Genomic DNA, 52,004 nt, shown 5'->3' with positions numbered 1-52,004 from the left:
CGTACCGGAATTTCTGCGCGCGAGGCGCGACGGCGGGGCCCGGCGTACGGCAGGATGCCTCTCCATGAGCACCGAGTCGACGGCAGGCATCGACGAGAACGGGTCCGACCGGCAACTCCAGCTCGGGGCGCCCGCGGCCGCGCGACGACCGGGAGCCGTCGTGGACCACCCGTCCCGCTCGGACGGCTTCGTCCGCGGCGCCGCCGAGCTGGTCGGCGGCCCGCTGGGTGACCACGCCGTCGCCCTGGACCGGCCCGCCGGCCGGGAGGGCCGGTTCTGGACCGCGGCGCGGATCGTGCTGGCCCTGGTCTGCCTGACGCTGGCCCTGCACTGGGTGCAGAAGTCGCCCTGCCAGGACGGCGCCTGGCAGAACAACGTCCAGTACACCCGGATGTGCTACACCGACGTGCTGGCCCTCTACTACGCCGAGGGGCTCAACGAGGGCAAGGTCCCCTACGCCGACCACCCGGTGGAGTACCCGGTGCTGACCGGCTACTTCATGGGCGCGCTCGGCCTGCCGGTGCACGCCCTCGGCGTGGACAACCCCGGCATCAACCAGGGGCAGTGGTTCTACAACCTCAACGCGCTGGTGCTCAGCGCGCTCGCCGTCGCCACCGTCGCGGTGATCCTCAGCCTGCGGCGCCGGCGACCGTGGGACGCGGCCCTCTTCGCGCTCTCACCGGCCCTGGTGCTCACCGCCACCGTCAACTGGGACCTGCTCGCCGTCGGGCTGGCCGCGTTCGGGCTGCTGGCCTGGGCGCGTACCCGACTGGACCTGGCCGGTGTCCTGCTGGCCGGTCTGGCCGGGGTGCTGCTCGGGCTCGGCGGCGCGGCGAAGATGTGGCCACTGTTCATACTCGGGCCGATCCTGGTGCTCGCGATCCGCGCCGGCCGCATCCTGCACGCCGGCGTGTCCGTCGGCGCGGCCGCGCTGACGGTGGTGCTGGTGAACCTGCCGGTGGCGATCCCCTACCCCGAGAGCTGGGGCAGGTTCTTCGACCTGAACACCACCCGGCCGATCGACTGGGGCACGCTCTGGTACATCGGGCGCTACCTCGACGGCCGGGTCAGCCCCTCCGCGCCCGGGGACCTCGGGCCCTTCGAGTGGCTGAACGCGCACATCTCCGCCCTCAACTGGCTGTCGTACCTGCTCTTCGGCCTGGCCTGCCTCGGCGTGGCCGCGCTGGCGCTGCTCGCCCCGCGCCGGCCCCGGCTCGCCCAACTGGCCTTCCTGGTGGTCGCCGCCTTCCTGATCTTCAGCAAGGTCTGGTCCCAGCAGTTCGTGCTCTGGCTGCTCCCGCTCGCGGTGCTCGCCCGGCCGCGCTGGGGCGCGTTCCTGGCCTGGCAGGTCGCCGAGGTCTGCTACTTCGCCGCCTTCTACGGCGAGCTGCTCGGGGCGGCCACCACCCGGCCGGTCTTCCCCGAGGGCGTTTTCGTGCTGGCCGCCAGCCTGCGCCTGATCACCGTGGCGGTGCTCTGCGGCTTCGTGATCCGGGACATCCTGCGCCCCGAGCGGGACGCGGTGCGGGACACCTACGCCGACGACCCGGACGGCGGGGTGCTCGACGGCGCCGAGGACGCGCCCTGGTATCAGCGCTGGCGGCACCGATCCGCCGCCGTCGACCGTCCCGCCGAGCCCGTCACCGCCTGACCGGAACCCCGGTCAGAGGCGGTAGACCACCGCGTCGCCGACCTCTTCCCGGGTCACGCCCAGCCCGTCGACCGGCCGGTCGAGCATCCCCTCCCACGGGGTGCCGCCCAGCCGGTCGCGGAGCACCACCACGTTCTTCACGCCCATCCGGCGCAGGTAGTCGACGCTGCCGAAGTCGGGGAAGCCGACCGTGGCCTCGCGTACCTGGGCCTGGGAGTTCGGGGTGAAGCCGCTGCCGCCGTTGACCATCCGCTGGAACCGGTCGGTCGACCAGAGCATCACCGGCTGGTCCAGGTTCTGGCTGCTCGGCAGCACCAGCATCGGGCCGTCCACGGTGCGCATCACCGCCGGCTGTCGCGGCGCCACCGGGTGTGGGGTGACGTTCAACCCCTCCACCACGACCAGCAGCAGCGGCACCAGGGTGGCCAGCCGCAGCCACGGGCCCGGCCACGGCGGGACCCGCTCGGCGGCGAGCTCGCGTACCCGGGCGCAGAACGCCGTCACCGCGCCGGCCGCGAGCAGGCCGAGCAGGAGGGTGGTCCAGAGCATCATCCGGCCCGGCGTCCGCAGCCCGTTCCAGCCCGGCAGGTGCTCGAAGAGCGGCACGTAGGTGAACCGGCCGTCGAGGAACCGGGTGCCCATGGCCAGCGCCATGGTGACCAGCACCCCGGCCAGCAGGAAGAGCCGGTGGCGGACCCGCCAGACCGAGAAGAACAGCCCGCCGGCGGCCAGCGCGTAGAGCACGAAGCCCGGCAGCAGGGTCATCTCCGGGTGCCAGGGCAGCACGGCCCGGGCCCCCTCGTGCAGCTCACCCCAGATCCGCGACTCGGCGGGGGCGGTGAAGAACCCGCTGGCCGGCGGCGAGTAGAGCTGGATCTCGCCCAGCGTCCTTGCCGCGTTCGGGTGCAGCTCCGCCACCTTGAAGTACGGCACGGCCAGCGCGGCGCCCACCATGGCGAAGACCAGCCCGCCGAGCAGGTCGGCCAGGAACAGCCGCCGGCCGAACGGGCGCTTCACCCGACGCCGCCGCACGAACCAGACGACCGCCGAGACCAGCACGACACCGGCCAGCAGGTACGCGAACGGCAGCCCGATGCCGAAGCCGAGGCTGAGCTGCCAGGCCGCCACCAGCCAGCCGGCGAACGCCCAGCCGGCGTGCCGGCGCCGCGGCCGGTAGCCGTGCCGCAGCGACCAGCCGTGACCCCGGGCCAGCATGGCCAGCGCCAGCGGGATGCCGCCGTTGGAGATGATGTGCAGGTGCCCGGCCTGGGCCAGCAGCCACGGTGCGTACGCGTAGCTGGCCCCGGCCACCGCGCCGCCGATCCGGCCCGCGCCGAGCTGCCGCGCCAGCGCGTACGCCCCGAACGTGGCGAGCGCGTGGGCCAGCACGAACATGATGTTGTAGCGCAGCAGGGCGTCCTCGGGGCCGGCCCCGATCATGCCGGCCGGGGCGTACCCGAGCAGGGTGTCGGAGAAGGCGAAGCTCCACGGCTCCGGGAAGAACGTGTTCGAACTCCACAGCTGCCCCGGGTCGGTCAGCAGGATGTGCCCGGACCAGGCAATCTGCCAGGACTGGAGGCTCGGGTCCCAGTAGTCCTGCGGCAGGGTGTAGCGCGGGTAGCGCAGCGTGGGCCAGGTCATCAGCACGGCCAGCGCCAGCGAGGCGACGGCGGCCAGGGTCCACTCGTGCACCAGGAACCGGCCCACCGCGCGGACCGCCCGGCGGGGCCGGGTGAGCACCGGGTCGGGGGCGGGACCGAACGCGGTCCAGGGGTCGCCCGGCTGCTCCCCGTCCTTGTCGCCGGTCTTCGCCTCGCCGTCGGCCTTCGCCCCGCCGTCTGTCCCGGCCTTGTCGTCGGTCCCGGCCTCGGCGATCTCGGCCTTGCCGGGCTCGGCGCTGCTGTCGGCCGCGCCGCTGTCGGTTCCGCTCTTGCCGGTCCCGCTCTTGCCGGTCCCGGCGTTGTCGTCGCTCCTGGCCTTGTCGCCGGTGTCGGCCCGGCCGTTGGTTCCGGCCTTGTCCGCCCCCGCGCCGTCCCCGCCGGACCGGGCGGCCGTGTCGCTGCCGCCCGCCGCGTCAGGCGCCGCGTCGGGCGGGGTGTCGCCGGTGGCCGGCCGCGCGGCGCTGCCGGCCCGGCCGCCGGCCGCGTCGGACTGCTCGGTGGTCATGCCGCGGCACCCAGCTGCCCGCGGAGGAAGGCGATGTCGGCGGCCTGGCCCTCGACGCCGCCCGGGGTTTCCACGATCACCGGCGCGCCCGCCGCCCGGATCACCGCGACCACCAGCTCCGGGTCGATCGTCCCGCCGGTCAGGTTGTCGTGGCGGTCCTGCCCGGAGTTGAACGTGCCCTTGGAGTTGTTCGCGTGGATCAGGTCGATCCGGCCGGTGATCGCCTTCACCCGGTCGACCAGCCCCAGCAGCTCCTCGCCCCCGGCGTGGGCGTGGCAGGTGTCGAGGCAGAAACCCACCTCGTAGTCGCCGAGCGCGTCCCAGAGCCGGGCCAGCGCGTCCAGGTGCCGGGCGCACGCGTTGTCGCCGCCGGCGGTGTTCTCGATCAGGATCGGGAGCGGGAACCCGCCGGAGTCCGCCGCGTACGCGAAGGTCTTCCGCCAGTTGTCGAAGCCGACGGCGAGGTCGTCACCGGCGTTGACGTGGCCACCGTGCACGATCAGCCCCCGGGCGCCGACCGCCGCCGCCGCGGCGGCGTGGCCGAGCAGCAGCTTGCGGCTCGGGATGCGGATCCGGTTGTTCAGGGTGGCCACGTTGATCACGTACGGCGCGTGCACGTAGAGGTCGACGTCGGCGGCGCGCAGGCGCTCGGCGTCCTCGCGCGGCTTCGGGGCCTTCCAGCCCTGGGGGTCGGCGAGGAAGAACTGCACCGCCTCGGCGTCCCGGGCGGCCGCCTCGGCCAGCGGGTCGGTCGGATCGACGTGGGCTCCGATTCGCATGCAGGGCAGCCTACGTCGCGCCTCCGACGCACGGGGTTCCCGCGCGCGGGGGTTGCGTGGTACGGATCGCGTCACCACCCGGCCCGGCGGTCGTTGTCCGAGGTGGGATCGATGGTCGACGCTCCGCCCGGACGCGGGTCCACAGCGCGTACGGGTGGAGGGGAGACCCCCGGCAACGGGACGCCCCGCCGTGCGGCCCGGCACGACGGGGCGGGATCCGCTCGTCAGACCCGACGGCTCGTCGCCCGAGCAGCTGGGGCGAATTCCTCCATTTCCCCCAAGAGGTGACGAGAGCCGTTGTATGGTCAGACCAGGTGACAACACGATAAAGCTCCGCGGGGCGTCCTCGATCCAACCTCATCGGTGTGGTCGTTCCTCCCCAGGTCCCACCCAAGGAATGCGGACGGGACGCCCCGCGGCCCTGTGGACAGGGGTCCACCTTCCGGTACGCGAGCCGGAGGTGGGCCCCTGTCGCCGCGCCCGGACGCCGTGGACGACCGGCCCGGGCATGATCGTCCGGACCGGGTATCCTGGTCCGGTTGTCCGCGTCCGGCCGGGTTCCCCCGGCACCGGTCACGGGCAGCGACGCACGACCTCCTGCCACGGAAGGACCGTGGCCGCTTAGCCCACAGGAGGTGAGCACGTCTTGCGTCATTACGAAGTCATGGTGATCCTCGACCCCAGCCTCGAGGAGCGCACCGTCGCCCCGTCGCTCGACACGTACCTGAACGTGATCCGGACCGCGGGTGGCTCGGTGGAGAAGACCGACGTGTGGGGCCGCCGGCGCCTCGCGTACGAGATCAACAAGAAGGCCGAGGGCATCTACGCCGTCATCGACCTCCAGGCATCGCCGGAGGCCGTGGCTGAGCTGGACCGTCAGCTCCGACTCAACGAGTCGGTGCTGCGCACCAAGGTCATCCGCCCGGAGATGCGCTGAGCATCTAGACCCGGCACGTCCGGATCAAGCCTCATCGACGCTGTCGGAGGGCTCTGAGAGCCTGTACGGCACAGAGATGAGTGCGCGAGGAGATGGTCATGGCAGGAGACACCACCATCACGGTCATCGGCAACCTGACCGATGACCCCGAGTTGCGGTTCACCCCCTCCGGGGCGGCGGTCGCCAAGTTCCGGGTCGCCTCGACGCCCCGCTTCATGGACAAGGCGTCCGGCGAGTGGAAGGACGGCGAGCCGCTGTTCCTCTCGTGCACGGTCTGGCGGCAGGCCGCCGAGAACGTCGCCGAGTCGCTGCAGCGCGGCGCCCGGGTGATCGTGTCCGGCCGGCTGCGTCAGCGGTCGTACGAGACGCGCGAGGGTGAGAAGCGCACCGTCATCGAGCTGGAGGTCGACGAGATCGGCCCGTCTCTGCGCTACGCCACGGCGAAGGTGCAGAAGATGTCCCGCTCGGGCGGCGGTGGCGGCGGCTTCGGTGGTGGTGGTGGCCAGGGTGGCGGCGGAGGCAACTTCGACGACCCCTGGGCCTCGGCTGCCCCGGCTCCCTCGCGCGGTGGTTCGGGCGGAAACTTCGACGAGGAGCCCCCGTTCTAATGGCGCCGAGCGCCCGCGATCGCAAACCAGGAGCAAGAGCAATGGCCAAGGCTGCGGCACTTCGCAAGCCGAAGAAGAAGGTGAACCCGCTCGACAAGGACGGGATCACCTACATCGACTACAAGGACACCGCGCTGCTGCGCAAGTTCATCTCCGACCGCGGCAAGATCCGCGCTCGGCGGGTGACCGGCGTGACCTCGCAGCAGCAGCGGCAGATCGCCCGTGCGGTCAAGAACGCCCGCGAGATGGCGCTCCTGCCGTACACGGCCACGACCCGCTGAGAGGAGGCACCGACATGAAGATCATCCTGACTCAGGAGGTGTCCGGCCTCGGTGCCCCGGGCGACATCGTCGAGGTGAAGGACGGCTACGGCCGTAACTACCTGCTTCCGCAGGGCTTCGCGATCGCCTGGACCAAGGGCGCGGAGAAGCAGGTCACGGTCATCAAGCGGGCCCGCGCGGCCCGGGAGATCCGCGACCTCGACCACGCCAACGAGGTCAAGGCCCAGATCGAGGGTCTGAAGGTCAACCTGAAGGCCCGCGCCGGCGACGGCGGCCGGCTCTTCGGCTCGGTCACCTCGGCCGAGATCGTCGACGCCGTCAAGGCGGCCGGCGGTCCGACCCTGGACCGTCGTCGGCTGGAGCTGCCCAGCCACATCAAGTCGCTCGGCGCCTACCCGGTCAGCATCCGGCTGCACCCCGAAGTGACCGCCAAGTTCGACCTGAACGTGGTCAAGGGCTGACACCCGACAGCACGACGGAAGGGCCCGCACCGACATTCGGTGCGGGCCCTTCCGCATGTCCGGAGGCGGACGCCGGTCGCCGCGTCACCCGATCGGCTGGCCCGTCACCGCGCTGATGATCACGGTGGACAGACCGCCACCCACCACGGCCGCCGCCAGCGCCACCGTCGCCGACCGCCAGGTCGTGCCGACCCGGCGCAGCACCACCGCCACCACGAGACTGCTCAGCAGCGCCAGCCCGAACCGCGGCGCGCCCGCCACCAGCGAGGCGACGGCGTGCGCCCGCGGCGAGTCACAGCCGCCCCCGGTGATGTCGGTGACGCACCCCGCCGGCGGCTGACCGTCGAGGAACAGCAGCCCGACGAAGAGCAGCAAGGCCGGCACCAGGTAGCACGCGGCCGTGTAGACCAGCGGCCGCAGCGGCCCACCCGGATCCGCGTCGAGCAGGTCGTCCTCCAGCCGGCGGCTCCACGACCCGCCGCCGATGGACTCCACCCGCTGCCGCAGCGTCGACCCGCCGGCCCGGCCCGCCCCCACCGGCTCCACCGGCTGGCGGCGCGGCGCCGGCCGCGGCGCGCTGTAGGCGACCATCGGCGACCGTGGGGCCGACGGCGGCGTCTCCGTCCAGCGCGGATCGTCACCGGCCAGCCGCGTCCCCGACCAGAACCCCTCGGCCCGCTCCGGCGACGCCCAGCCCTCCCGAGCCGGCGCAGGCGGCGCCGTCCGGTCCCACGCGTCGGCCTCCGCGTACCGGTCCCAGGCCCCGGTCTCCCGGACCCGGTCCCACTGGCCCGTGTCGGCGTACCGGTCCCACTGGCCGGTGTCCGTGAACCGGTCCCACTCGCCGGTCTGCTCCGTCCGGTCCCAACGGCTCTCCGCCTGCTCCCACCGGCCGCCGGCGGCGGGACGGCCCCACGCGTGCACGCCCGACGCGTCCCACGGGTCGACCGCCGGCTGCTCCGCCGGATCCGGCTCCGCCGCCCGGCCCCGCTCCCACGGGTCCACCGCCGGCCGCGACCACGAATCCGCCGCCGCGCTCCGGCTCCGCCGGGTCGGCCGCTCGGCGGCCCACCGGTCACCGTCGTCACCCGACGCCGGCGTTTCCTCCAGGCCCGACCAGGTCACCTGGGGTCGCCGGGTCGCCGCGCGTCGCGGCCGGCTCCGCGGGGCCACCCCGGAGACCGGCTCGCCCTCGATCCCGTCGGCGCGCCGGCTCCCGACGTACCCGTGGTCCTGCGGGGTTTCCAGGGTCCACTCGGCGGTGTGCTCTGACACCGGGCCGGAGCCGATGGCCCGCAGGTCGCGGCGGTCGTCCTCGCGGCGCCAGCCCGCGTCGGCCCGCCAGCCCCCATCCGGGCGCGGCGGCTCGACGTCCGCATCGTCGTCGGGAGCGGCGTGCCGGCCCCCGCCGTCGGCCCGGCGGATCCCGGACTCCAGCGCCCACCGGGGAAGATAGCTGTCGACCGGCTCGTCCTGGCCGCGCCCGACGGCACGCCGGCGGCTCGGTGTGCGGTAGCTGTCGGGGGCGGGCGACTCGACCGGGAGCGGATCGGCGGGAGCGTGCCAGGAGGCGCTCGGCCGGCGCTCGCGCGGGCTGTCCTCCCCGCTTCCCCAGTCCCGGTGTCTCACGGCCGGAGCGTGACCCTTCTCAACCGAAAGTGCAATCCGCTGTCCAGGTGTAGCCGTTCGCAGAGATAGTACGGGACGAACGTCGCCAAAGCTCGACCCGAAATCTTCCGTCCACAGGGTGGGGATCGCAAAACCGCAGGTCAGCGCCGAGTGGCCCGGAATTCCCCATCACTTATCCACACCCTGTGCACACCCTGCGCACATGCCTGTCCACCGGTGTCCACAGGTTGTCCCGAGGCTCGTCCACCGGTGCTGTTGAGGGGCTGAGCTCGGGTTCCGTATCGTGGCCCCCGACCGTCCGGGCGATGGCCCCCGACCGACCGGAGGGTCGTCGGAAGTTGTCACACCCCGGCGGTAGAGCTGGATCCGATCCGACGCAGCAAGGGGGGACCCGTGTCGGTCACCGACGAGACGCGCTCGGAGCGGGCCGGGGGGCAACCGCCCGCGCCCGCGCAGCGGGACGGCCAGTTCGAGAAGACCCCGCCCCAGGACGTGGCCGCCGAGCAGTGCGTCCTCGGGGGCATGCTGCTCTCCAAGGACGCCATCGCGGACGTCGTCGAGATCCTCAAGTCCAACGACTTCTACCGCCCGGTGCACGCCACCATCTTCGACGCGATCCTCGACATCTACGGCCGGGGTGAGCCCGCCGACCCGATCACCGTGGCCGCCGCGCTCGCCGACTCCGGCGACCTGGCCCGGATCGGTGGCGCGCCCTACCTGCACACGCTGATCGCCAGCGTCCCCACCGCGGCCAACGCGGCGTACTACGCCCGCATCGTCGGTGAGCGGGCGGTGCTGCGCCGGCTGGTCGAGGCCGGCACCCGGATCGTCCAGCTGGGCTACGGCACCGCCCAGGGCGGCAGCCGGGACGTCGACGACATCGTCGACCTCGCCCAGCAGGCCGTCTACGAGGTGACCGAGAAGCGGGTCAGCGAGGATTTCGCCGTCCTGGCCGACATGCTCCAGCCGACGCTCGACGAGATCGAGGCGGTGGGCGCCCAGGGCGGGGTGATGACCGGTGTGCCCACCGGGTTCAGCGACCTCGACCGCCTGCTCAACGGCCTGCACGCGGGTCAGCTCATCATCGTGGCCGGCCGGCCTGGTTTGGGCAAGTCGACCGCATCTATGGACTTTGCCCGAAACGCTGCTATCCGGGCCAACCAGGCGTCGGCGATCTTCTCGCTGGAAATGAGCAAGGTCGAGATCGTCATGCGACTCCTCTCGGCCGAGGCGCGCGTACCGCTGCACGTGCTGCGCAGCGGCCAGCTCTCCGACGACGACTGGACCAAGCTGGCCCGCTGCATGGGCGAGATCAGCGAGGCGCCACTCTTCGTCGACGACACGCCGAGCATGAACCTCATGGAGATCCGGGCCAAGGCGCGGCGGCTCAAGCAGAAGCACGACCTCAAGCTGATCGTGGTCGACTACCTCCAGCTGATGACCTCGCCGAAGCGCACCGAGAGCCGGCAGCAGGAGGTCGCCGACCTGTCCCGTGGCCTCAAGCTGCTGGCCAAGGAGGTCGAGTGCCCGGTGATCGCGGTGAGCCAGCTGAACCGTGGCCCGGAGCAGCGCACCGACAAGCGCCCGCAGCTGTCCGACCTGCGGGAGTCGGGCTCGATCGAGCAGGACGCCGACGTCGTCATCCTGTTGCACCGCGACGACTACTACGACAAGGAGTCGCCGCGGGCTGGCGAGGCGGACTTCATAATCGCCAAGCACAGAAATGGCCCGACCGACACGGTCACCGTGGCCGCGCAGCTGCACCTGTCCCGCTTCGTCGACATGGCGATCGTCTGACCCACAGCGGACGAGCGAGCCGTCAGCCGAGTAGCGGGAACCAGCCGGCTGCCTCGCCCAGTTCCCGCCGGTCGCGGTCGGTGAGCGGCACCCGGCCGGTGGCCTTGAGCAGGTAGTCCCGGTCGTCCCAGCCGGTCGGCCGGACCGCGTCGTCGCTGAGCAGCCCGTCCACGGTGGCCACCGCCACGCTGGTGGGGGCCGCGGCGGGGAGCGGGGCGTCGGGCAGGTCCACCACCAGGTCCAGGTGGTGGACGACCGCCTCGGTGGTCAGGGTGGCGAGGAAATCGGGTACGCGCAGGACGTGCCCCTGCGTGGTGACGTACCCGTCGGGGTCCGCGGCGGCGGCGGCCCGGACGGCGGCGGACGCGGTGTCGGACCAGATCCGCACCACGCCGCTGGGCCGGTCGAAGGCGGCGGCCGAGCGGCGCGCCCACCACGCGTGCTTCACGCTCGCCTCGTCGTCGCCGCCCGGGGTGAACGCGCGCCAGTAGCTGACGTCGTCCACGTCGGCCGGGCCGGGTGCCGGGCTGGCGAGGGCGACCAGCGCCCGTTGCGCGTCGCAGAGCACGTGGAAGAGCAGGTCGGCGACGAGCCAGCCCCGGCAGCGGGTGGGTCGTTGCAGGCCGGCGTCGTCGAGTCGGGTCACGACGGCGGTGATGCCGTCGTACGCCTGCGCCAGCGCCTCGTGCTGCCGGATCGCGGTCATGTCGAGCAGCCTGCCACGACGGGGCGGAGTCGGCACGACGGCGACGCCGGGCCGGTGGATCGCCGGCCCGGCGTGGCGACGGTCAGTCGAACAGTTCGCCGAGGAAGCCGCCGTGCTTCTTCTTGCGGCGGTAGTGACCGTGGTAGCCGTAGTGCTGCTGGCCGTGGCCGTACGCGGGCTGCGGGTAGCCGTGGCCGGGCGGCGGCGGAGGGGGCGGGGGGACGGCGCCGTAGCCGGGCTGGTGCGGAGCCGCGGCGGGCGGGGGTGGCGGGGGCGGGGTGTAGCCGCCGCCGGCCGGCGCGGCCTGCCGCGCGCCGTGCTGCTGGTTCCAGTTCGCCTCGGCCTCGAACAGCTTCTCGAGCTCGCCGCGGTCGAGGAAGATGCCGCGGCATTCGCCGCACTGGTCGATGACTACTCCGCTGCGCTCGTACTGGCGCATCTCTCCGTGGCATTTGGGACAGGTGAGCTGCATGACACCGAAGGTACCCGGTGGACTCACGCGGTGGCGGTGAGCGCCTGCGTCACCTCGTCGTCGGACACCTCGTGGAAGTCGTCGTAGTACGCCCCGACCGCGGCGAAGTCGGGTGGGATCTGGGCGCAGATCACCTGGTCGGCCTCGGCGGCGAGCATCTCGTACGCCTGGTCGGAGCCGACCGGGACGGCCACCACCACGCGGGCGGCGCCCAGGTGCCGGGCGACCTGCACGGCGGCGCGGGCGGTGGCGCCGGTGGCCAGCCCGTCGTCGACGATGACGGCGGTGCGCCCGGTCAGGTCGAGCTGCGGACGGCCGCCCCGGTAGAGCCGCTCGCGGCGGTCCAGTTCGGTCTGCTCGTTCCGGCGTACTTCGGCCCGCTCGTCCTCGCCGAGCCGGCCGGCGACCATCTCGTTGAGCACCTGCACCCCGCCGGGGCCGAGCGCGCCGTACGCCACCTCGGGCGCCCAGGGCACGCCGAGCTTGCGGACCACCAGCACGTCCAGCGGCGCGCCGAGCCGTTCGGCGATCACGCGAGCGACGGGTACGCCGCCGCGGACCAGCCCGAGGACGATGACGTCGGGTCGGCCGGCGAGGTCACTGAGCCGGTCGGCGAGCATCCGTCCCGCCTCGGCCCGGTCTCGGTAGGTGGTCATGCCTCAGGTCTACGCCCTCCGGCCGGGCCGTGCCGGCCAGTTGCCCGGAAAGCCGGTCAGGGGGCGACCTCGGGGCGGCGGTCGGCGAGCGCCAGGGCGGGGGCGGTGACCAGCAGGGCGAGGGGGTAGAGCAGGTAGCCGAAGCGGGTCGAGGGCATCAGCAGGATCGCGGCGAGCAGCCCGTACCCGCAGATCAGCGCGGTGGCGGCGGCGGTGCGCGGCGGGCGGCGCAGCAGCCGGACGGCGATCGCCACCCCGACGGCGACCAGCAGCGCGGCGGCGACCACCCGGCCGGCGGGCAGCGCGCTCGCGATCAGGTGGCCGGGGAACGGGGACTGCGCGGGGCTGGTCACCAGCCCGTGCCCGAGCGGGAAGCGCAGCACGTTCTCCACCAGGGCGTCGCGGTCGACCAGCAGCACGGGGAGCAGCGCGAGGACCGGCAGGCCGAGGGCGCCCAGGGCGGTGCGCAGGCCGGCCCGGCGGGTGACGGCCCAGCAGACCAGCACGACCGCCACCGGCCAGGCGAAGAGCTTCAACGCGCCGGCCACCCCGACCGCGAGGCCCGCGCGGCCGGGCCGGCCGGCGGCGGCGAGGGCCAGGGCGAGCAGGCAGAGCGCGAGTACGGGCAGGTCGTCGCCGCCGGTGGCCAGAGTGAGCGCGCAGACCGGTAGGACGGTGGCCGCCTGCACGGCGCGCAGCACGGCGGCGTCCCGCCGGGGTGCGGCGGGGCCTGCGGTGGCCCGCAGGGTGAGCACGGCGGCGGCCAGCGCCAGCGCCGTGACCAGGGCGAACCAGACCCGCGCGTCGGTCCACCAGGCGTCGGCGGCGGCCCGGGGCAGCCCGAACAGCGCCATCCCGGGCTGGTAGGGGGTGTAGCCGAGCAGTTGCTCGCCGGGGGGCAGGGCGGCGATCGCGTCGTGCCCGAGATAGGGGGTGCCGTGCTCGGCGAGCCGCTCGCCGGCGTGTTCGACCACGATCACCTCCTCCTGGGCCCGGTCGGTCCGCCCACCGGCCCGCTGGATGCTCTGCGCGATGACCGGCAGCACGGCGGTGGTGGCCCAGGCGAAGCCCGTCACCGCCCAGCGGGCGGGCAGGCCGGCGAGGGGGGTGCCGGGGCGCCGGCGCCGGGCCAGGAGTTGGCCGGCGGCGGCGAGCGCCGCCAGCCCGTACCCGATGGTGGCGAGCGTGCCCCACGCGCGGTGCGGCAGCAGCGTGGAGGTGGCGGCGGTGACCGCGGCGAACACCGCGGAGACGGCGTAGAGGCCGAGGTCGAGGGGGAGGCCGCCGCCGGCGGTGTCGACCGCCTGCCAGCGGCGGATGGCGGGGGCGGTCCGGTCGGCGTCGGCGGTCACGCCGGCCAGTCTGGCAGACCGGCGCCGCCGGTCGACTCACCGATCTTGGCGGGTCGCCCGTGGTCAGGGAGCCGGCGTGGCGGTGCGGTTGCGACCGCCGCCGGTGCGGCGGCCGGGCAGGCGGATCACCGCGCCCGCGTCGTGCAGCGCCGGCGCGAGGGCACCCGGGCGGCCGCCGGCCCCCCGCTGGAGGGCGGCGAGCAGCGTGCCGGACGGCAGCGGCCGGGCGAACAGGTGGCCCTGCCCGGCGGCGCAGCCCAGCTCCCAGAGCGCCCGCCGTTGCGGCTCGCTCTCCACGCCCTCGGCCACCACGGTCAGGTCGAGGCTGCGGCCCAGGTCCAGCGTGGAGCGGATCACCGCGGCGGCCTCGGCCGTGCTCTCCATCGCGGTGACGAAGCTCCGGTCGATCTTCAGCTCGTGCACGGGGATCCGGGAGAGCAGCGACAGGGAGGAGTAGCCGGTGCCGAAGTCGTCCAGGGCCAGCCGTACGCCGGAGTCGCGCAGCCGGCTGAGCACCCGGTCCACCACGTCGAGCTGGCTGAGTGTCAGGGTCTCGGTCAGCTCCAGCACGAGCCGGTCCGGCGGCAGGTCGTGCGCCCTCAGCCGGGCCAGCACCGCCCCGGGGAAGCGAGCGTCGAGGAGGCTGCGCGGCGACACGTTCACCGAGACCGGCAGGTCGAAGCCGGCGTCCCGCCAGGAACCGGCGGCGATCAGCGCCTGGTCGAGGATCGCCTCCGCGAAGGCGGGCAGCAGCCCGGAGCGCTCGACCGCCTCCAGGAACCGCAGCGGGTCGATCATGCCGTGCGTCGGGTGGTGCCAGCGGGCCAGCGCCTCCGCGCCGATCACCTCGCCGCTGCCCAGGTCGACGATCGGCTGGAAGTTGACGGTGAACTCGTGGTCGGCGACGGCCCGGGGCAGTTCGCCGCCCAGGGTGAGCCGGCCCAGGTCGGCGGTGTCGCGGGTCGGGGCGTACGTGGCGATCCGCTGGCCAGCCCGCTTGGCCTGGTACATCGCCACGTCGGCGCGGCGCAGCAGCTCGGGCATCCCGCCGCTGGCCGGGGCGACCGCGATGCCGCCGCTGGCCTCCACGCTGATCCGCATGCCGTCCAGGTCGAGCGGCTCGTGCAGCGCGGCCAGCAGCGCCTCGGCACGGTGCGCGGCGACCGCCGGGGCGGGCAGGCCGCGCAGCAGGACGGCGAACTCGTCGCCGCCGAGCCGGGCCACCAGGTCGTCGGGGCGGGTCGCGCCGCGCAGCCGGTCGGCGACCTGCGTCAGCACCCGGTCGCCGGCGCCGTGCCCGAGGGTGTCGTTGACCTCCTTGAAATGGTTGAGGTCGATCAGCACCAGGGCGGTGATGCCGTCGGCGTGCCGGTTGGTGAGCTGCTCGGTGCCCTCGTCGAGCAGGTGCCGCCGGTTGGAGAGCCCGGTGAGCGCGTCGTGGGTGGCGGCGTACGCGTGCTCGTCGGCGATCCGGGCCAGCTCGGCGTACGCCTGGGCGTTGCGGACCGCCGTGCAGAGCGCCGACGCGAAGGTACGCAGCGTGTACTGCTCCCGCTCGGACAACTCGACCGGCCCGGCGAACCGCAGCCGCAGCACCCCGATGTCGGCGGTCTGGTCGTGCCCTTCGAGGCGGGTGGTGAGCACTGAGCCCTCGATCGCGCTGGGTGTGCCGGCCGGCCCGCGGAGGGTGATGACGCCACCGGCCCCCCGGACCAACCGCCCCTCCTCGCGAAGCTCGATGTCGACCTCGTCGGCGGAGAAGAGTTCGGTGGCCTGGGTGACCGCCGTGGTGAGCACCTGGTCGAGGTCGACCACGTTGAGCGCGTCGGTGGTGCGCGCCAGGCGTTGCCACGCCTCCCGCTCGGCCCGGCTGCGCACCCGGCTGGAGTTGGCCAGGTGCAGGCTCAGGACGAGGGGCGGGACGACCACCAGAAAGGTCGGGTTGAGCCGGAGGATGAGCAGGGTGGACAGGACCACCGAGAAGCGGGCGAGCACACTCGCCAGCCGGAGGTCGAGCTGCTGCCGGAAGCGGTTGAGGATCGGCGTCCCGGTGGCGAACGCAAGGACCGGGAACATGAGCAGCTCGTCCAGCACCACGACGGTCAGGTAGGCCAGCACCAGGGCGGGCAGGGAGCGGCCGATCGATCCGGACCACGGCCAGGTCCAGCCGGCGGCGAGCAGGACCAGCCCGCCCGCGGCGGCGAGCGTCATCTCCTTGGCGATGCCGAAGGCCAGCTTGATGGGGGGCAGCCGGTTGATCGTGCGCGCGATTGCGACGCCCAGCCCGGTTGCGATGATCACCCACGGCACCGGCGCGACGGCCAGCCCGATGACCGACGCGGCGTCCGTCCAGGAAATGCCGTGGGTCGTGGCCCGGATACGGATGCGGACATTGACGGTGGCGGCGACGGCAATGAGGAACGTGAGTGTGGCGGCCCGCGTGACGTGTGTCTGGGTCATCAGGCCGCGGCTGTCAATCATCCGGAGGCTGACCAGCGCCGAGACCCCGGCGGTAAACACGACGAGACCGACTAGCAGCAGCAGCCGCCGATCGGTCCCAGTGTCGCGTGCAAGGGTGCGAGTCACGTCATGGCCTCCACCGCGCGTTCCGTAGCGGTGCGTGTACCCGTACTGTACGGCCCGCTCAGGCGGCCGGAAAGGTCGCTCACATCCAGTCGTTGCCGCGCATCTGCCTAGCCCTTCGCTCGATCCTGCGGAGCCGTTGTCGTCGACCCCCACCGACGCAGCACAGCTTATGGCGTTTAGGCCGAGTTGGTAACATTAGATGTCCATATGCGCATAATGCGCTAATGCCGCCGCCTCTTGTCACTCGCTGTCTTTGCCTGAAGACTGAACGCATATTCGGGGCGGGGTTCCAATGCGATTATCGAGTGCCCTCGTCCACGATGTCTCTAGTCGTTTGGGCACTGGCTTACATCACACCCGGCAGGTCCACGGACCGGAAAAATGTCGTCGCTCTCTGATATCTTTTGAAGTCGTGCGGCAGATCGCGCACTATCTTCCTTTGGGACGCCTTACGCATATATTGGCGGGGAATGCAGTTATTTGATTTGGCTGCGGAGGAAGGATTTGGCGGACGTCCGGCTCCTGGGGGAACCCGAGGCGTGGTGGGGGTCGACCCGGCTGCCGCTGGGCACACCGAAACAGCAGCTCGTGCTGGCGATGCTCGCCCTGCGCGCCGGCCGGGTCGTCACCATCGACGCCCTCGTCGACGAGCTGTGGCCGGAACTGCCGCCGCGGTCCGCGGTGCCCAATGTGCGGAGCTACGCGGGCAATCTTCGCCGACAGTTCGACCGGCACGGCGGCCCGACCATCGTCCGGCTTTCCGGCGGTTACCGGTTGGACCTGACTGACGAGCAGGTGGACGTACGCCGGTTCGAGCAGCAGGTTGGCGCCGCAGCCCGACCGCCTGGTCGCGCGGTGCCGTCCACATCGCGGACGCGCTGCTCAGCCAGGCCGAGCGGCTGTGGCGGGGGCCGCTCGCGGCCGGGCTGCCGGTGGGTCCGGTACTCGCCGCACGCCGCGCGGCCCTGGACGAGCAGCGACTGTCCGCCGTCGAACTCCGGGCCAGGCTGGAGCTCGAGCTCGGCCGGACCAGATCCGCGATCGCCTGCCTCACCGACCACGTGGTGACCCACCCTTACCGGGAGCAGGCGCATGCCCTGCTCGCTCGCGCCCGTTACGCGGACGGCGATCCCGCCGGGGCGCTCGCCGCGATCCGTCGGGCGGAGGCCGTGCTCGCCGACCAGCTAGGCATCAAGCCGGGCAGCGAGTTGCGCCGACGGCCCGGAACGCGCGCCCGGTCGTACCCGGCGGATAGGCTCGCGGCCGTGACCGAACCCGCGCAGCTCACCCACGTCGACCCGGCCGGCGCGGCCCGGATGGTCGACGTCTCCGCCAAGCCGGTGTCCGGCCGGCTCGCGGTCGCCGCCGGCCGGCTCCGCACCACCGCCGAGGTGGTCGAGCTGCTGCGCCGCGACGGCCTGCCCAAGGGAGACGCTCTGGCGGTCGGCCGGCTCGCCGGGATCATGGGGGCCAAGCGCACTCCCGACCTGATCCCGCTCTGCCACCCGATCGCCCTGCACGGCGTCACCGTCGACCTGCGTCTCACCGACGACACGGTCGAGATCACCGCCACGGCGAGGACCGCCGACCGGACGGGGGTCGAGATGGAGGCGCTCACCGCGGTGGCCGTCGCCGGGCTCGCCCTGGTCGACATGGTCAAGGCGGTCGACCCGGCGGCCTCGGTGGACGCCGTCCGGGTGCTGCGCAAGGAGGGCGGCAAGACCGGCGAGTGGGTCCGGCCGGAGGACCGGCCGTGATCCGGGCCCGGGTGGTCGTGGCCTCGAACCGGGCCGCCGCCGGGGTCTACGCGGACACCAGTGGCCCGCTGCTCGTCGCCGGCCTGCGGGAGTTGGGCTGCGAGGTCGACGAGCCGGTGGTGGTGCCCGACGGCGAGCCGGTCGGCGAGGCGCTGCGGGCGGCCCGCGACGAGGGCGTCGACGTGGTGCTGACCAGCGGCGGCACGGGGGTCACCCCGACCGACCGCACCCCCGAGGTGACCCGCCCCCTGCTCGACTATGAGATCCCCGGCATCGCCGAGGCGATCCGGGCGCACAGCCGCGACGCGGTGCCGACGGCCGCGCTGTCCCGTGGGCTGGCCGGGGTGGCCGGCCGGATGCTGGTGGTGAACCTGCCGGGCTCGCGCGGCGGGGCGAAGGACGGGCTGGCGGTGCTCGGGCCGATCCTGCGGCACACGGTCGACCAGCTCCGCGGCGGCGACCACTGACCACGCGCCCTGGAGCCCTCGGCCGACCGGCCGGGGATAGGCTCGGTCGATGAGCACGGAAACCGCAGCCGCCGCGGCCGAGGTCGCCGCGCCGCCGCCGGCCGGGTGGGAGGAGGCCCGCTCCCGGGTGTACGCGGTGGGTCTCGCCGCCGCGCTCCCCGCGGTCAGCCGGCCGCTCGCCGACGCCGACGGGCACACCCTGGCCGAGCCGCTGACCCCGCAGACCGATCTTCCCGCCTTCCCGACCTCCAGCGTGGACGGCTGGGCGGTGCGCGGGGACGGCCCGTGGCAGGTGGTCGGCCGGGTGCTCGCCGGGCACACCCCGCCCCCGCTGGAGGCCGACGGCAGCACGGTGGAGATCGCCACCGGCGCGATGGTCCCCGAGGGCGCGACGGCGATCCTGCGGATCGAGGAATCGACCCGGACCGCCGACGGCCGGGTGGCCGGCACGCCCCGCCCGGCGCCGGAGTGGCGTGAGCCGGGCGAGGAGGCGTACGCCGGGGAGGAGCTGTTGCCCGCCGGCACGCCGGTCGACCCGGCGGTGCTCGGCCTGGCCGCCTCCTGCGGGCACGACACCCTGCGGGTCCGCCGCCGGCCCCGGGCCGCGCTTCTGGTCTTCGGTGACGAGCTGCTGACCTCGGGCCCGCCGGGGGCCGGCCGGGTCCGTGACGCGCTCGGCCCGTCGGTTCCCGCCTGGCTGCGCCGGTACGGCTGCCAGGTGCGCCCCGCCGACGTGGTCGGTCCGGTGGCCGACACGCTGCCCGCCCACGTGGCCGCGTTGCGCGCCGCGCTGGCCGACGCCGACCTGGTCTGCACCACCGGCGGCACCATGCACGGCCCGGTCGACCACCTGCACCCGACGCTGGAGGCGCTTGGCGCCGACTACGTGGTGAACACCGTGGCGGTCCGGCCGGGCTTCCCCATGCTGCTGGCCCGGCTGGTCGACAACGACGGCCGGGTGCGCTTCGTGGCCGGCCTGCCGGGCAACCCCCAGTCCGCCGTCGTCGCGCTGGTCTCGCTGGTCGCACCGCTGCTCGCCGGCCTGCAGGGTCGGCCGATGCCGGTGCTGCCGCAGGTCACCCTGGCCGAGCCGGTCCCGGGGCGGGGCGACCACACCCACCTCGCCCTGGTGCGTTGGGACCGGGTCGCGGGCACCGCGCATCCGGTCAGGCACGTCGGCTCGGCGATGCTGCGCGGCCTGGCCGGCGCGGACGGCTTCGCGGTGATCCGGCCGGGCACGAGCGGCGCGGCCGGCGACCGGGTGCCGGTGGTGCCGCTGCAGCTGACCCCCGGGGAGCGGGCATGGTGAGCGCGAGCCCGGAGGCGGCGAACCAGGGTGGAACGGCCGGTGTGGTCCTCGGCGCGGTGACCGACCGGCCGCTGGACCTGGCCGCGCACGAGGCGGCGGTCGCCGACCGCCGGGCCGGCGCGGTGGTCTCGTTCCAGGGCGTGGTCCGCGACCACGATCACGGGCGCACGGTCGACCTGCTGGAGTACGAGGGCCACCCGACCGCCGAGGCCGTGCTGCGCGAGGTGGCGGCCGAGATCGCCGCCGACCCCGAGGTGTACGCGGTGGCCGTGTCGCACCGGATCGGTCCGCTGGAGATCGGCGACGTGGCACTGGTGGCGGCGGTCAGCACCGCGCACCGGGCGGCGGCCTTCGCGGCCTGCGCGCGGCTGGTCGACGAGGTGAAGGCGCGGCTGCCGATCTGGAAGCGGCAGGTGTTCGCCGACGGCACCGAGGAGTGGGTGAACTGCCCCTGACGGTCAGCGCCGGGCGGCGAGCTGGGCCGTCCGGGCCAGCCGGTCGTGGTAGAACGCCGGCTCGGCGCCGGGACGCCAGGGCAGCGCCGCGACCAGCACGATCAGGGCGATCGCCAGGGAGTTCTCCATCAGCGCGCCGAACAGGCCGTCCTGGTAGTGGGACACCTCGGGGAGCTGGTGCTCGTACGGCCAGATCGGCGAGATGAGGAAGAGCAGGTAGAGCCCGAGCGCGCCCACCCCGTGCCGGAGCCCGGTCAGGGTCGGGTACCAGATCGGCGGGCGCAGCGCCGGGACGCCCGTGGCCGGCGGCGTGCCGGTGACCCGGGGCAGCAGGCCGCGGATCGCCTCGCGGCGGCGTACCGCGGCGTCGGCCAGCACGATGATCGCCGGGATGACCCAGACCAGGTGGTGCGACCAGGAGATCGGGCTGATCACGTTGGCGGTGAGCCCGACCAGGGTGAACGCGGTCAGCTCGTCGCCGTCGGCGCGGGCGCTGGCCGCCCGGGACAGCCCGAGCGCCAGCATCAGCACCGAGAAGGCCAGCCACAGCAGGCCCGGTGTGTCGATCGAGTCGTAGAGCCGGGCCAGCAGGCCGGCGAGCGACTGGTTGGCGGTCATGTCCGCCGCGCCCACCCGCTCGGTCTGCCAGAGCACGCTGGTGAAGTACGTCCGCGACTCCTCGCCGACCAACCCGAACGTCGCGATGGTGACGCCGATGGTGGTGCCGACCGCGGTCAGCGCGGCCCGCCACTGCCGGGTGATCACCAGGTATCCCACGAACAGCGCCGGGGTGAGCTTGACCGCGGTGGCCAGCCCGATGCCGACCCCCGCCCAGGCGCCGCTGTAGACGAACCGGGCCAGCGCCGAGTCGGCGGTCTCGTAGTGGGTGCCGCGCCGGGCCCGCCAGCGCAGGCCGACGAGGTCCGCCATGATCAGCGCGAAGAGAAGCAGGTTGACCTGGCCGTAGCCGAGGGTCTCCCGGGACGGCTCGATGGCAACGGCCAGCGGGGTGGCGATGCCGACGGTGAACCAGAGCGACCAGCCCAGCCGGTCGACGATCGGGCGCAGCAGCGCGGCCAGGACGACGGCGAGCGCGGCGATGCTGGCCAGGGCGTTGAGCCAGCCCGCGGCGTCGACCGGCAACCAGGACATCGGCAGCATGGCCAGGCCGGCGAAGGGCGGGTACGTGAAGCCCAGGGTGGTCGACGGGGCGATGAAGTCGTACAGCTCGTTGCCGCTCGCCCAGTACACCACCGCGCCGTGGTAGATCTTCATGTCGAAGAAGTTGTACGGCCGCCCGAAGGCGCCGATGGCGAGCCAGGCGGCGTAGGCGACGGCGGCCACGACGCCGGTCCGTGCGACCGTCCTGCGTTCGATCCCCCGGGTCGCGCGATGGAGGGGAGCGAGGCGGTCCGTCCGTCTACCGACTGTCGTCGGCATGGCGTGGCCACCCCCGTACCAAGGTCGTCCTGTCCGTCCAGGTCCAGCACGGAGCCTAGAACGGCGCCTCACGTCACTGCCTCCCGCGTTATGCGACCGTGTCCGATCCCACACGTGTTTTTGACATTTCCGCCGGGTTAACGGGTCTCGGACGGTTCAGGTGATTGGTGGCCTTGCGGGGGTGGTGGCCGTATCGATGCAGGTCAGCCTGGGATTCGGCGGGCGGTGGCCGCCGAGCGTACGGCGATCTTCGCCTCCCGGCGGGCGGTCCGGACCGCCCGTTGCACCGAGCGGCGCGAGTGGTTGATCCGGTGGCCGGTACGCCAGCGGAGCCCCGGCTTGCCCTCGGTGTCGGCGGCGGCGAGGAGGAGACCGCCGAAGAGCCCGAGGTTCTTCAGGAAGTGGATCTGGTTGTTGTTCCGCGCCGCCGGGTCGTCGTTGTTCCAGAAGGGATGGCCCGCGGCGGTGGTCGGCACCAGGGTGCCGGCGAGGACGAGCGCGGCCGGCCGGGTGAACTTGCCGGTCGCCAGCATCAGCCCGGCGATCAGCTGGGTGGCCGAGTTGGCCCGGACCAGCGTCGCGGTGTCGGTGGGGATGCGGGGGTTCAGGTTCTGGATCAGCGGAGCGACCTTGTCGGTGATCGGCTGCGCGGCCGGGACGAGCCGTCCCGGGTTCCGCAGGTTGCGGGCGCCGCTGACCACGAAGATGCCGCTCAACATGACGCGGGCGAGGGAGCGCACGGGCTTCATGGCTCAGTCATACCCCGTCGCGACCCTCGGCACCCCTGCAACACCCGAAAGGGATCGGCCGACGTGGACGTCCGCACGGTACCGATTTCAGCGACCGTCGCGGATGGACGGCCTCCGCGCGGTAAGGTCGCGCGGGTGACGACCCTGCGACTCCGACCCGAGGACCCGGCGGACGAGGCGCCGGTCGCCCGGGTGCTGGCCGCCGCGTTCGCCCGCCCCGACGTGACCACCCCGCCCGAGGTGGGGCTGGTGGAGGAACTGCGGCACAGCGACGCCTGGATCCCGGAGCTGGCCATGGTCGCCGAGTACGGCGGCGAGGTGGTGGGCTACGCGCTGCTCACCCGGGTGCAGGTGCGCACCGACGGCGGCACCTGGCCGGCACTGGCGCTCGGCCCGGTGGCGGTCGCCCCGCACCGGCAGCGGATCGGGCACGGCGCGGCCGTGGTGCAGGCCGCCCTCGACGCCGCGACCGAACTGGGCGAGCGGCTCGTGGTGGTCCTGGGCGACCCGGCGTACTACCGCCGGTTCGGGTTCGGCCGGGCGGACCGGCTGGGGCTGACCAGCCCGTGGTCGGGGCTGGGGGAGCCGTGGCAGGCGCTGGTGCTGCCGCCGTCCACCAGCGACGAGCCGCCGCCCCCGTCCGGCGAGGTGGTCTTCCCGCCGCCCTGGTCCAAGGTCTGACCGGCGGTCAGGCCGGCTGGGTGCGCAGGTAGCGGCCGAAGTGCGGGACGGTGAAGGCGACCGTCCCCCGCTCGCCGGAGTAGATGAGCCCCTTCTTGATCAGCGCGTCGCGGGCCGGCGAGAGGCTGGCCGGCTTGCGGCCGAGCGCCCGGGCGATCTCCGCGGTGGGCACCGCCGCGTCCATGTCGTCGCGACCGCTCTCCTCCCCGTCCACCAGCGCGAGCGTCGCCATGGCGCGCATGTACTCGCGTTCGGCCGGGGTGGCCCGCTCGAACCGGGAGCCGAAGAAGCCCACCGCCAGCTCGGCCTCCGCCTCGGGCGCGGCGACCCGGACGTCCGCGGCGGTGATCGGCGAGCGGGGCGCGTGGTCCCAGGTGGCCTTCCCGTACGCCTGGACGAAGTACGGGTAGCCGCCGGACTTCTCGTAGAGCAGGTCGAGGGCCTTCTGCTCGTACTCGACCTCCTCCCGTTCGGCCGGGGCGCAGAGCGCCTGGTCGGCGGCGATCCGGTCCAGCCGGTCGATCCGCTGGTAGCGGAAGAGCCGCTCGGAGTACGACTTCGCGGCGCTCAGCACGGCCGGCAGGTGCGGCAGCCCGGCGCCCACCACGATCAGCGGCGCGCCGAGCTGGGACAGCTCGTGGCAGGCGGCGCAGAGCGCGGACACGTCCTCCGCACCGAGGTCCTGCATCTCGTCGATGAAGATCGCGATGCCGGTGCCCACGTCGGTGGCGACCGCGGCGGCGTCGGTGAGCAGCTCGACCAGGTCGATCTCGATGTCCCCGGAGTCGGCCCGGCCGCTGCTGGCCGGCACGTCGATGCCGGGCTGCCAGCGGTCGCGCAGCTTCGGGGCGGCCCCGCCGCGCCCGGCCGGCACGGCCCGCTGGGCGAACGCCTTGAGCACGCCGAGGAAGGCGTCGATCCGGTCGGGGGCGCGGTGCCGGGGGGCCAGCTCGCGGACCGCCATGTGCAGGGCGGCGCCGACCGGCCGGCGCAGCGACTGGTCCGGGCGGGCCTCGATCTTGCCGGTGCCCCAGAGGTGGTTGATGGCCTGCGAGCGCAGGGTGTTGAGCAGGACGGTCTTGCCGACGCCGCGCAGCCCGGTGAGCATCAGGCTGCGTTCCGGCCGGCCGCGCGCGATTCGCTCCAGCACCACGTCGAAGACGTCCAGCTCCCGCCCCCGCCCGGCGAGTTCGGGCGGGCGCTGGCCGGCGCCCGGGGCGTACGGGTTGCGGACCGGATCCACGAATCGCACAGTATCGGGCCGTCTAGTGGCCGGGCTAGACATGCGTAGATGCAACTACCGCGTGTCGGGCCGTCGAGACAAAACTAGGGCTGTCTAGCGTGGATGCTAGACAGCCCTAGTTTGGGCTACGGTCCTACCGCCGCTTGAGGCAGAGCACGAAGTCGAGGGTGTCGAGCTGGCTGTCGAAGAAGTACCAGTCGGTGTAGCCGTCGACCTTGGCGCACTTCGACTCGGCGTCCTTCTTGCCGCTGGTCGAACCGTCGATGCGGCGCAGCACCTGGTAGGTCTTCGCTCCGCACTCGGTGATCACCAGCTTCGGCTGGCCGGAGCCGCCCTCGTTGGCGACGCACTGGCCCGCCTTCACGAAACGCGGGTCGGTCGAGGACGCCGGGGCCGGCGGGGTGGTCGCCGCGTCGGCCGGCTCGCTCGCCGCGTCGGTCGGGCCGGCGGCCGGCGCCGACGAGGACGCCGTCCCGCCCGTCGGCGCGTCGTCGTCCCGGCCGAGCACCCAGTACGCCCCGGCGCCGCCGAGCAGCAGCACCGCCAGCACGACCAGCACCACGAGCAGCGGGCCCTTGCCGCGCTTCGGCGGCGTCGGCTCGGCGTACGGCGGCTGGCCGCCGTAGCCCGGATCGGCCGGGTAGCCCTGGTAGGGCGGGGCGGCCGGCGGCGGGCCGGCGTTCCAGGCGGGGGCCGGCTCGTAGCCCTGGGTCGGCTGGTCGTAACGCTGGGTGGGCGGCTCGTAGTGCGGCGTCGGTGGCTCGCCCCAGCCGCCCGGCTGCCCGCCGTACCCCGGGTCGTAGCGCGGATCGGCCGGCGGAGCGTACCCGTCGTCGGGGCGCCGTCCACCCCACGGCTCGGGGGAGCCGCCGCCCGGTGGTCCGAAGTTCGACATGAACGCCCTCCTGCGTACGCCAGTGCTGAGAGGCCGGCCACCAACGGGGGACGCCGACGCCGTGGTCACCGTAGCGTGGTCCACCGATGAGCTCACGCCCCACGAGTGCGACGCCCGCCCTCGACCGCCCCGCCGCCCCGGCCCGCCCGGCCCTGATCTGGACCGCGCTGGTTCTCGTCTACGTGCTCTGGGGCTCGACCTACCTGGGCATCCGGGTCGCGGTCGAGTCCCTGCCGCCGCTCACCTCCGCCGCGCTGCGGTTCGCCGCCGCCGCGGCGGTGCTCGCCCTGGTGCTGCGGCTGCGCCGGGGGCCGGGTGCGCTCCGCGTCGACCGGCGGCAGCTCGGCTCGGCCGCGCTGGTCGGCGTGCTGCTGCTGGCCGGCGGCAACGGCCTCGTGGTGCTGGCCGAGTCCGGCCCCGAGGGGACCGCGCTGCCCTCCGGCATCGCCGCGCTGCTGGTGGCCACCGTGCCGCTCCTCGTGGTGCTGCTGCGCACGGGCGGCGGTGACCGGCCCCGGCCGTGGACCTTCGCCGGGGTGGCCCTCGGCTTCGTCGGTCTCGTGCTGCTCGTCCTGCCGAGCGGCGGGTCGACGAGCGTGCCGCTGGTCGGCGCGCTGACCGTCGTCGCGGGGGCGGTCAGCTGGTCGGTCGGCTCGTACCTCTCCAACCGGATCCGGATGCCGGACAACCCGTTCGTGGCCACCGTCTACGAGATGGTCGCCGGCGCGGCGGCGCTCGCCGTGATCGCCACGGTGCGGGGCGAGCTGAACGGCTTCTCCCCCGCCGAGGTGACCGGCCGCTCCTGGGCGGCGCTGGCCTACCTGATGGTGGCGGGCTCGCTGGTGGCCTTCACGGCGTACGTCTGGCTGCTGGCCCACGCCCCGATCTCCCTGGTTTCCACCTACGCGTACGTGAACCCGGCGGTCGCCGTGGCGCTCGGCGCGCTGCTCGCCGCCGAGCCGGTGACCGCGCAGGTGCTGCTCGGCGGCGCGGTGATCGTGGCCGGCGTCGCGGTGGTGGTCAGCACCGAGCGCCCACGCCGGTCGGCGGCACGAGCCGTCGACGGGGCGCCCCCGGAGCCGGCCCGCCGGTAACGTTCCGGCCCGTGTCGGCCGGGCTGGTGACTGGTGTCGCGCTCCTCGGCGCGCTGGCCGGCCGAGCCGCCGTCCCGCTCGCCCACCGCTTCGTCGACACGGCGGCACCGCCCGGGAAGCCGGCGGGGTTCTCGTCGGACGGCCCGGCCGAGCGGGGTACGACGGCCCTGGTGGGCGCGGTGGTGTTCGGCGGGCTGGCCGCCGACCGGGGCGCCGATCCGGCACTCCCCGCCCTCCTGCTGGTGGCGGCGATCGGGCTGGCCCTCGCGGTGGTGGACCTGGCCTGCCTGCGACTGCCCGACCCGCTGGTGGGCGCGGCGGCGCTCGCCGGCGGGCTCGGCCTGGCCGTGACCGCCCTGGTCAGCGGCGTTCCCGGCCGGCTGCTGACCGCCCTCGCCGGCGCGGCCGTTTCCTTCGCCGGCTACGTGCTGCTGGCGCTCCTACCCGGCGCCCGGCTCGGCTTCGGCGACGTCAAGCTCGCCGCCGCGCTCGGCCTGCCGCTCGGCTGGCTCGGCTGGCCGACCCTGGGCCTCGGGCTGCTCCTCCCGCACCTGCTGAACGGGGTGACCGTCCTCGCCCTGCTCGCCGCCGGCCGGGTACGCCGCGACACCCCGCTCCCGCTCGGCCCCGCGATGCTCACCGGCGCCTGGCTGGCGATCCTGCTCGCGTGACCCTCCCGCCCGCGCCGTCGGCGAGGGCGTCCGGAAGGGCCCTCTCTCAGATCAGCCGGAGCTGGCGGTCCTTGGGGCGGCGGGGTTCGGTGTCGCCGAAGCGCTCGAACAGCCCCGCGTCGATCACGTCGAGGAACGGGGACGGGCGGCACTCGCGCTCCGACCCGTGCCGGGTGCGCCGGGCCGCGTGGCTCACGTAGAGCCGGTCCTGGGCCCGGGTCAGCCCGACGAAGAAGAGCCGCCGCTCCTCGGCCACCGCGTTGACGTCCGGCTCCTGACCCGGCCAGCGCAGCGGCAGCAGCCCGTCCTCGGCGCCGACCAGGAAGACCACGGGGAACTCCAGTCCCTTGGCCGCGTGCAGGGTGAGCAGGGTGACCGCCTCGGCGCGCGGGTCGAGGGCGTCCACCTCCGCCCCGGTCGCGAGCTGGGCGAGGAACAGCCCGAGGTCGTCGCCGCAGCGCCGGGCCAGCGGGGTGAGCAGGTCGACCGCGCCCCGGACGTCCTCGGGGCGTACCGCGCCGGAGCCGTCGAGGGTCGGCACGGCGAAGCGCTCCGCCAGGATCTGGCCGGCCAGCCGTACCCGGGCGGCCAGGGAACCGTCGAGCCCGGCGTGCCGCAGCTCGCGGGCGATGGCGGTCACGCCCGGCCGGTCGCGCAGCCGGTCGTGCGAGCGCTTCTGCACCGGGATGTTCGCGCGGGCCAGCGCGTCCACGATGGGCGCGGCCTGCGAGTCGGTGCGGTAGAGCACCGCGATGTCGGAGAAGGACAGCGAGGTGGCCCGACCGTCGATCCGGCCCGAGTCGAGCGAGCGGTGGGAGAGGCCGCCGACCAGGTCGTCGATGGTGCGTACCAGGAAGTCGGCCTCGTCCGCGACGGAGGTCGCGGCGTAGCGACCGACCAGCGGGGCCTCCGGGTCGAGCCGGGCCGGGTCGAGGCGGCGGCCGCGGACCAGGGACGATGGCGCGATGGCCTGCACGGCGGCGGCCAGGATCGGCGCCGACGACCGGTAGTTGCGGTTCAGGCGGACCAGCCGGGCGTCGGTGAAGTCCTGGGAGAAGCGCAGGAAGTAGCCGACGTCCGCGCCCCGGAACGAGTAGATCGCCTGGTCGGGGTCGCCGATGGCGCAGAGGTTGCCGTCGGCCGGGCTGAGCAGCCGCAGCAGCTCGTACTGGACGGCGTCGACGTCCTGGTACTCGTCGACGAAGATCCACTTCCAGCGCTCGCGGTAGTCCCGGACCAGCTTCCGGTCCGCCCTCAGCAGCGCCACCGGCAGGGTGAGCAGCTCGTCCAGGTCGACCAGGTCCCGCTTGCGCAGCAGGGCGGCGTACCGATCGTCGTCGTCGCCGGCCTCCGCGCGGGCGGCGGCCCGGTCGGCGTCGTCGGCGATCCGGAAGTCCGCCGGCAGCCCGGCCGCCTGCGCGTTCTCCCGCAGGATGGTCAGGCCCAGCGAGTGGAAGGTGCCGACGGTGACGTCCTCGGCCACCGGGCCGAGCAGCCCGTCCAGCCGGTGCCGCAGCTCCTCGGCGGCCCGCCGGGTGAAGGTGATCGCGAGGCATTGCTCCGGAAAGACGTTCAGCTCCGCGCAGAGGTAGGCGATCCGGTGCGTCAGCGTGCGGGTCTTGCCGGTGCCCGGGCCGGCCACGATGAGCAGCGGACCGCCCGGCGCGGAGGCGGCCACCCGCTGCATCGCGTCGAGCCGGTCCAGCAGCCCGGTGCCGACCTCCTCCATCCCGGCGAGCATCGGCTCGAACGGCTCGTGCGGGGAGGGCGCCGGCGCGATCGGTGGCGGGGGCGGCGGGGCCGGCTTGCGCTTCGGCTCCGCCTTGGCCGCCGCCGGGCGCCGGGCCTTCGGCTTCGGCGCCGGCTCCGCGGGCTTCCGCTGCGCGGGCACGGGTACGTCGAAGAGCGTGTCCTGGCCGGCGCCCCCGGCCGACGAGCCCAGCTCGGCCGGGTCGAAGAGGGTGATCACGCCGTACTCGCCGTCGTAGCCGGGAACCCGGCGCACCTCGCCGCGGCGCAGCCGGCCGATGCCCTCGGCCAGCAGCTCGCCGCCGACCCGGCCGATCTCGTCCAGCGGGGTACGGGTGAGGATGTCCAGCTCCGGGCCGAGCGCGGCGATCAGCTCGTGGAGCTTCCCCTCGACCTTCTTGGAGCGCGCGCCGACCTTGTTGAGCTCGCCGAGGATCTCGGCCAGCGGCACCAGGTGGGTCACCTCCCGGGCGTGCGCCGGCCGGTGCCCCTCGGGCCGGTCGGCCAGCTCCGCCACCCGGCTCAGTACGCCCACCGTCAGCGGCTTCCCGCACTCCGGGCAGCGCCCGCCGGCCTCCCGGGTGCGCTCCGGGGACCAGTTCACGCCGCAGAGCCGGTGCCCGTCGGCGTGGTACTTGCCCTCCTCCGGGAAGAACTCGATGGTGCCGGCCAGCCCGTCGCCGGTGCGCAGCGCCTCGCGGATGGCGAAGTAGTCGCGGGCCGAGTCGAGGACGGTGGCCTCCCGGGCCAGCGCCGGCGGCGAGTGCGCGTCCGAGTTCGACACCAGCTGGTAGCGGTCCAGGCTGCCGACCCGCCAGTTCATCTCGGGGTCGGAGGAGAGACCGGTCTCCACGGCGAAGATGTGCTCGGCCAGGTCGGCATAGCAGTCGGCGATCGCGTCGAAGCCGGACTTCGAGCCGAGCGCGGAGAACCAGGGCGTCCAGATGTGGGCCGGCACCAGGTAGCCGTCCGGGCTGGCCTCCAGGGTGATCTCCAGCAGGTCGCGGGAGTCCAGCCCGAGGATCGGCCGGCCGTCGGAGCCCAGGTTGCCGATCCGCCCCAGCGCCGCGTTGAACCGGGCCACCGCGTCCAGGTCCGGCAGGTAGATGAGGTGGTGCACCTTCCGGGTCCGGTCGTCCCGCTTGTAGATCGTGGAGATCTCCACGCTGAGCATGAACCGGACCGGGTCCGCCTCCGCCTCGCTCGCCAGCCGGGGCGGCAACCGCCGGGCGATGTCCCGCTCCGCCTCGGGGCTCAGCCGGTAGAGGCCGGGCTCGGCCGGGTGCAGGGTCTCGCGCAGGTGGTCGTACCAGGCGGGGTGGGTGAAGTCACCGGTGCCGAGCACGCCGATGCCCTTGCGTCGGGCCCACCAGCCGAGGTTCGGCAGGGTCAGGTCACGGCTGCACGCGCGCGAGTACTTCGAGTGGATGTGCAGATCCGCGACGAATGGCGGGAGGCCACCGGGGGGTGCGGCGCTGAACGGAGGCACGCCGCATCCTGTCACGCCCGGTCCCCTGCCCGCCCGCCGCCACGCGTACGCGTGACCTGAGCAATGCGGTGCTGGACCGGGCGGCCGGGACGCGCTATGGGGCGCGCAGCTCGACCAGGGTCACCTGCGGCGGCGCGCCCACCCGGACCGGCGGGCCCCAGAAGCCGGCGCCGTTGGTCACGTACACCTTGGTGCCGTCCACCTCGCCCAGCCCGGACACCACCGGCTGCTGGAGCTTCACCAGCAGGTTGAACGGCACCATCTGGCCGCCGTGGGTGTGCCCGGAGAGCTGGAGGTCGACGCCGAACTTCGCCGCCTCCTGCGCCGCCACCGGCTGGTGGGCCAGCAGCACCACGGGGCGGCTCGGGTCGCGGTCGCCGAGGGCGGCGGCGTAGTCGGCGGGTGCGGCCAGCCCGGTGCCGGCGGCGGTGACGTCGTTGACCCCGGCCAGGTCCAGCACACCGCCCCGGGCCCGGATCTCCTGGCGCTCGTTCTGGAGCACCCGCAGGCCGAGCCGGTCCACCTCCCGCACCCACTCCTCCACGCCGGAGTAGTACTCGTGGTTGCCGGTGACGAAGAAGCTGCCGTAGCGGGAGCGCAGGTCGCGCAGTGGTTCCGCGGCCGCGCCCAGCTCGGCCACCGAGCCGTCGACCAGGTCACCGACGACCGCCACCAGGTCGGCGTCGAGCCGGTTGATCATCGCGACGATCCGTTCGGTGTGCGCCCGTCCGCGCAGCGGCCCGAGGTGGATGTCCGAGACGGTGGCGATGCGCAGCCCGTCCATGCTGCGGGGCAGCTTGGCCAGCGGGATCCGCACCCGGTCCAGTCGGGGCGGCCCCATCGCGGTGCGTACGCCGTACCCGGTGACACCCGCGGCGGTGAGCCCGGCGAAGATCGCGGCCCCCCGGGCGAGCAGCAACCGGCGGGACGGGTCGTGGTCCGGCCGGTCCCCGGCGGGGCCGCCCTGCGGTCCGGCGGCCGGCGGCCCGCTGTCCTTGCCGGCCGGCGGCTCGGCGGGCCCCGCCTCCGCCGGCGCGGCGGGCGGCTCCGCGAGCGCGACGGACGACGTGGCGGTGGAGCCGGCCGCCGCCGGCTCCGCGACGTGGCCGGCCACCGAGGCGTCCGCCCGGACGCCGCCGCCCGCCGGCGCCGTCGCCGGCTCGGCAGCCACGCCGGTCGCGGCCCGCTCGCGGCGGCGCAGCACGAGCTTCGCCACCGCCATGGGCACTTCCAGGACCAGCAGCAGCACCAGCAGGTAGAACATCAGGGCCAGCCACAGGTAGCCCGGCCAGGCCAGCCAGTACGAGCCGTTGCGGGTGCCCACCATGGTCGCCGGCACCAGCAGCGCCAGCAGCAGCGCGGCCACGCCACCGGCCTTCCGCCAGCGGCCCGGCCGGGTGGTGTCGCGGACCAGCCGTTTCCACAGGTAGAGATGGATCAGGGCGGTGACGAGCACAGCGAAGCCCACGAAAGTCGCCATCGCCAGCACGAAGAGCCTCCTCAGCCGCCCGCGAAGGGTGGTAGCACGTCGACCGTCGCCCCGGCCGGCAGCGGTGCCTGACGATCATGGCAGGCCAACCCGTCGACCAGGAAACTCGCCGCCTTCAGCACCACGGCCAGCCGCTCGCCGTGCCGCTCGGTCAGCTCGTCGAGCAGTTCGTCGAGCGACCGGCCGGCGGGCGCGGCCTCCTCGGCGCGGCCGGCCGCGGCCCGCGCGCCGGCGAAATAGCGGACGGTGAGCTGCACCGGTCAGCCTCCGATCGCCGACATGGGGCGGGCGGGTTGCAGGAAGGTGGGGTCGTCGATGCCGTGCCCGGCCCGCTTGCCCCACGTCGCGGCTCGCCAGCGCCGGGCCAGTTCCTCGTCGTCCGCCCCGGCGCGCAGCGCGCCGCGCAGGTCGGACTCCTCGGTGGCGAAGAGGCAGTTGCGGACCTGACCGTCGGCGGTGAGCCGGGTCCGGTCGCAGTCGCCGCAGAACGGCCGGGTCACGCTCGCGATCACCCCGACCCGGGCCGGCCCGCCGTCCACCAGCCAGGTCTCGGCCGGGGCCGCGCCCCGCTCACCCGGGTCGGCGGTCAACGCGAACTCGGCGCGCAGGGCCGCGAGGATCTCCTCGGCGGTGACCATGGTCGACCGGTCCCAGCCGTGCTGGGCGTCCAGCGGCATCTGCTCGATGAACCGCAGCTCGTAGCCGTGGGCCAGGGCGAACCGGAGCAGCGCGGGCGCCTCGTCGTCGTTCACCCCGCGCATCAGCACAGAGTTGATCTTCACCGGGGTCAGCCCGGCGGCCGCCGCGCCGGCCAGCCCGGCCAGCACGTCGGCGTGCCGGTCCCGTCGGGTCAGCTCGGCGAACCGGGACCGGTCCAGGGTGTCCAGCGAGACGTTGACCCGGTCCAGCCCGGCGGCGCGCAGGGTGGGCGCGAGGCGGTCCAGGCCGATGCCGTTGGTGGTCAGCGAGATGCGCGGGCGGGGCTCCAACGCGGCCGCCGCCGACACGATGCGGGCCAGGCCCGGCCGGATCAGCGGCTCGCCGCCGGTGAAGCGGACCTCGGTGACGCCGAGCCGGTGCACCGCCACCCGGATCAGCCGGACGATCTCGTCGTCGTCGAGCAACTGCGGCCCGGCCAGCCAGGGCAGCCCCTCGGCCGGCATGCAGTAGGTGCAGCGCAGGTTGCACTTGTCGGTCAGCGAGACCCGCAGGTCCCGGGCGATCCGGCCGTACCGGTCAACGAGGACCCCGTCGGTCGTCATCGGCGCGGCGGTCACCCGTCGACCGTAGCGCGTCCGGTGCCGCTCAGCGCGGCGCGGGCGACGGAGTCCACGGCCGCCCGGTACGCCGCGCCGAACAGCGCGGTGTGCACCAGCAGCAGGTGGAGCTGGTGCAGCGGCACCCGCTCCCGCCAGCCGTCGGCCAGCGGCCACGCCTCCCGGTAGGCGGCCGTGATCCGGTCGAGGTGCGGCGGGCCGCCGAAGAGGGCGAGCTGGGCCAGGTCGGTCTCCCGGTGACCGCCGTGCGCGGCGGGGTCCACCAGCCACACCCGGTCGTCGAGGCCCCAGAGCAGGTTGCCGGGCCACAGGTCGCCGTGGATGCGGGCCGGCGGCTCGTCGCCGCCGAACTCGGCGATCCGGTCGATCAGCTCCTCGACCGGGCCGGCCTCGGCGCCGGTGAGCGCGCCGTTGTCGACCGACATCCGCAGGTAGGGCAGCAGCCGCCGCTGGGCGAACCACTCCGGCCACGGGCCCGGGTCGGGGGTGTTGTCCTGCGGCAGCGCGCCGATGAACCCGGGCCACTCGGCGCCGAAGGCGGGAGCGCCGGCCCGGTGCAGCCCGGCCAGCTCGCGGCCGAACAGCTCGGCGGCCTCCGGCGTCGGCTCGCCGGACTCGACCCAGTCGAGCGCCAGCAGCTCCGGCAGCGCCACCACCACCTCCGGTACGGCCACCGTGCCGGCCTCCCGCAGCCAGCGCAGCCCGGCCGCCTCGGCGGCGAAGAAGCCCTCGGGCACGGCCCGTTCGGCGTGCTCCGGCCAGGTCTTGGCGAAGACCGAGTGCCCGTCGTCCAGGGTGAGCCGGGACGCGGCGCAGATGTCACCGCCGGAGACCGGTGTCTCCCGGATCCGCTGGTGGGTCAGGAAGGTCGGCAGGTGCTCCGGGTGTGCCCGCAGGTACGCCAGGTCCATGAGCGCAACGTAGCCGTTCGACGGGGCCGGCGCGGGCCGTGCCCGGCTCCGGGGCGTGCCGTTCCGCGCCGACCTGGGCCGATACTCAGCGTGTCTGTGGACAACCTGCGTGTCGTCCACAGGGCCTGTCGCGCCGGTGCCCGTCCGCCGCACGCTCCCGGCATGAACTCCACCGAGCGTCCCCGCCTCGCCGTCCGCTCGCCCGCCGACCTCGTCGCCGCCGTGCCGTACCTGCTCGGCTTCCATCCCGCCGACAGCGTCGTGGTGGTGGCGGTACGCGGCCGGCGGGTCGTCTTCGCCGCCCGGGGTGACCTGCCCGAGCCGGGCGCCGACCCGCGTCCGGCCGCCCGGCACCTGGCCGAGGTGGTCGCCCGGCAGGGCACCGACGCCGCCACCGTGATCGGCTACGGTCCGGCCGCCCGGGTCACGGCCGCGGTCGACGCGGTCGGCGAGGCACTGGACCGGACCGGCCTGCTCGTCCTCGACGCGCTCCGGGTCACCGACGGGCGCTGGTGGTCCTACCTCTGCGCCGAGCCGGCCTGCTGCCCGCCCGAGGGCACCCCCTACGACCCGGCGGCCAGCGAGGTCAGCGCGGCTGCCGTCTTCGCCGGTCAGGTCGCGCTGCCCGACCGGGCCGCGCTGGCCGCGCAGGTGTCCCCGCTCGGCGGGCCGGTCCGGGTGGCCATGCGTCGGGCCACCGCCCGGGCCCACCACCGGCTGGCCGAGCTGACCGCCGCCCCCTCCATCCGCTCGGCCGGGGTGGCGGCGGTGCGCACCGCGTTCCGCCGGCACCGGCGCGGTGAGCGGCTCGGCGACGACGAGGTGGCCTGGCTGACCGTGCTCCTCACCCACCTTCCCGTACGCGACCACGCCTGGTCCCGCACCGACGGCCGGGACGCCGACATCAGCCTCTGGACCGACGTGCTGCGCCGGGCCGAGCCGGAGCTGATCGCCGCCCCGGGCAGCCTCCTGGCCTTCGCCGCCTGGCGGGCCGGGCACGGCGCGGTGGCCGCCGTCGCCCTGGAGCGGGTGCTCGCCGCGCACCCCGGCTACTCGCTCGCCGTGCTCCTCGACGACGCGCTCCGCCGCGGGCTGTCCCCCGCCGAGCTGGACGGCTGGCCGGCGACCGCCGGCGCGGTGCTGCGCCGCCGCAGGCGTCGTCCCCGCGGGTGACCGGGTCACCCGGTGACGCGCTGCGCCCCGGTGTAGACGTTCATGGTCCCGCCGCGCAGGAAGCCGACCAGCGTCATCCCGGCCTCCTCGGCCAGGTCGGCCGCGAGCGTGCTGGGCGCGGAGACCGCGGCCAGCAGCGGCACCCCGGCCATCCACGCCTTCTGGGTCAGCTCGAAGCTGGCCCGGCCCGACACCAGCAGCAGGTGCCCGGCCAGCGGGAGCCGGCCTTCCCGCACCGCCCAGCCGACCACCTTGTCCACCGCGTTGTGCCGTCCGACGTCCTCGCGCAACACCACCAGTTCGCCGTCGGCGGTGAAGAGGCCGGCCGCGTGCAGGCCGCCGGTGCGGTCGAAGGTGCGCTGGGCCGCGCGCAGCCGGTCGGGCAGCGCGGCGAGCAGTTCGGCGGTCACCGCGAGCGGGTCCTCGGCCACCGCGAACCGCGAGCGGGTCCGGACGGAGTCGATGCTCGCCTTGCCGCAGACCCCGCACGAGCTGGTGGTGTAGAAGTTGCGGGCCGGGTCGGTGGCCGGCTCCGGCACGCCGGGCGCCAGGACCACGTCGACCACGTTGTAGGTGTTCGGGGTCTCCGCCCCGGCGCAGAGCTGCGCGGTGCGCACGTCGTCGGCCGAGCGGATCAGCCCCTCGGTGAGCAGGAAGCCGATCGCCAGGTCCAGGTCGTCGCCGGGGGTGCGCATGGTCACGGCGAGCGGCCTGCGCCGGCCGGGCCCGGCCGGGCCGACCCGGATCTCCAGCGGCTCCTCCACGACCAGGGTGTCCTGCCGGCGCAGCCGCGCCCGCCCGTCGGCCGCCGCGTCGAGGTCGATCCGGAGCACGCCGCGCCGATCAGTCGCCCGTCCCATGCCGCCATCCTGCCCCGCGCCCCCGGGCACCCGCACCGCGACGCCACCCGCGGCTACGGTTGCCGGGTGACGGCGTACGCGGCGGTGGTGCTCTCGGGCGGCGCGGCCCGCCGGATGGGCGGGGTGGACAAACCGGCCCGCCCGGTCGGCGGCCGGCCCATGCTGCACCGGGTGCTTGCAGCGGTGGCCGACGCGGGCACGCGGATCGTGGTCGGCCCGGCCGGGCCGGTGCCCGAGGGGGTCCGGGTGACCCGCGAGGAGCCGCCCGGCGGCGGCCCGGTGGCCGCGACCGCGGCCGGGCTGGCCCTGCTCGACCCCGGCACGGCCACCGTCGCCCTGCTCGCGGCCGACCTGCCGCTGCTCACCTCGGCGGCGGTGGCCGAGCTGCGGGGCGCCCTCGACGGCTCGACCGCCGGAATGGCCTGCTACGTCGACGCCGACGGCCGCCGGCAGCAACTCTGCGCGGTGTGGCGGGTGGGCGCGCTGCGCTCCGCCCTCGACCGGCTGGCCGCCGAGCGCGGCGGCACGGTCGACGGTGCGCCGGTGCGGGGGCTGCTGGCCGGCACGACCGTGCGGGAGGTGTCCTGGTCGGGCTCCGGGCCGCCACCCTGGTTCGACTGCGACACTGACGAGGACGTACGCCGGGTCGAGGAGTGGACGAGATGACGGTGATGGACGACTGGGTCACGGCGGCCTGCGCCGAGCTGGGGCTGGACCCGGCCGAGGTGCCGGTGCCGACCGTGCTCGACCTGGCCAAGGACGTGGCGCACCAGGTGCTGCGGCCGGGGGCGCCGGTGAGCGCGTACCTCCTGGGGGTGGCCGTGGGTCGTGGCGCGGAACCGGCCGCGGCGGCCGCCCGGCTCAGCGCGCTGGCCGGCACGTGGCCGGTGGAGCTGGACGGGACGGCTCCCGCCGGCTAGCACTCCGCGGGCCGCTGTCCGATCCCGGTCGGGGTGATTCGACCCCCACGGTCCGTGGGTAGGGTGGCGAGGACGGACGGAGGCGATCATGACGGCAGACCACCCCTCGGCGCCGGCTGGTGAGCCCGCCGGCGCGACGCCGGAGCAGCACGAGTCGATCCTGCTGGACGAGCCGACCACGGCCGACCTGCGGGCCAAGGTGACCGAGGCCTGGCGGGAGTTCGCCCGCGCGCTGGCCGAGCGGCTGCGCGGCCTGCCCGCCGGCGCGCACCTGGAGGTCACCCTCGACCCGACCGCCTCCGGCACCGGGGACGCCGTCTACTCGGTGAGCGTGGACGCCGGCGAGGAGGGCCACCTCTCGGCCCGGGCGGTCGGCAACGCCACCCTGCCGCAGGGCTACCGGCTGGACCGGGCCGCGGTGGCCGACATGATCGCGCTCGGCTGGTCCCCGCCCGGCGTGGTGCCGGGCTCCGGCGAGCAGTTCGGCCTGGACTGCGTCGCCGACGAGGCCACCCGGTTGTCGGCCGTTCTGTCCCGGACCCTGCGCGACGTCTACGGTGCCCCGCACCCCGCCTTCCTGGTCTACCTGGTGCACGACGCCGAGGGGGAGCCGCTGCCGTTGGAGCCGCTCGGCACCGCGCGCAGCGAGTTCGGCCCGGACCGCGACGTGGAGGCCGACCTCGACGAGGCGCTGGCGGCCGCCGCTGCCGCCCAGGCCGGCGAGAACGACGTGCTGGCGCTGGAGGAGCGGGTCCGCACGGTCGTCTCCACCATGCTGAAGTCCAAGGCCGACCAGGTGCAGGTGGACTCGGACGGCGACATCAACATCCGCGCCGGCTCGGCGATGGTCTTCGTGCGGGTCCGCGACAACCCGCCGCTGGTCGACGTCTTCTCCCCGGTGCTCACCGAGGTGGAGCCGACCGAGCGTCTCTACGTGAAGCTCTCCGAGCTGACCAACCGGATGCCGATCGGCCGGCTCTACTGCGCCGACGACACGGTCTGGGCCTCGATCCCGGTGTTCGGCCGCAACTTCCAGGCCACCCACCTGATGCTCGCCGTGCAGGTCATGACCGGGCTGGCCGACGAGCTGGACGACCGGCTGCACGGGGAGTTCGGGGGCAAGCGCTTCTTCGGCGAGGGGGACAAGCCGGCCCGGCCGCAGGAGCACCGCACCGGCATGTACCTCTGACGCCGCCCGTCAGCGCACGTCGAGCAGGGTCTTGCCGACCGTGGCCCGCGACTCGATGGCGGCGTGCGCGTCGGCGGCCCGGTCCAGCGGGAAGCGCTGCCCGATCAGCGGCCGGAGCCGGCCGGCGGCCCCCTCGGCGAGAGCCTGTTCGGTGAGGGCCCGCAGCTCGTCGGGCGTGCCACCGGGGCGGACCAGCGTCACCCCCCGGGCGGCGGCCTCCTCCTCGGGCAGGTCCGCCCAGGCGCCGCTGGCCAGCCCGAAGCTGAGCATCCGCCCGCCCCGGTCGAGCAGGTCGAAGGCCGCCCGGGCGAGCGGTCCGCCCACCCCGTCGAAGACCACGTCCACCCCGCCGACGGCGGCCCGGACCCGGTCGGTCCAGTCCGGCTCGCGGTAGTCGACCACCGGGTCGAGTCCGCGCTCGCGGAGCAGCGCGACCTTGCGGGGACCGCCCGCCGCGGCGACCACCCGCGCGCCGGCCGCGGTGGCGAGCTGGGTGAGCAGGCCGCCCACCCCGCCGGCCGCCGCCTCGACCAGCACCCGGTCGCCGGGCCGCAGCGCGGCCGCCCGGGCCAGCATCAGCGCGGTCCGGCCGTCCGCGAGCAGCGCCACGGCCGCGTCCAGCGGCAGCCCGTCCGGTACGGGGATCGGCGCGCCCTGGTCCACCACCACGCGCTCGGCGTATCCGCCGGAGCCGCCGGTGGCGCTGACGACCCGCCGGCCGACCAGCGCCGGGTCCACCCCGGGGCCGACTCGGGTGATCGTCCCGCCCACGCCGTTGCCGGGGATCACCGGCAGGGACGCGGCGAACGGGCCGAATCCGGTCGCCCGGAACATCGTCTCGATGAAGGTGATGTTGGCGTGCGCCACCTCGACGAGCACCTGCCCCGGACCGGGCACCGGATCGGGCGCCGGTCCCGGTACCAGCACCTCCGGCCCGCCGAACTCCCGTAGCCACACCGCGCGCACGTCGCCTCCCCGCTGTCCCTCTCGAACGCCTGCCGTCCAGTGGACGACCTGAAGTGCGGTTGAGGTCAAGCCGAGGAGGGGCCGACGCCGGGGGACTCGACCAGCCGGGAGAGGACGATGGTGCTGCGCGACGAGGTGACGAAGGACTCGGCCCGCAGCCGCTCCAGTGCCTCCTCGAGGTGCGCGATGTCGGCGGCCCGCAGGTGCACCAGCGCGTCCGCCTCGCCGGAGACCGTGTACGCCCCGACCACCTCGGGATGCCGCCGGGCGGCGGCGCCGATCTGGGCCGGGGTGGTCCGGCCGGCGCAGAACAGCTCGACGAACGCCTCGGTGGTCCACCCGACGGCGGCCGGGTCGACGACCGCCGTGAAGCCCCGGATGACCCCCGCGGATCGGAGCCGGTCGACCCGGCGCTTGACCGCGGGGGCGGAGAGTGACACCCGGGTGCCGATGTCCGCGTACGAGGCGCGGGCATCAGCCACGAGCAACGCAATGATTCGCTGGTCAACCGCGTCGATCTGCAACGTTCCGCCTCTGGGAAGCAATGGTTGTGGCTGTTACCAAAGTTGTACCGTACCTACTCTTGGTGACCGTGAACCAGCAGCGAGTCCCGCGAAAGCGGACATATCTCATGTGCTCGCCCGAGCACTTCGCGGTCGAGTACGCGATCAACCCGTGGATGGACGTGACCGCCCCGGTCGACGCCGAGCTGGCGGTCAAGCAGTGGGACCGCCTGCGCGAGACCCTGGTCGGCCTCGGCCATGAGGTGCACCTGCTCACCCCCGAGCGCGGGCTGCCGGACATGGTGTTCGCCGCCAACGGCGCGTTCGTGGTGGACGGGACGGTCTACGGCGCCCAGTTCAAGCACGAGCAGCGGCACGCCGAGGCCGCCGCGCACCGGGCGTTCTACGAGTCGAACGGCTGGCGGTTCATCGCGCCGAGCGAGACCAACGAGGGTGAGGGCGACTTCGCCTACCTGCCGGAGGCGCACGGCGGGCTGATCCTCGCCGGCCACGGCTTCCGCACCGAGCCGGCCGCGCACGCCGAGGCGCAGGAGGCGCTCGGCCGGCCGGTGGTCTCGCTGCGCCTGGTCGACCCGCGCTTCTACCACCTGGACGTGGCGCTCGCCTCGATCGACGACGAGAACATCGTCTACTACCCGGGCGCCTTCTCGGCGGCCAGCCAGCGGGTGCTCACCCAGCTCTTCCCGGACGCGGTGGTCGCGGACGACGAGGACGCCCTGGCCTTCGGTCTCAACCTGGTCAGCGACGGGCTCAACGTGGTGCTGAACAGCGAGGCGACCCGGCTGGCCGGCAAGCTCAAGGCGGCCGGCTACCACCCGGTCCCGGTCGAGCTGGCCGAGCTGAAGAAGGGCGGCGGCAGCGTGAAGTGCTGCATCGCCGAACTGCGCCACTGACGCACGGGAACGGGCGGTCTCCCCGAGGGGAGGCCGCCCGTTTTGCGTACGCGGGGGAGGATCAGCCGAGCGTGGCCAGCTCGCTGATCACGACGTTGGAGAGCAACCGGCCGTCGAGCTGGACCTTGCGCAGGTACCACTTCTGCTGCGGGGTACGCGGCTGGTTGAACTGCCAGGCGCCGCGCGGGCTGTCGACCTGGCCGATCTTGCCGAGCGCCAGGTTGACCTGCTGCGGGTTCGGGTTCTCGCCGACCAGCCGGATCGCCTTGTCGAGCACCTGCGCGGCGTCGTACGAGGCCATCGCGAAGGTGGTCGGGGAGGCGTTGTGCGCCTTCCGGTACGCCGAGGCGAACACCCGGTTGGCGGTGTTGTTCAGGTCGGCCGAGTAGTTCAGCGCGGTGTGGATGCCGCACTGCTGGATCAGCGCGCGCTCCTCGCCCTTCTCCCCGTCGTCGAGCTGGCTGAGCACGGTGCCCTCGGTGAGGAAGCCCGGCGCGTAGATCGGGCCCCGGTATCCCTGGGCGTAGAGCTGCTTGATGAACTGCACCGCCTGCGCCCCGGTGTAGTGGCAGAAGATCGCGTCCGGCCGCCGGCCCAGGGCCTTGGCGATCGGGCCGGAGTAGACCCCCTTGCCCGGGTTGGGGTAGTCGGGGGTGAAGATCGGGTCCTCGGTCAGCCGCCGGCCGCCCTGCTCGTAGCCGTTGCTGAGGCCGTCGATGACGTCCCGGCTGCTCTGGCCCTGGGTGCCGAAGATGGCGATCCGGCTGGACGCGTCCAGGGTCTGCCGCAGGTACTGCCCGAGCGCCTCGCCCGGCTCGTTCAGCACGTAGGAGGTGCGCCAGATGTAGACGACGCTCTGCAGGCTGATGGGGGAGGCGTTGGAGCCGATCAGCGGCACCCGCGCCTGCTCCACGGCGTCGCGGATGCCGGACATCACGACGGAGCTGACCACGCCGGTGAGCGCCAGCACGCCCTCCTTGAGCAGCCGGTCGACGGCGGCCTGGCCGGTCTTGGCGGTGTCGCCCTCCTCGGCCGGCACCAGCGTCACCGGGTGACCGCCGAGCTGCCCGTCGTTGAGGGACAGGAAGAGCTGGAACCCGTTGGTGATCTCGTCACCGATCACCTTGTTCGGGCCGCTGCCCGGAACGATCAGACCGATCTTGATCGGGCTGCCCGGCTTGGCCTCGTCCGCGGTGTCGGTCCCGCAGCCCGCCGCCAGCCCGGTGGTACCCAGCGCGGCCAGCAGTTGTAGCGCCCGCCTGCGGTTCATCTGCGACACCGATTTCCTTCCCGATGGAGCGGCCGAGGTGCAACGCCCCTCCGGCGTTCTACCTGCTTGGCGACGCTGCGTCAATGCCCGAAAGATCATCGTGCAGGGACCGCAACGCGGTGACCACCTGCGGCCAGGCGGCCGAGTCCGGCGCGATCAGCCCGAAATGTTCGCATTCTGGCAGCTCAACCAGCGTGGCGGGGCTGCCGGCGGCCCGGGCCGCCGCCACCCAGGAGCGGCTGATGGCGACCGGGACCTGCTGATCGACGGTCCCGTGCATGACTACCGTGCGTACTCGGATGGGCACCAATGACGATGGATCGGTCGCCGCGTACCGGTCCGGGAACTCGGCCGGACCGCCGCCGAGCAGCGCGGCCACCGCGCCGGAGTCCAGGTCCAGCCGGTACGCCTCGGCGAGGTCCGCGACCGGCGCCAGCGCCAGCACGCCGCCCACCGTGGCCGGAGCGTGCGCGGCCGCGTACAGCGCCAGGTGCCCGCCCGCCGAGTGACCGACGAGGATCGGCGGGGCGGCCGCCACCAGGCCGGGCAGCGCGGCCGCGGCCAGCCCGGGCAGCGCCGCCACCCCGGCCAGCACGTCGGTGAGGGTGTGCGGCCAGCCCCCGCCCGGCTGGCCGGTGCGCCGGTACTCGACCTGGGCGACCGGGTGGCCGAGCGCGGCCAGCGCCGCCGCCATCGGGCCGGTGTGGGTCCGGTCGTACTCGGCCCGCCAGAACCCGCCGTGCACCACGACCACCAGCCGCCGGGGCGGTCCGTCGCCGGCCGGCCGGCGCAGATCGGCACACTGGTCCGGGTGGTCGCCGTAGGCGACGGTGGCGTCCGGCGGCGGGGCCGGCCGGGTCAGCACGGCGCGCGGGTCTGCGGGCATGAGGGCGACGGTAGCGCGCCCCGGCCGGGTGGTTCCGCGCCGGCAGCCGGTCCGGGCGCGTGCGCGTGGTGGGGGTGGGTAAAGATGGGTCCCATGACCGAAGCGCGCTCCGCCGGACAGGACGACGAACAGGGCAACGATGGCATCCCCGGCACCGTGGTGGTGGTCGGGCCGGACGGCCGGCCGGTCGGCACCGTCCAGACCGACGAGGGCCAGGGGGAGGATCCGACCCGCCTGGTCGAGCAGCCCGCCAAGGTGATGCGGATCGGCAGCATGATCAAGCAGCTGCTGGAGGAGGTCAAGGCGGCGCCGCTGGACGACGCCAGCCGGCACCGGATGCGCGAGATCCACGAGCGCTCGATCGTCGAGCTGAAGGAGGGCCTCGCCCCCGAGCTGCGCGAGGAGCTGGAGCGGATCTCGCTGCCCTTCACCGAGGACCAGGCGCCCAGCGAGAGCGAGCTGCGGATCGCCCACGCCCAGCTGGTCGGCTGGCTGGAGGGGCTGTTCCACGGCATCCAGGCCGCACTGGTCGCCCAGCAGATGGCCGCCCGCGTCCAGCTGGAGCAGATGCGCTCCGGCCGGCAGGCGCTGCCCAGCGGCCCGGGCGGGGTGCTGCCGGGCATGCCGGGCATGCCGCAGACCAACGAGGGCCACGCGCCCGGCCAGTACCTCTGACCCGCCGGGACACCGACGAACCCTGACCGGCCGGGTACGCCCGGCCGGTCAGGCCACCCCGAAGACCTGCTCCAGATACGCGGCCACGCCGTCCTCGGTGTTCGCCCCGGCCACCTCGTCGGCGATCGCCAGGACGGCCGGGTGCGCGTTGGCGACCGCCACCGCCCGGCCGGCCCAGGTCAGCATCGGCACGTCGTTCGGCATGTCACCGAAGGCCAGCACGTCCCGCTCGTCGATGCCGAGCCGCGCCGCGTACCAGGCCAGGCCGGCCGCCTTGGTCACCCCGGCGGCGGAGATCTCCACGAGCCCGCTGTACGACGAGTGGGTCGCCTCGGCCAGCCCCTGCAGGGCGCCGGCCACCACCCGGACGAACACGTCCGGGTCCTGCTCGCCGGCCCGGGCCAGCAGCTTCACCGCCGGCACGGCGAGCAGCTCCTCCGGCGACTCGATGGCCCGGATCGCGTCGGCGTCCGCGTCCCAGCGCAGCGGGTAGTGCGCCTCGTGCCGCATCTGCCGGCTGTCCACGATCTCCACCGCGAAGCTCACCTCGGGCACCGCGGCCCGCAGCCGCCGGGCCACCTCGGCCAGCAGCTCCGGGGCGAGCGGGTCGGCGCGGAGCACCTCGTCGGCGACCGGGTCGTACACCACGGCGCCGTTGGCGCAGATCGCCGGCAGCGGCTCGGCGAGCTGGTCGTACACGAGCTGGAGCCAGCGGATGGGACGGCCGGTGACCAGCACGACCGGCGTGCCCGCCGCGGAGATCCGGGCCAGCACCCCCGCGGTACGCGGGCTGAGCGTCCGGTCGTCCCGGAGCAACGTGCCGTCGATGTCGGTCGCGACCAGCCGAGGTGCCTCTCCCATCACCGGGAGAGTAGTCGGTCCAGGTAGACGGCGACGCCGTCGTCGTCGTTGCGCAGGGTGATCTCGTCGGCCGCCGCGCGCACGTCCGGGTGCGCGTTGGCCACCGCCACCCGGCCCCAGCCGGCCCAGTCGAACATCGGCAGGTCGTTCGGCTGGTCGCCGAAGACCAGCACCTCGGCCGGGTCGACGCCGAGCCGCTCGGCGACGACGGTGAGCCCGGTGGACTTGTCCACCCCGGGCGGGCAGATCTCGACGAAGCCGAGCCCGGCCTGGGTGAGCGTGGCCAGCTCGGCCGGGACGATCCGGCGGGCCACCGCCAGCAGTTCGTCCACGTGGTGGTCGGCGGTCCGCGCGAACGCCTTGAGCACGTCGCAGGAGAGGCACTCGGCGCGGCTGCGCGCCTCGAACCGGTCCTGGTAGGGCCAGCTCGGGTGGTAGTCGCCCCAGAGCGGCGCGTCGTGCTCGTCGGACGCCTCCACCATCACGGTGAGCGGGCCGACGGCGGCCTCCAGGTCGGCCAGGATCCGCGCCAGCACCGCGCCGGAGAGGCGCTCGTCACGCAGCACCAGGGGCCCGGCCGGGTCGCTCTGGTCGACCACCCGGCCCCCGCCGGCCATCACCAGGAAGTCGGCGGCGCGGATGTCGTTGCGGGTCAGCTCGGTGAGGCGCGGCCCCCGGCCGGTGGCCCCGACCACCGGGATCCCCGCGGCCCGCACCCGGTCGAGCACCTCGTGGGTGTACGCGGAGACGGTCTCGTCGCTGCGGACGAGCGTGCCGTCGAGGTCGGTGGCGATCAGCTTGGGCAGTCCCGGGCGGGTCATGGTTCCTCCTTCGCCCGCCGCCGTCGCGTCGGCCGTCCAGGTCCTCGGTGCCGCGGCCACCGGACGGCGGGCAGCAACCGTATCTCGCGGAACGGGTCGCAACCATGGCTTTTCGGCGAATCGGACACCAACCCGCGGCGGCCGTCCGGTGTCCCGACCCCGGCAGGCGCGCGGGCGGTCCGGAGGCGGCCGGAAGGACCCTGCCGCGCCCGGTCAGCGGGGCGGTTCGGGGTGGGCGAAGGGCGTCGTGGGCTGGACGCTCAGGTCGGCCGGGGCGGGTGGCAGCTCGTCCTCGGCCGCCCGGCGCCGGCCCCGGCCGGACCGGCCGTCCGCGGGCCCGGTGGCCGGCTCCGCCCCGGGCTCGTCCGCCCGGTCGGCGGGCTCGGCGCCGGCCCGGCCGGACAGGTGCAGCGCGGCGGCCAGCAGCACGACGGCGAGGAAGGCGGTGACCAGGCCGCGCCCGTGCTCCACCTGCAACCGCTGCTCGGTGGGGAAGAAGAAGGCGCGCCGGGCCAGCTCCTGAAGCGAGGAGGCGGTCGCGACCAGCATGGCGAGCAGGGCCGCCGCGAGGCCGAGACCGGCGAGCCGGGCGTGCTGCCGGACCGCCGGCGCGCCGCGCAGCGCCAGCGCCACGGCGACCGCCAGGCCGAGCAGTCCCACCAGGTACGCGACACCGAAGCCGCCCACCTGCGCCGCACCGCTCGGCAGCCGGACCGTGGTGCTCCCGTCCGGGCCCTCGTCGGGCACGGTCATCACCAGCCACTCGCCGATCAGCGAGGCGACCGCGGCCACCGCGCCGAGACCGGCGAGCACCGGCGGGAGGCGATGGTCCCGGCCCAGGCCGGCGAGCGAGCGCCCGACCCGGCCGGACGGGGCCGGTTCGGCGTCGCCCCACTCCACGACGGTGGTGCCGTCGGACCGGTTGTCCTGCCTGGGGATGGGAAGATCCTGGGACATCGGCCACCCTTCCCGTACGCGGGCCTGCGTCGAATCATGGCACAGCCGGCACCCGCCGACGGGGACCGCAAGCGCACAGCCCGGTGCGGGGCGGGCCGCTTTCGGTTAGCGTCGGTGCCATGCCTATCCGTACCGCTTCCGCTCGTTGGCAGGGCAACCTCACCGAGGGGTCCGGCACCGTCCGCACCGGCAAGGGCGGCCTCACCGGTAACTACTCCTTCAAGTCCCGCTTCGAGGAGGGCGAGGGCACCAACCCCGAGGAGCTGATCGGCGCCGCGCACGCCAGCTGCTTCTCGATGGCCCTCTCCAAGCAGCTCGCCGACGCGGGCGCCACCGACACGTCGGTGGAGACCACCGCCAAGGTGCACTTCGACAAGACCGACGCGGGCATGACCGTGACCCGGATCGACCTGGAGACCGTCGGCCAGGTCCCGGGCCTGGACGAGGCCCAGTTCACCAAGCTGGCCGAGGCGGCCAAGGAGAACTGCCCGATCTCCCGGCTGCTCTCCCCCGGCGCGCAGATCACGCTGAACGCCCGCCTGGCCTGACCACGTCCGACACGGCGAGGGTGCCCACCGGGCGCCCTTGCCGTGCTGCGTGCCGATCGTGAAGGGGTGACCGGGCGGCGTGGCCGTGCAGATGAGCCGGGAGCGGTTCGAGGAACTCGTCGGCGAGGCGCTCGACGAGGTGCCCGAGGAGCTGCTCGGGCTGATGAGCAACGTGGTCATCCTGGTCGAGGACGACCCGCCGCCGGGCGAGGACCTGCTCGGGCTCTACGAGGGGCACGCGCTCACGTCGCGGGGCTGGGACTACGCCGGCGTGCTGCCCGACCGCATCCTCATCTTCCGGAACCCCATCCTGGCGATCTGCGACACCGAGGACGACGTCGTGGACGAGGTGGCGGTGACGGTGGTGCACGAGATCGCCCACCACTTCGGCATCGACGACGACCGGTTGCACGCCCTCGGCTGGGGCTGACCGGGCCCGCGTCGCGCCCCGCTCGGCCGATCCCCGCTGTTGCGCGGGTCCCCTAACCTCCGGTGCAGGCACACCCCGATGCAGGAGGAAACCCATGCGCAGCGCGCTGTTCTCCGCGGAGAACCTTGAGAAGGAGTCCCAGCAGCCGGGCATGCGGCTGCAGAACTCCAAGATGCTGAAGATCGAGCTGAACGGCGAGGCGATGGCCCGGGTCGGGTCCATGGTCGCGTACCAGGGCCAGGTGCAGTTCCAGGCGCTCGGCTCCGGCGGCATCGGCAAGTTCATCAAGCAGCGGCTCACCGGTGAGGGAGTGCCGCTCATGAAGCTCTCCGGCCGCGGCGACGTCTTCCTCGCCGAGCTGGCCAAGGACGTGCACATCATCGACCTGGAGCCCGGCGACGCCCTGTCGATCAACGGCTCCAGCGTGCTGGCCTTCGACTCGACCCTCCAGTACGACATCAAGATGGTCGGCGGCGCCGGGATGGCGTCCTCGTCCGGCCTGTTCAACTGCGTCTTCACCGGCCACGGCCGGATCGCGATCACCACCAAGGGCACCCCGGTCGTGCTCAACGTCGACCAGCCCACCTACGTCGACCCGCAGGCCGCGGTCTGCTGGTCGGCCAACCTCCAGACCGGCTACCACCGGGCCGAGCAGCTCGGCCTGGGCACACTGCTCGGCCGCAGCACCGGCGAGGCGTTCACGATGAGCTTCGCCGGGCAGGGCTTCGTCGTGGTCCAGCCCTCGGAGGAGCCTCCGGTGCAGGGCAGCGGCGCTCAGCAGCAGCAGGGCGGCCTGCTCGGCGGCCTGCTCCAGTGACCGTCCGGTGCGTGGGGCGCCCGGACGGGCGCCCCACGCACCGTCAGTTCAGCTCGCCGGCGCGCAGCCGGGACAGCCAGGCCGCCGCGTCCGCGTAGTCGGCGTCGGTGAGGCCGGCCGGCGCGGGGACCGGCCGGTCGCTCGCCGCCGGGTTCCAGCGGTGCCGGGGGTACGAGCCGAGGAAGCGCACGTCCGCGCAGACCCGGCGCAGCCCCTGCAACGCCTCGCCGAGGCGTACGTCGGCGACGTGCCCCGTGCAGTCGAGGAAGAACACGTACCGGCCGAGCGCCTCGCCGGTCGGGCGGGACTCGATCCGGCTCAGGTTCACCCCGCGGGTGGCGAACTCCGTGAGCACCGACAGCAGCGCGCCGACCCGGTCGTGCGCGATGTAGACCGCCAGCGAGGTGACGTCGTCGCCGGTCGGCGGCGGGGGCGGGCCGGGGCGGGAGACAAGCGCGAACCGGGTCACCGCGTCCGGGTGGTCGGCGATCTTGTCGGCGAGCACGGTCAGCCGGTGCCGGGTGGCGCCGATCGGGGCGCAGATGGCGGCGTCGTACTCGCCGCTCGCCGCGCCCGCCGCGGCGGCGCCGTTGGAGAGCACGTCGACCACGGTGGCGTCGGGCAGGTGGTCGCGGAGCCAGCCGCGGCACTGGGTGGACGCCTGCGGGTGGGCCGCCACGCTGCGCACGTCGGCCAGCGCGATCCCGGTGCGGCTGGCGAGCACGAACTCGACCGGCAGGATCACCTCGCGGGTGATCACCAGCGGCTCCCCCTCGGCCAGTTCGTCCAGGGTCACGCCGACCGCGCCGCCGATGGAGTTCTCCAGCGGCACCAGCGCCGCGTCCGCCTCCCCGGCCCGTACGGCGTCCAGCGCCTCGCCCACGCTGCGCGCCGGCGTCCGATCACCCCGCTCGGCGGCGGGGACGGTACGCAGCGCCTGCTCGGCGAAGGTGCCCTCGGGACCCAGGTAGACGAAGCGGGTCGGCGGTGTTCCCGGCATGTCGACCAGACTACGCACCCGGGGTGCCGTCGCAGGCCAGGGTCCGGATGCCGGACGGGCCGGCGGCGCGTACCTCCACGCCGCACACGTCCGTGCCGGCCGTGACCAGCTCCAGCGCGGCGGGCCGGCCCCGGGTGATCACCTGGAGCTCCTCGTGCCCGCTCACCGCCAGCACCGTGTACTGCCAGCCCTCCGCGCAGAGCGGCCCGGTCCGCACCGTGACCCGGACGTCCCGGGGCAGCACCCGGGCCGGACCGCGCAGCAGGGCGACGACCCGGTCGGCGGAGGGGCCGGACCGGCAGGGCGTGGCGGTCGGGTCCGGGGTCGGCGTCGCGCGGGTCGGCCGGGTCGGGGTCACCGGCGCGGTCGGCGTCAGGGTCGGGGTGGGGGTGGCGGAGATGGTCGGCGCGGTGGTCGCGGACGCGGTGGGGTGGCGCAGCTCGGGCGGCGCGCCGCAGCCGGCGAGGGCGAGCAGGGCGGCCAGTGCCACCGGAAGGTGTCGGTGGGCGGGGCGGGGCGGGGTGCAGGACACGGTGCGATCCTCGGCATCGAGGGACGTCGTCATGGCCGGTCGGCCGAGCCCATCGTAGGAGGATCCCCCGATCGGGTGAAGGTCACTTGTGGACCCGGTGCCCGGCCCGCTCCAGCGCGCTGGTCGCCTCGGCCAGCCGCACGGTCGGCACCAGCACGTGGTCGGTGTCGTACGTGGAGAAGGCCACCACGTCGACCCGGGCCCGGGCGAGCGGGTCGACCAGCGCGGCGAGCGTGCCGGTGACCGCCGCATCCAGCGGGCCGACCAGCCGCAGGCAGCGCCACTCGGTCTCCACGTCCGCTCCGGCGGGCGCCCGCTCGGCGGGGCAGATCACCGAGACGCCGTCGGCGGTCCAGCTCACCGTCACCACGTCACGGCCGGCGAGCGCACCCCAGAGCCGTGGGGGCAGCACGGTGCCGGCCGGCAGGCGGCACACGGCGTACTCGCCCGGCAACACAGCGACATCGAGCATGAGGGCACCCTACGGCCTCGGCGCGGCACTGCCCCAGCACCGCCCGGTGCGGCGATCGCCACGTCGTCGCAGGTCAGACGGCCGAGAAGAAGGTGAGTGAGCCAGCGACCTCGCCGTCGGTGAGCACCGGCGTGGAGATGGCGTCCACCGTCGTGCCGGCGTCGGCGCCGGGCCCCTGGACCCGGAGCAGGCCCCGGGCCAGCCGGCCGGAGAGCAGCGCGAGCAGCGGCGGGATCTTGTCGGTCTCCTGCTCGGTCAGCTCGCTCGGGCTGGCGGTGAAGTCGACCAGGCGCAGGCCGCCCTCCAGCAGGGGCCGGCCGATGACGTCCTCGGGGGCGCCGAGGCAGAGCAGGTCGCAGCCGGACGAGGAGATGGCCACCACGGTGGTCTCGGCGTCGATGAGCAGGCACGGCTCGGCGGCCCGGGAAACCGTGCCGGACCACTGCCCGAAGTTGTCGGACTCCTGCTCGGCCGGTGTCCCCGCTGGGGGCGCGAACACTTCCGAGAGCGAGAGTTCGACGTGGGCCACCGCGCCTCCTATGTACACCGACGGTCTGTCCACGCTAGCCGGTCGTCCCGACGACCGCCCGACCGCGCTGCGTCCGGTCACCGGAGCCGCAGGCACATCCGAGGGCTCGGCGGGACCGGGGACAGGGGTCGGTGGGACGGGTGCCCGGTGTCGGGCGGCCGGCGACGGCGCGGACCGACGGAACCACCGGGGCGGAGCCGCGGACCGCGTGGCGTCGCCGCAGACGTTACCGGCGGGCGGCCCGCTTGTCAGCGGCCGTTCGGCCCTCCTCGTACCACCGGTAGTCGGCCGCTGGACGGTACGTGCCGTTGAGCCACGTCGACGGGGCCTGGGCGATGCGGGAGAGCTTCTCGGCGGTGGCTGGACTGATCCGGTTGCCGCCCGCCACGAGCAGGCGGTCCAGCTCCCGGTGGGTGGCCATGAGGCAGTCCTTGGGCAGGCCGTAGACGCTGATGACCCCGGAGCCGACGAAGGTCAGCACCGGGGTCACCGGGATCGGCAGGCCGACGGCATCGGAGAGGGCCTTGGCGGCCCGCTTGGCGTCGCGGCGGGCCTCGGCCACATAGGGCGGACGCTTGCCGTTGATCTGCACGACGTCGCCGGCGACGAGCACCCGGGCCCGGCCGTGGTCGGCGACGGTGACCGCGAAGAGCCCGCTCGGCCCGATGGCGAGGAACCCGGCCCGCTCGTCCTGCGTGCGGTCGAGCAGCACGTCCGCGACGTCGGTGCGGGGCCACTCGATGACGTGCCAGGCGGGGCCGAGGTGGTCGAGCTGGCCGAGGGCGCGGGCCCCGGCCGCCTCCAACTTGCGGGCCCCCCGCTCGGCCCGGCGACGGCGGGCCCACTCCAGCGGAGTCGGTCGGGCCGGCTCGAGCACCGAGGTGGCCTCGACCCGGGGGTGCGGCACCGACACGGGCGGCAGTGCCCGGCTCGGTACGGCTCGGCGAGCGGGAAAGACAGTCATCGCGACCTCCGGCAAAAGGTCTCTCGAAGTTATGTCTCCACTACCCTACGTTGCGCACCCCGGTGCTCGGCAAGTTGGAGCGCCGGAATGAGTGCGGATGAATGCCATATTCATTCACACTTCTTTTCCCGGATGGTGCGGAAGCCTGCCCTACGCTGCGAAGGTGACCCACTACGTGGACAGCGAGGTCGGTCGGCTCGGCACGGTGCTGCTGCACCGCCCGGGGCCGGAACTCGCCCGCCTCACCCCACGCAACAACGACTCCTTGCTCTTCGACGCTATCCCATGGGTGGGCAGGGCGCAGGAGGAGCATGACGCCTTCGCGGCGGCCCTGCGGTCCCGCGGCGTGGAGGTGCTCTACCTGGCCACCCTGCTGGCCGAGACCCTCGCCGTGCCCGAGGCGCGGGCCGAGCTGACCGAGTTGGTGCTCCGCTCGCCGCGGTTGGGCGACACCCTGCGCCGCCGGGTCGCCGACCACCTCACCTACCTCGACCCGGCCGCCCTGGCCGACGTGTTCGTGGCCGGGCTCGCCCACGAGGAGGTACGGATCGGCCCGGACCGCCCCGGCGGTCTGGTCTGGACGCTGATGGACCGGCACGACTTCGTCATCGATCCGCTGCCCAACCTGCTCTTCACCCGCGACTCGTCGGTCTGGATCGGGGACCGGGTCGGTGTGACCAGCCTGGCCATGCCGGCCCGCCGCCGGGAGACCACGCTGACCGACGCGATCTACCGCTACCACCCGCGCTTCGTCGGCACCGAGTTCGTCTACCACCCCGAGCTGGAGCACCTGGAGGGCGGCGACGTGCTGCTGCTCGCGCCGGGTGTGCTCGCCGTCGGCGTGGGCGAGCGGACCACGCCGGCCGGCGCGGAGCGGCTGGCCCGGCAGGTCTTCGCCGCCGGGCTCGCGCACACCATGCTCGTGGTGCCGATCGCCCAGGAGCGGGCCACCATGCACCT

The 52,004-nt window shown here is 74.3% G+C and carries 53 protein-coding genes and 2 pseudogenes; 25 read left to right on the top strand and 30 right to left on the bottom strand.

Going from position 1 to position 52,004, the window contains the following annotated elements:
- The first annotated feature begins 64 nt into the window (after positions 1-64).
- Positions 65-1,651 (top strand): glycosyltransferase family 87 protein, encoded by a 1,587-nt coding sequence (locus IEY96_RS26170; RefSeq protein WP_189197469.1) that lies wholly within the window; start codon positions 65-67, stop codon positions 1,649-1,651.
- A 12-nt stretch (positions 1,652-1,663) separates the two neighbouring features.
- On the opposite strand, the gene IEY96_RS26165 is transcribed toward IEY96_RS26170, so the two are convergent.
- Both IEY96_RS26165 and IEY96_RS26160 read right to left on the bottom strand, forming a co-directional pair.
- Entirely contained in the window at positions 1,664-3,817 is a 2,154-nt protein-coding gene (locus tag IEY96_RS26165; protein ID WP_189197468.1) for a hypothetical protein, read from the bottom strand.
- On the bottom strand, positions 3,814-4,596 hold the full coding sequence (locus tag IEY96_RS26160) for a deoxyribonuclease IV (RefSeq protein WP_189197467.1): 783 nt from the start codon (positions 4,594-4,596) through the stop codon (positions 3,814-3,816). Before IEY96_RS26160 ends, IEY96_RS26165 begins: the two co-directional genes overlap by 4 nt.
- Before the next feature lie 646 nt (positions 4,597-5,242).
- Between IEY96_RS26160 and rpsF the strand changes: the two genes are divergently transcribed.
- The 4 genes from rpsF to rplI all read left to right on the top strand — a co-directional run bounded on the left by rpsF (position 5,243) and on the right by rplI (position 6,883).
- Positions 5,243-5,533 (top strand): 30S ribosomal protein S6, encoded by a 291-nt coding sequence (gene rpsF / locus IEY96_RS26155; RefSeq protein ID WP_046563719.1) that lies wholly within the window; start codon positions 5,243-5,245, stop codon positions 5,531-5,533.
- An 80-nt stretch (positions 5,534-5,613) separates the two neighbouring features.
- Positions 5,614-6,141 carry a single-stranded DNA-binding protein gene (locus IEY96_RS26150; RefSeq protein ID WP_018788497.1) on the top strand — a complete coding sequence of 176 codons (528 nt, stop codon included), beginning with the start codon at positions 5,614-5,616 and terminating at the stop codon, positions 6,139-6,141.
- 41 nt (positions 6,142-6,182) lie between these two features.
- On the top strand, positions 6,183-6,422 hold the full coding sequence (gene rpsR / locus IEY96_RS26145) for a 30S ribosomal protein S18 (RefSeq protein WP_013289355.1): 240 nt from the start codon (positions 6,183-6,185) through the stop codon (positions 6,420-6,422).
- A gap of 14 nt (positions 6,423-6,436) precedes the next feature.
- Positions 6,437-6,883 (top strand): 50S ribosomal protein L9, encoded by a 447-nt coding sequence (rplI, locus tag IEY96_RS26140; RefSeq protein WP_189197466.1) that lies wholly within the window; start codon positions 6,437-6,439, stop codon positions 6,881-6,883.
- Between the two features lie 84 nt (positions 6,884-6,967).
- On the opposite strand, the gene IEY96_RS26135 is transcribed toward rplI, so the two are convergent.
- Positions 6,968-8,512: a hypothetical protein gene (locus IEY96_RS26135; RefSeq protein WP_189197465.1), complete on the bottom strand. Its 1,545-nt coding sequence runs from the start codon at positions 8,510-8,512 to the stop codon at positions 6,968-6,970.
- 369 nt (positions 8,513-8,881) lie between these two features.
- On the opposite strand from IEY96_RS26135, the gene dnaB reads away from it, so the two are divergent.
- Positions 8,882-10,309, top strand: coding sequence for a replicative DNA helicase (gene dnaB, locus IEY96_RS26130; RefSeq protein ID WP_505837900.1), 1,428 nt, complete (start codon positions 8,882-8,884; stop codon positions 10,307-10,309).
- Between the two features lie 22 nt (positions 10,310-10,331).
- On the opposite strand, the gene IEY96_RS26125 is transcribed toward dnaB, so the two are convergent.
- The 5 genes from IEY96_RS26125 to IEY96_RS26105 form a co-directional block, all read right to left on the bottom strand.
- Positions 10,332-11,015, bottom strand: a complete 684-nt coding sequence (locus tag IEY96_RS26125; protein WP_189197463.1) for a maleylpyruvate isomerase N-terminal domain-containing protein — start codon at positions 11,013-11,015, stop codon at positions 10,332-10,334.
- Positions 11,016-11,097: 82 nt separating this feature from the next.
- Positions 11,098-11,487 (bottom strand): TFIIB-type zinc ribbon-containing protein, encoded by a 390-nt coding sequence (locus IEY96_RS26120; protein WP_189197462.1) that lies wholly within the window; start codon positions 11,485-11,487, stop codon positions 11,098-11,100.
- Positions 11,488-11,510: 23 nt separating this feature from the next.
- On the bottom strand, positions 11,511-12,143 hold the full coding sequence (locus tag IEY96_RS26115) for a phosphoribosyltransferase (protein ID WP_189197461.1): 633 nt from the start codon (positions 12,141-12,143) through the stop codon (positions 11,511-11,513).
- 56 nt (positions 12,144-12,199) lie between these two features.
- Entirely contained in the window at positions 12,200-13,495 is a 1,296-nt protein-coding gene (locus IEY96_RS26110) for a glycosyltransferase 87 family protein (protein WP_189197460.1), read from the bottom strand.
- Between the two features lie 63 nt (positions 13,496-13,558).
- Positions 13,559-15,955, bottom strand: coding sequence for a putative bifunctional diguanylate cyclase/phosphodiesterase (locus tag IEY96_RS26105; protein ID WP_373293648.1), 2,397 nt, complete (start codon positions 15,953-15,955; stop codon positions 13,559-13,561).
- Between the two features lie 606 nt (positions 15,956-16,561).
- Here IEY96_RS26105 and IEY96_RS33425 point away from each other — a divergent pair.
- The 6 genes and pseudogenes from IEY96_RS33425 to IEY96_RS26080 form a co-directional block, all read left to right on the top strand.
- Positions 16,562-16,843, top strand: a pseudogene (locus tag IEY96_RS33425) (AfsR/SARP family transcriptional regulator); the annotation flags it as partial.
- Positions 16,844-16,923: 80 nt separating this feature from the next.
- Positions 16,924-17,286: pseudogene (locus IEY96_RS32935) on the top strand (AfsR/SARP family transcriptional regulator); the annotation flags it as partial.
- 60 nt (positions 17,287-17,346) lie between these two features.
- The gene (moaC, locus tag IEY96_RS26095) at positions 17,347-17,838 is read left to right on the top strand and encodes a cyclic pyranopterin monophosphate synthase MoaC (protein WP_189197574.1); all 492 of its coding nucleotides are present in this window, start codon (positions 17,347-17,349) and stop codon (positions 17,836-17,838) included.
- Complete coding sequence (locus IEY96_RS26090; protein ID WP_189197457.1) at positions 17,835-18,305, top strand: MogA/MoaB family molybdenum cofactor biosynthesis protein; 471 nt, start codon at positions 17,835-17,837, stop codon at positions 18,303-18,305. The genes moaC and IEY96_RS26090 overlap by 4 nt, the downstream gene beginning before the upstream one ends.
- A gap of 49 nt (positions 18,306-18,354) precedes the next feature.
- Positions 18,355-19,614, top strand: a complete 1,260-nt coding sequence (locus IEY96_RS26085; RefSeq protein WP_189197456.1) for a molybdopterin molybdotransferase MoeA — start codon at positions 18,355-18,357, stop codon at positions 19,612-19,614.
- On the top strand, positions 19,608-20,069 hold the full coding sequence (locus IEY96_RS26080) for a molybdenum cofactor biosynthesis protein MoaE (protein ID WP_189197455.1): 462 nt from the start codon (positions 19,608-19,610) through the stop codon (positions 20,067-20,069). The genes IEY96_RS26085 and IEY96_RS26080 overlap by 7 nt, the downstream gene beginning before the upstream one ends.
- Before the next feature lie 3 nt (positions 20,070-20,072).
- Here the strand turns inward: IEY96_RS26080 and IEY96_RS26075 are convergent, their stop codons facing one another.
- Together IEY96_RS26075 and IEY96_RS26070 are read right to left on the bottom strand one after the other, a co-directional pair.
- Positions 20,073-21,509: a glycosyltransferase 87 family protein gene (locus IEY96_RS26075; protein WP_189197454.1), complete on the bottom strand. Its 1,437-nt coding sequence runs from the start codon at positions 21,507-21,509 to the stop codon at positions 20,073-20,075.
- Between the two features lie 203 nt (positions 21,510-21,712).
- Positions 21,713-22,258, bottom strand: a complete 546-nt coding sequence (locus IEY96_RS26070; RefSeq protein WP_189197453.1) for a DoxX family protein — start codon at positions 22,256-22,258, stop codon at positions 21,713-21,715.
- 135 nt (positions 22,259-22,393) lie between these two features.
- Here IEY96_RS26070 and IEY96_RS26065 point away from each other — a divergent pair, with 135 nt between their 5' ends.
- Positions 22,394-22,939, top strand: a complete 546-nt coding sequence (locus IEY96_RS26065) for a GNAT family N-acetyltransferase (RefSeq protein ID WP_189197452.1) — start codon at positions 22,394-22,396, stop codon at positions 22,937-22,939.
- Between the two features lie 7 nt (positions 22,940-22,946).
- Here IEY96_RS26065 and IEY96_RS26060 read toward each other — a convergent pair whose 3' ends face one another.
- Positions 22,947-24,182 (bottom strand): ATP-binding protein, encoded by a 1,236-nt coding sequence (locus tag IEY96_RS26060; protein WP_189197451.1) that lies wholly within the window; start codon positions 24,180-24,182, stop codon positions 22,947-22,949.
- 133 nt (positions 24,183-24,315) lie between these two features.
- Complete coding sequence (locus IEY96_RS26055; RefSeq protein ID WP_189197450.1) at positions 24,316-25,077, bottom strand: LppU/SCO3897 family protein; 762 nt, start codon at positions 25,075-25,077, stop codon at positions 24,316-24,318.
- An 86-nt stretch (positions 25,078-25,163) separates the two neighbouring features.
- Between IEY96_RS26055 and IEY96_RS26050 the strand changes: the two genes are divergently transcribed.
- Entirely contained in the window at positions 25,164-26,171 is a 1,008-nt protein-coding gene (locus IEY96_RS26050) for an EamA family transporter (RefSeq protein WP_189197449.1), read from the top strand.
- A gap of 11 nt (positions 26,172-26,182) precedes the next feature.
- Complete coding sequence (locus tag IEY96_RS26045) at positions 26,183-26,842, top strand: prepilin peptidase (RefSeq protein WP_189197448.1); 660 nt, start codon at positions 26,183-26,185, stop codon at positions 26,840-26,842.
- Between the two features lie 46 nt (positions 26,843-26,888).
- Here IEY96_RS26045 and IEY96_RS26040 read toward each other — a convergent pair whose 3' ends face one another.
- The 5 genes from IEY96_RS26040 to IEY96_RS26020 form a co-directional block, all read right to left on the bottom strand.
- Positions 26,889-30,080 carry a UvrD-helicase domain-containing protein gene (locus IEY96_RS26040; protein ID WP_189197447.1) on the bottom strand — a complete coding sequence of 1,064 codons (3,192 nt, stop codon included), beginning with the start codon at positions 30,078-30,080 and terminating at the stop codon, positions 26,889-26,891.
- Positions 30,081-30,174: 94 nt separating this feature from the next.
- The gene (locus tag IEY96_RS26035; protein ID WP_229791916.1) at positions 30,175-31,560 is read right to left on the bottom strand and encodes a metallophosphoesterase; all 1,386 of its coding nucleotides are present in this window, start codon (positions 31,558-31,560) and stop codon (positions 30,175-30,177) included.
- 20 nt (positions 31,561-31,580) lie between these two features.
- Positions 31,581-31,826, bottom strand: a complete 246-nt coding sequence (locus IEY96_RS26030) for a MoaD/ThiS family protein (protein ID WP_189197445.1) — start codon at positions 31,824-31,826, stop codon at positions 31,581-31,583.
- Positions 31,827-31,829: 3 nt separating this feature from the next.
- Complete coding sequence (moaA, locus tag IEY96_RS26025; protein ID WP_229791925.1) at positions 31,830-32,831, bottom strand: GTP 3',8-cyclase MoaA; 1,002 nt, start codon at positions 32,829-32,831, stop codon at positions 31,830-31,832.
- Between the two features lie 11 nt (positions 32,832-32,842).
- Complete coding sequence (locus IEY96_RS26020; RefSeq protein ID WP_189197443.1) at positions 32,843-33,757, bottom strand: fructosamine kinase family protein; 915 nt, start codon at positions 33,755-33,757, stop codon at positions 32,843-32,845.
- Positions 33,758-33,919: 162 nt separating this feature from the next.
- On the opposite strand from IEY96_RS26020, the gene IEY96_RS26015 reads away from it, so the two are divergent.
- A complete protein-coding gene (locus tag IEY96_RS26015; protein ID WP_189197442.1) occupies positions 33,920-34,930 on the top strand; it encodes a DUF4192 domain-containing protein in 1,011 nt (336 codons plus the stop codon).
- A 5-nt stretch (positions 34,931-34,935) separates the two neighbouring features.
- Here the strand turns inward: IEY96_RS26015 and fdhD are convergent, their stop codons facing one another.
- Positions 34,936-35,790: a formate dehydrogenase accessory sulfurtransferase FdhD gene (gene fdhD, locus IEY96_RS26010; RefSeq protein ID WP_189197441.1), complete on the bottom strand. Its 855-nt coding sequence runs from the start codon at positions 35,788-35,790 to the stop codon at positions 34,936-34,938.
- Positions 35,791-35,856: 66 nt separating this feature from the next.
- On the opposite strand from fdhD, the gene mobA reads away from it, so the two are divergent.
- The 3 genes from mobA to IEY96_RS25995 all read left to right on the top strand — a co-directional run bounded on the left by mobA (position 35,857) and on the right by IEY96_RS25995 (position 37,899).
- Positions 35,857-36,456, top strand: a complete 600-nt coding sequence (gene mobA, locus IEY96_RS26005) for a molybdenum cofactor guanylyltransferase (RefSeq protein WP_189197440.1) — start codon at positions 35,857-35,859, stop codon at positions 36,454-36,456.
- Positions 36,453-36,710, top strand: coding sequence for a DUF6457 domain-containing protein (locus IEY96_RS26000; RefSeq protein ID WP_189197439.1), 258 nt, complete (start codon positions 36,453-36,455; stop codon positions 36,708-36,710). The genes mobA and IEY96_RS26000 overlap by 4 nt, the downstream gene beginning before the upstream one ends.
- Before the next feature lie 88 nt (positions 36,711-36,798).
- Positions 36,799-37,899, top strand: coding sequence for a T3SS (YopN, CesT) and YbjN peptide-binding chaperone 1 (locus tag IEY96_RS25995; RefSeq protein ID WP_189197438.1), 1,101 nt, complete (start codon positions 36,799-36,801; stop codon positions 37,897-37,899).
- Positions 37,900-37,908: 9 nt separating this feature from the next.
- Here the strand turns inward: IEY96_RS25995 and IEY96_RS25990 are convergent, their stop codons facing one another.
- Together IEY96_RS25990 and IEY96_RS25985 are read right to left on the bottom strand one after the other, a co-directional pair.
- Positions 37,909-38,865 carry a zinc-binding dehydrogenase gene (locus IEY96_RS25990; RefSeq protein WP_189197437.1) on the bottom strand — a complete coding sequence of 319 codons (957 nt, stop codon included), beginning with the start codon at positions 38,863-38,865 and terminating at the stop codon, positions 37,909-37,911.
- A gap of 65 nt (positions 38,866-38,930) precedes the next feature.
- Positions 38,931-39,389 carry an Lrp/AsnC family transcriptional regulator gene (locus IEY96_RS25985; protein ID WP_091265141.1) on the bottom strand — a complete coding sequence of 153 codons (459 nt, stop codon included), beginning with the start codon at positions 39,387-39,389 and terminating at the stop codon, positions 38,931-38,933.
- Positions 39,390-39,448: 59 nt separating this feature from the next.
- Between IEY96_RS25985 and ddaH the strand changes: the two genes are divergently transcribed.
- A complete protein-coding gene (ddaH, locus tag IEY96_RS25980; protein ID WP_373293647.1) occupies positions 39,449-40,282 on the top strand; it encodes a dimethylargininase in 834 nt (277 codons plus the stop codon).
- A 61-nt stretch (positions 40,283-40,343) separates the two neighbouring features.
- Here ddaH and IEY96_RS25975 read toward each other — a convergent pair whose 3' ends face one another.
- Together IEY96_RS25975 and IEY96_RS25970 are read right to left on the bottom strand one after the other, a co-directional pair.
- Positions 40,344-41,561: an ABC transporter substrate-binding protein gene (locus IEY96_RS25975; RefSeq protein WP_189197436.1), complete on the bottom strand. Its 1,218-nt coding sequence runs from the start codon at positions 41,559-41,561 to the stop codon at positions 40,344-40,346.
- Positions 41,562-41,610: 49 nt separating this feature from the next.
- On the bottom strand, positions 41,611-42,438 hold the full coding sequence (locus tag IEY96_RS25970; RefSeq protein ID WP_189197435.1) for an alpha/beta hydrolase family protein: 828 nt from the start codon (positions 42,436-42,438) through the stop codon (positions 41,611-41,613).
- Positions 42,439-42,522: 84 nt separating this feature from the next.
- Between IEY96_RS25970 and IEY96_RS25965 the strand changes: the two genes are divergently transcribed.
- Positions 42,523-43,113, top strand: a complete 591-nt coding sequence (locus tag IEY96_RS25965) for a bacterial proteasome activator family protein (protein WP_189197434.1) — start codon at positions 42,523-42,525, stop codon at positions 43,111-43,113.
- 48 nt (positions 43,114-43,161) lie between these two features.
- On the opposite strand, the gene IEY96_RS25960 is transcribed toward IEY96_RS25965, so the two are convergent.
- The 3 genes from IEY96_RS25960 to IEY96_RS25950 form a co-directional block, all read right to left on the bottom strand.
- Positions 43,162-43,974 carry an HAD family hydrolase gene (locus tag IEY96_RS25960; protein ID WP_189197433.1) on the bottom strand — a complete coding sequence of 271 codons (813 nt, stop codon included), beginning with the start codon at positions 43,972-43,974 and terminating at the stop codon, positions 43,162-43,164.
- Positions 43,974-44,795, bottom strand: a complete 822-nt coding sequence (locus IEY96_RS25955; RefSeq protein WP_189197432.1) for an HAD family hydrolase — start codon at positions 44,793-44,795, stop codon at positions 43,974-43,976. The genes IEY96_RS25960 and IEY96_RS25955 overlap by 1 nt, the downstream gene beginning before the upstream one ends.
- A 213-nt stretch (positions 44,796-45,008) precedes the next feature.
- Positions 45,009-45,752 carry a hypothetical protein gene (locus IEY96_RS25950; protein WP_189197431.1) on the bottom strand — a complete coding sequence of 248 codons (744 nt, stop codon included), beginning with the start codon at positions 45,750-45,752 and terminating at the stop codon, positions 45,009-45,011.
- Positions 45,753-45,871: 119 nt separating this feature from the next.
- Here IEY96_RS25950 and IEY96_RS25945 point away from each other — a divergent pair, with 119 nt between their 5' ends.
- The 3 genes from IEY96_RS25945 to IEY96_RS25935 all read left to right on the top strand — a co-directional run bounded on the left by IEY96_RS25945 (position 45,872) and on the right by IEY96_RS25935 (position 47,547).
- A complete protein-coding gene (locus tag IEY96_RS25945; protein ID WP_189197430.1) occupies positions 45,872-46,300 on the top strand; it encodes an OsmC family protein in 429 nt (142 codons plus the stop codon).
- An 85-nt stretch (positions 46,301-46,385) separates the two neighbouring features.
- A complete protein-coding gene (locus tag IEY96_RS25940; protein ID WP_189197572.1) occupies positions 46,386-46,730 on the top strand; it encodes a metallopeptidase family protein in 345 nt (114 codons plus the stop codon).
- A 94-nt stretch (positions 46,731-46,824) separates the two neighbouring features.
- Positions 46,825-47,547 (top strand): AIM24 family protein, encoded by a 723-nt coding sequence (locus IEY96_RS25935; protein ID WP_089011966.1) that lies wholly within the window; start codon positions 46,825-46,827, stop codon positions 47,545-47,547.
- A 43-nt stretch (positions 47,548-47,590) separates the two neighbouring features.
- On the opposite strand, the gene pheA is transcribed toward IEY96_RS25935, so the two are convergent.
- The 5 genes from pheA to IEY96_RS25910 all read right to left on the bottom strand — a co-directional run bounded on the left by pheA (position 47,591) and on the right by IEY96_RS25910 (position 51,044).
- The gene (gene pheA, locus IEY96_RS25930; protein ID WP_189197429.1) at positions 47,591-48,547 is read right to left on the bottom strand and encodes a prephenate dehydratase; all 957 of its coding nucleotides are present in this window, start codon (positions 48,545-48,547) and stop codon (positions 47,591-47,593) included.
- Positions 48,548-48,557: 10 nt separating this feature from the next.
- On the bottom strand, positions 48,558-49,079 hold the full coding sequence (locus IEY96_RS25925; protein WP_229791915.1) for a hypothetical protein: 522 nt from the start codon (positions 49,077-49,079) through the stop codon (positions 48,558-48,560).
- A gap of 82 nt (positions 49,080-49,161) precedes the next feature.
- A complete protein-coding gene (locus IEY96_RS25920; RefSeq protein WP_189197428.1) occupies positions 49,162-49,551 on the bottom strand; it encodes an ACT domain-containing protein in 390 nt (129 codons plus the stop codon).
- Between the two features lie 73 nt (positions 49,552-49,624).
- Complete coding sequence (locus IEY96_RS25915) at positions 49,625-50,080, bottom strand: hypothetical protein (RefSeq protein WP_189197427.1); 456 nt, start codon at positions 50,078-50,080, stop codon at positions 49,625-49,627.
- 226 nt (positions 50,081-50,306) lie between these two features.
- Positions 50,307-51,044: a hypothetical protein gene (locus IEY96_RS25910; RefSeq protein WP_189197426.1), complete on the bottom strand. Its 738-nt coding sequence runs from the start codon at positions 51,042-51,044 to the stop codon at positions 50,307-50,309.
- 163 nt (positions 51,045-51,207) lie between these two features.
- Between IEY96_RS25910 and IEY96_RS32930 the strand changes: the two genes are divergently transcribed.
- Positions 51,208-52,004 (top strand): arginine deiminase family protein (locus tag IEY96_RS32930; RefSeq protein ID WP_229791914.1); only part of this gene is annotated, 797 nt, incomplete at its 3' end.

The sequence above is a fragment of the Micromonospora fulviviridis genome (assembly GCF_014648395.1).
Taxonomy (GTDB): Bacteria; Actinomycetota; Actinomycetes; order Mycobacteriales; family Micromonosporaceae; genus Micromonospora; species Micromonospora fulviviridis.
This window is presented reverse-complemented; position numbering and strand designations above follow the sequence as displayed.

Excerpts from the sequence above, each read along its gene's own strand:
- IEY96_RS26170 (WP_189197469.1), top strand. The coding sequence starts at position 65 with ATGAGCACCGAGTCGACGGCAGGCATCGACGAGAACGGGTCCGACCGG.
- IEY96_RS26165 (WP_189197468.1), bottom strand. The coding sequence starts at position 3,817 with ATGACCACCGAGCAGTCCGACGCGGCCGGCGGCCGGGCCGGCAGCGCC.
- IEY96_RS26160 (WP_189197467.1), bottom strand. The coding sequence starts at position 4,596 with ATGCGAATCGGAGCCCACGTCGATCCGACCGACCCGCTGGCCGAGGCG.
- rpsR (WP_013289355.1), top strand. The coding sequence starts at position 6,183 with ATGGCCAAGGCTGCGGCACTTCGCAAGCCGAAGAAGAAGGTGAACCCG.
- rplI (WP_189197466.1), top strand. The coding sequence starts at position 6,437 with ATGAAGATCATCCTGACTCAGGAGGTGTCCGGCCTCGGTGCCCCGGGC.
- IEY96_RS26125 (WP_189197463.1), bottom strand. The coding sequence starts at position 11,015 with ATGACCGCGATCCGGCAGCACGAGGCGCTGGCGCAGGCGTACGACGGC.
- IEY96_RS26120 (WP_189197462.1), bottom strand. The coding sequence starts at position 11,487 with ATGCAGCTCACCTGTCCCAAATGCCACGGAGAGATGCGCCAGTACGAG.
- IEY96_RS26115 (WP_189197461.1), bottom strand. The coding sequence starts at position 12,143 with ATGACCACCTACCGAGACCGGGCCGAGGCGGGACGGATGCTCGCCGAC.
- IEY96_RS26105 (WP_373293648.1), bottom strand. The coding sequence starts at position 15,955 with ATGACCCAGACACACGTCACGCGGGCCGCCACACTCACGTTCCTCATT.
- IEY96_RS26085 (WP_189197456.1), top strand. The coding sequence starts at position 18,355 with ATGAGCACGGAAACCGCAGCCGCCGCGGCCGAGGTCGCCGCGCCGCCG.
- IEY96_RS26080 (WP_189197455.1), top strand. The coding sequence starts at position 19,608 with ATGGTGAGCGCGAGCCCGGAGGCGGCGAACCAGGGTGGAACGGCCGGT.
- IEY96_RS26075 (WP_189197454.1), bottom strand. The coding sequence starts at position 21,509 with ATGCCGACGACAGTCGGTAGACGGACGGACCGCCTCGCTCCCCTCCAT.
- IEY96_RS26070 (WP_189197453.1), bottom strand. The coding sequence starts at position 22,258 with ATGAAGCCCGTGCGCTCCCTCGCCCGCGTCATGTTGAGCGGCATCTTC.
- IEY96_RS26055 (WP_189197450.1), bottom strand. The coding sequence starts at position 25,077 with ATGTCGAACTTCGGACCACCGGGCGGCGGCTCCCCCGAGCCGTGGGGT.
- IEY96_RS26050 (WP_189197449.1), top strand. The coding sequence starts at position 25,164 with ATGAGCTCACGCCCCACGAGTGCGACGCCCGCCCTCGACCGCCCCGCC.
- IEY96_RS26035 (WP_229791916.1), bottom strand. The coding sequence starts at position 31,560 with ATGGCGACTTTCGTGGGCTTCGCTGTGCTCGTCACCGCCCTGATCCAT.
- moaA (WP_229791925.1), bottom strand. The coding sequence starts at position 32,831 with ATGACGACCGACGGGGTCCTCGTTGACCGGTACGGCCGGATCGCCCGG.
- IEY96_RS26020 (WP_189197443.1), bottom strand. The coding sequence starts at position 33,757 with ATGGACCTGGCGTACCTGCGGGCACACCCGGAGCACCTGCCGACCTTC.
- IEY96_RS26015 (WP_189197442.1), top strand. The coding sequence starts at position 33,920 with ATGAACTCCACCGAGCGTCCCCGCCTCGCCGTCCGCTCGCCCGCCGAC.
- fdhD (WP_189197441.1), bottom strand. The coding sequence starts at position 35,790 with ATGGGACGGGCGACTGATCGGCGCGGCGTGCTCCGGATCGACCTCGAC.
- IEY96_RS26000 (WP_189197439.1), top strand. The coding sequence starts at position 36,453 with ATGACGGTGATGGACGACTGGGTCACGGCGGCCTGCGCCGAGCTGGGG.
- IEY96_RS25995 (WP_189197438.1), top strand. The coding sequence starts at position 36,799 with ATGACGGCAGACCACCCCTCGGCGCCGGCTGGTGAGCCCGCCGGCGCG.
- IEY96_RS25970 (WP_189197435.1), bottom strand. The coding sequence starts at position 42,438 with ATGCCCGCAGACCCGCGCGCCGTGCTGACCCGGCCGGCCCCGCCGCCG.
- IEY96_RS25965 (WP_189197434.1), top strand. The coding sequence starts at position 42,523 with ATGGGTCCCATGACCGAAGCGCGCTCCGCCGGACAGGACGACGAACAG.
- IEY96_RS25960 (WP_189197433.1), bottom strand. The coding sequence starts at position 43,974 with ATGGGAGAGGCACCTCGGCTGGTCGCGACCGACATCGACGGCACGTTG.
- IEY96_RS25955 (WP_189197432.1), bottom strand. The coding sequence starts at position 44,795 with ATGACCCGCCCGGGACTGCCCAAGCTGATCGCCACCGACCTCGACGGC.
- IEY96_RS25950 (WP_189197431.1), bottom strand. The coding sequence starts at position 45,752 with ATGTCCCAGGATCTTCCCATCCCCAGGCAGGACAACCGGTCCGACGGC.
- IEY96_RS25945 (WP_189197430.1), top strand. The coding sequence starts at position 45,872 with ATGCCTATCCGTACCGCTTCCGCTCGTTGGCAGGGCAACCTCACCGAG.
- IEY96_RS25935 (WP_089011966.1), top strand. The coding sequence starts at position 46,825 with ATGCGCAGCGCGCTGTTCTCCGCGGAGAACCTTGAGAAGGAGTCCCAG.
- pheA (WP_189197429.1), bottom strand. The coding sequence starts at position 48,547 with ATGCCGGGAACACCGCCGACCCGCTTCGTCTACCTGGGTCCCGAGGGC.
- IEY96_RS25920 (WP_189197428.1), bottom strand. The coding sequence starts at position 49,551 with ATGCTCGATGTCGCTGTGTTGCCGGGCGAGTACGCCGTGTGCCGCCTG.
- IEY96_RS25910 (WP_189197426.1), bottom strand. The coding sequence starts at position 51,044 with ATGACTGTCTTTCCCGCTCGCCGAGCCGTACCGAGCCGGGCACTGCCG.